Origin of the sequence: Streptomyces sp. WMMB303 (genome assembly GCF_029351045.1) — a bacterium.
In the GTDB taxonomy this organism is placed as follows: domain Bacteria; phylum Actinomycetota; class Actinomycetes; order Streptomycetales; family Streptomycetaceae; genus Streptomyces.
On the sequence record NZ_JARKIN010000002.1, the window covers coordinates 1 to 57,671 of the forward strand.

40 protein-coding genes (1 of these 40 running past the window's edge) are annotated in these 57,671 nt (G+C 68.9%); 18 read left to right on the forward strand and 22 right to left on the reverse strand.

Annotation, left to right across the window (positions count from 1 at the left end; genetic code table 11):
• Nucleotides 1–945: IS30 family transposase (locus P2424_RS29945; protein ID WP_276479187.1), on the reverse strand; the 945-nt coding region annotated here is incomplete at its 3' end.
• A gap of 23 nt (nucleotides 946–968) precedes the next feature.
• Here P2424_RS29945 and P2424_RS29950 point away from each other — a divergent pair.
• From P2424_RS29950 to P2424_RS29960, 3 genes are all read left to right on the forward strand, one after another.
• Nucleotides 969–1,268 carry an integrase core domain-containing protein gene (locus P2424_RS29950; protein ID WP_276476415.1) on the forward strand — a complete coding sequence of 100 codons (300 nt, stop codon included), beginning with the start codon at nucleotides 969–971 and terminating at the stop codon, nucleotides 1,266–1,268.
• A 632-nt stretch (nucleotides 1,269–1,900) separates the two neighbouring features.
• A complete protein-coding gene (locus tag P2424_RS29955) occupies nucleotides 1,901–2,854 on the forward strand; it encodes an IS481 family transposase (RefSeq protein WP_276474075.1) in 954 nt (317 codons plus the stop codon).
• A gap of 448 nt (nucleotides 2,855–3,302) precedes the next feature.
• Nucleotides 3,303–5,753: a SpoIIE family protein phosphatase gene (locus tag P2424_RS29960; protein WP_276479188.1), complete on the forward strand. Its 2,451-nt coding sequence runs from the start codon at nucleotides 3,303–3,305 to the stop codon at nucleotides 5,751–5,753.
• 169 nt (nucleotides 5,754–5,922) lie between these two features.
• On the opposite strand, the gene P2424_RS29965 is transcribed toward P2424_RS29960, so the two are convergent.
• The 4 genes from P2424_RS29965 to P2424_RS29980 all read right to left on the reverse strand — a co-directional run bounded on the left by P2424_RS29965 (nucleotide 5,923) and on the right by P2424_RS29980 (nucleotide 9,175).
• Nucleotides 5,923–7,002, reverse strand: coding sequence for an ATP-binding protein (locus P2424_RS29965; protein ID WP_276479189.1), 1,080 nt, complete (start codon nucleotides 7,000–7,002; stop codon nucleotides 5,923–5,925).
• On the reverse strand, nucleotides 6,999–7,160 hold the full coding sequence (locus P2424_RS29970) for a hypothetical protein (RefSeq protein ID WP_276479190.1): 162 nt from the start codon (nucleotides 7,158–7,160) through the stop codon (nucleotides 6,999–7,001). The genes P2424_RS29965 and P2424_RS29970 overlap by 4 nt, the downstream gene beginning before the upstream one ends.
• 375 nt (nucleotides 7,161–7,535) lie before the next feature.
• Nucleotides 7,536–8,156, reverse strand: a complete 621-nt coding sequence (locus P2424_RS29975; RefSeq protein WP_276479191.1) for a hypothetical protein — start codon at nucleotides 8,154–8,156, stop codon at nucleotides 7,536–7,538.
• Nucleotides 8,153–9,175 (reverse strand): peptidoglycan DD-metalloendopeptidase family protein, encoded by a 1,023-nt coding sequence (locus tag P2424_RS29980; protein ID WP_276479192.1) that lies wholly within the window; start codon nucleotides 9,173–9,175, stop codon nucleotides 8,153–8,155. Before P2424_RS29980 ends, P2424_RS29975 begins: the two co-directional genes overlap by 4 nt.
• 398 nt (nucleotides 9,176–9,573) lie before the next feature.
• Here P2424_RS29980 and P2424_RS29985 point away from each other — a divergent pair, with 398 nt between their 5' ends.
• The 8 genes from P2424_RS29985 to P2424_RS30020 all read left to right on the forward strand — a co-directional run bounded on the left by P2424_RS29985 (nucleotide 9,574) and on the right by P2424_RS30020 (nucleotide 21,223).
• The gene (locus P2424_RS29985) at nucleotides 9,574–10,425 is read left to right on the forward strand and encodes a hypothetical protein (RefSeq protein WP_276479193.1); all 852 of its coding nucleotides are present in this window, start codon (nucleotides 9,574–9,576) and stop codon (nucleotides 10,423–10,425) included.
• Complete coding sequence (locus tag P2424_RS29990) at nucleotides 10,422–10,736, forward strand: hypothetical protein (protein ID WP_276479194.1); 315 nt, start codon at nucleotides 10,422–10,424, stop codon at nucleotides 10,734–10,736. The genes P2424_RS29985 and P2424_RS29990 overlap by 4 nt, the downstream gene beginning before the upstream one ends.
• A gap of 3 nt (nucleotides 10,737–10,739) precedes the next feature.
• Entirely contained in the window at nucleotides 10,740–11,501 is a 762-nt protein-coding gene (locus tag P2424_RS29995; protein ID WP_276479195.1) for a hypothetical protein, read from the forward strand.
• Entirely contained in the window at nucleotides 11,494–13,341 is a 1,848-nt protein-coding gene (locus tag P2424_RS30000; RefSeq protein ID WP_276479196.1) for a hypothetical protein, read from the forward strand. Before P2424_RS29995 ends, P2424_RS30000 begins: the two co-directional genes overlap by 8 nt.
• 3 nt (nucleotides 13,342–13,344) lie before the next feature.
• Nucleotides 13,345–14,874, forward strand: coding sequence for an SCO6880 family protein (locus tag P2424_RS30005; protein WP_276479197.1), 1,530 nt, complete (start codon nucleotides 13,345–13,347; stop codon nucleotides 14,872–14,874).
• Entirely contained in the window at nucleotides 14,874–16,427 is a 1,554-nt protein-coding gene (locus P2424_RS30010) for a type VI secretion protein (RefSeq protein ID WP_276479198.1), read from the forward strand. Before P2424_RS30005 ends, P2424_RS30010 begins: the two co-directional genes overlap by 1 nt.
• A complete protein-coding gene (locus tag P2424_RS30015) occupies nucleotides 16,427–18,163 on the forward strand; it encodes a type IV secretory system conjugative DNA transfer family protein (RefSeq protein WP_276479199.1) in 1,737 nt (578 codons plus the stop codon). Before P2424_RS30010 ends, P2424_RS30015 begins: the two co-directional genes overlap by 1 nt.
• A gap of 243 nt (nucleotides 18,164–18,406) precedes the next feature.
• Nucleotides 18,407–21,223, forward strand: coding sequence for a hypothetical protein (locus tag P2424_RS30020; RefSeq protein ID WP_276479200.1), 2,817 nt, complete (start codon nucleotides 18,407–18,409; stop codon nucleotides 21,221–21,223).
• A gap of 49 nt (nucleotides 21,224–21,272) precedes the next feature.
• On the opposite strand, the gene P2424_RS30025 is transcribed toward P2424_RS30020, so the two are convergent.
• Together P2424_RS30025 and P2424_RS30030 are read right to left on the reverse strand one after the other, a co-directional pair.
• On the reverse strand, nucleotides 21,273–23,009 hold the full coding sequence (locus tag P2424_RS30025) for a hypothetical protein (protein ID WP_276479201.1): 1,737 nt from the start codon (nucleotides 23,007–23,009) through the stop codon (nucleotides 21,273–21,275).
• Entirely contained in the window at nucleotides 22,999–23,526 is a 528-nt protein-coding gene (locus tag P2424_RS30030; protein ID WP_276479202.1) for a hypothetical protein, read from the reverse strand. The genes P2424_RS30025 and P2424_RS30030 overlap by 11 nt, the downstream gene beginning before the upstream one ends.
• Before the next feature lie 398 nt (nucleotides 23,527–23,924).
• On the opposite strand from P2424_RS30030, the gene P2424_RS30035 reads away from it, so the two are divergent.
• The gene (locus P2424_RS30035; protein WP_276479203.1) at nucleotides 23,925–24,455 is read left to right on the forward strand and encodes a hypothetical protein; all 531 of its coding nucleotides are present in this window, start codon (nucleotides 23,925–23,927) and stop codon (nucleotides 24,453–24,455) included.
• A gap of 371 nt (nucleotides 24,456–24,826) precedes the next feature.
• On the opposite strand, the gene P2424_RS30040 is transcribed toward P2424_RS30035, so the two are convergent.
• The 3 genes from P2424_RS30040 to mobF all read right to left on the reverse strand — a co-directional run bounded on the left by P2424_RS30040 (nucleotide 24,827) and on the right by mobF (nucleotide 32,275).
• Nucleotides 24,827–26,479 carry a zeta toxin family protein gene (locus tag P2424_RS30040; protein WP_276479204.1) on the reverse strand — a complete coding sequence of 551 codons (1,653 nt, stop codon included), beginning with the start codon at nucleotides 26,477–26,479 and terminating at the stop codon, nucleotides 24,827–24,829.
• A complete protein-coding gene (locus tag P2424_RS30045) occupies nucleotides 26,479–27,030 on the reverse strand; it encodes a hypothetical protein (protein ID WP_276479205.1) in 552 nt (183 codons plus the stop codon). The genes P2424_RS30040 and P2424_RS30045 overlap by 1 nt, the downstream gene beginning before the upstream one ends.
• Before the next feature lie 181 nt (nucleotides 27,031–27,211).
• A complete protein-coding gene (mobF, locus tag P2424_RS30050) occupies nucleotides 27,212–32,275 on the reverse strand; it encodes a MobF family relaxase (protein WP_276479206.1) in 5,064 nt (1,687 codons plus the stop codon).
• Between the two features lie 254 nt (nucleotides 32,276–32,529).
• On the opposite strand from mobF, the gene P2424_RS30055 reads away from it, so the two are divergent.
• Nucleotides 32,530–33,027, forward strand: a complete 498-nt coding sequence (locus tag P2424_RS30055; protein WP_276479207.1) for a hypothetical protein — start codon at nucleotides 32,530–32,532, stop codon at nucleotides 33,025–33,027.
• Between the two features lie 680 nt (nucleotides 33,028–33,707).
• Here P2424_RS30055 and P2424_RS30060 read toward each other — a convergent pair.
• The 8 genes from P2424_RS30060 to P2424_RS30095 all read right to left on the reverse strand — a co-directional run bounded on the left by P2424_RS30060 (nucleotide 33,708) and on the right by P2424_RS30095 (nucleotide 45,250).
• On the reverse strand, nucleotides 33,708–33,860 hold the full coding sequence (locus P2424_RS30060) for a hypothetical protein (RefSeq protein ID WP_276479208.1): 153 nt from the start codon (nucleotides 33,858–33,860) through the stop codon (nucleotides 33,708–33,710).
• A 1,280-nt stretch (nucleotides 33,861–35,140) separates the two neighbouring features.
• A complete protein-coding gene (locus P2424_RS30065; RefSeq protein WP_276479209.1) occupies nucleotides 35,141–36,433 on the reverse strand; it encodes an MFS transporter in 1,293 nt (430 codons plus the stop codon).
• Between the two features lie 1,066 nt (nucleotides 36,434–37,499).
• Nucleotides 37,500–38,810, reverse strand: a complete 1,311-nt coding sequence (locus P2424_RS30070) for an MFS transporter (RefSeq protein ID WP_276479210.1) — start codon at nucleotides 38,808–38,810, stop codon at nucleotides 37,500–37,502.
• A gap of 1,052 nt (nucleotides 38,811–39,862) precedes the next feature.
• On the reverse strand, nucleotides 39,863–40,237 hold the full coding sequence (locus tag P2424_RS30075) for a hypothetical protein (protein WP_276479211.1): 375 nt from the start codon (nucleotides 40,235–40,237) through the stop codon (nucleotides 39,863–39,865).
• Between the two features lie 604 nt (nucleotides 40,238–40,841).
• On the reverse strand, nucleotides 40,842–41,108 hold the full coding sequence (locus P2424_RS30080) for a hypothetical protein (protein ID WP_276479212.1): 267 nt from the start codon (nucleotides 41,106–41,108) through the stop codon (nucleotides 40,842–40,844).
• Nucleotides 41,109–42,650: 1,542 nt separating this feature from the next.
• Nucleotides 42,651–42,986 (reverse strand): hypothetical protein, encoded by a 336-nt coding sequence (locus P2424_RS30085; protein ID WP_276479213.1) that lies wholly within the window; start codon nucleotides 42,984–42,986, stop codon nucleotides 42,651–42,653.
• Between the two features lie 611 nt (nucleotides 42,987–43,597).
• A complete protein-coding gene (locus tag P2424_RS30090) occupies nucleotides 43,598–43,726 on the reverse strand; it encodes a hypothetical protein (RefSeq protein WP_276479214.1) in 129 nt (42 codons plus the stop codon).
• A 714-nt stretch (nucleotides 43,727–44,440) separates the two neighbouring features.
• The gene (locus P2424_RS30095; protein ID WP_276479215.1) at nucleotides 44,441–45,250 is read right to left on the reverse strand and encodes a hypothetical protein; all 810 of its coding nucleotides are present in this window, start codon (nucleotides 45,248–45,250) and stop codon (nucleotides 44,441–44,443) included.
• A 393-nt stretch (nucleotides 45,251–45,643) separates the two neighbouring features.
• On the opposite strand from P2424_RS30095, the gene P2424_RS30100 reads away from it, so the two are divergent.
• A complete protein-coding gene (locus P2424_RS30100; RefSeq protein ID WP_276474152.1) occupies nucleotides 45,644–46,807 on the forward strand; it encodes an IS110 family transposase in 1,164 nt (387 codons plus the stop codon).
• 291 nt (nucleotides 46,808–47,098) lie between these two features.
• Here the strand turns inward: P2424_RS30100 and P2424_RS30105 are convergent, their stop codons facing one another.
• Nucleotides 47,099–47,917: a relaxase/mobilization nuclease domain-containing protein gene (locus tag P2424_RS30105; RefSeq protein ID WP_276479216.1), complete on the reverse strand. Its 819-nt coding sequence runs from the start codon at nucleotides 47,915–47,917 to the stop codon at nucleotides 47,099–47,101.
• Complete coding sequence (locus tag P2424_RS30110; RefSeq protein WP_276479217.1) at nucleotides 47,914–48,297, reverse strand: hypothetical protein; 384 nt, start codon at nucleotides 48,295–48,297, stop codon at nucleotides 47,914–47,916. Before P2424_RS30110 ends, P2424_RS30105 begins: the two co-directional genes overlap by 4 nt.
• Before the next feature lie 2,593 nt (nucleotides 48,298–50,890).
• Here P2424_RS30110 and P2424_RS30115 point away from each other — a divergent pair.
• Together P2424_RS30115 and P2424_RS30120 are read left to right on the forward strand one after the other, a co-directional pair.
• Complete coding sequence (locus P2424_RS30115) at nucleotides 50,891–51,466, forward strand: winged helix-turn-helix domain-containing protein (RefSeq protein ID WP_276479218.1); 576 nt, start codon at nucleotides 50,891–50,893, stop codon at nucleotides 51,464–51,466.
• On the forward strand, nucleotides 51,463–51,849 hold the full coding sequence (locus tag P2424_RS30120) for a winged helix-turn-helix domain-containing protein (protein WP_276479219.1): 387 nt from the start codon (nucleotides 51,463–51,465) through the stop codon (nucleotides 51,847–51,849). The genes P2424_RS30115 and P2424_RS30120 overlap by 4 nt, the downstream gene beginning before the upstream one ends.
• An 86-nt stretch (nucleotides 51,850–51,935) precedes the next feature.
• Here P2424_RS30120 and P2424_RS30125 read toward each other — a convergent pair whose 3' ends face one another.
• On the reverse strand, nucleotides 51,936–53,492 hold the full coding sequence (locus P2424_RS30125) for a DUF2637 domain-containing protein (RefSeq protein ID WP_276479232.1): 1,557 nt from the start codon (nucleotides 53,490–53,492) through the stop codon (nucleotides 51,936–51,938).
• A gap of 218 nt (nucleotides 53,493–53,710) precedes the next feature.
• Between P2424_RS30125 and P2424_RS30130 the strand changes: the two genes are divergently transcribed.
• Nucleotides 53,711–54,955: a ParA family protein gene (locus P2424_RS30130; protein WP_276479220.1), complete on the forward strand. Its 1,245-nt coding sequence runs from the start codon at nucleotides 53,711–53,713 to the stop codon at nucleotides 54,953–54,955.
• Nucleotides 54,952–56,055, forward strand: coding sequence for a ParB/RepB/Spo0J family partition protein (locus P2424_RS30135; protein ID WP_276479221.1), 1,104 nt, complete (start codon nucleotides 54,952–54,954; stop codon nucleotides 56,053–56,055). Before P2424_RS30130 ends, P2424_RS30135 begins: the two co-directional genes overlap by 4 nt.
• Before the next feature lie 349 nt (nucleotides 56,056–56,404).
• Here the strand turns inward: P2424_RS30135 and P2424_RS30140 are convergent, their stop codons facing one another.
• Nucleotides 56,405–57,671: the 3' portion of a YrhB domain-containing protein gene (locus P2424_RS30140; protein WP_276479222.1), read on the reverse strand. It continues 53 nt past the right edge of the window; only the last 1,267 of its 1,320 coding nucleotides appear in the window; its start codon lies off the right edge, out of view; the stop codon is at nucleotides 56,405–56,407.

Consider the following 57,671-nt stretch of genomic DNA (forward strand, 5'->3'; position numbering starts at 1 on the left):
CATGGTGAACCTGGTGGTGCGCTCGACGAGGGTTCCGATTGCCGAGCGTTTCAGCCCGATGATGAGGTCGCCCTCCCAGTGCCCGGGAACGGCGCGGTCCTCGGCCTCGGCGGGACGCTCGCTGAGGAGGACCTTGTCGGTGACGTGGGCCCACGCCTTCTGCCGGCCGCGAGCCCGGGGAACACGCAGCGCCCGTCCGGTGCGCAGACAGGCCACCAGCTCGCGTTTCAGCGCGCCACGTCCCTCGACGTAGAGCGCCTGGTAGATCGCCTCGTGGCTGATGCGCATGTCCTCGTCGTTGGGGAACTCGATGGGTAGGCGTCGCGCTATCTGCTCCGGGCTCCATGCTGTCACCCAGCCTCTGTCCCCGCGGTGCGGTTTGTTGCGCCCCTTCCAGGCCGGGCCCTCGGGGCCGACACGGTTGCCTCCGGCGTCGGTGACGTCCCCTGACAGACGGGCCTGGACATAGACTCGCAGTCTTGGATTGTCCACGAGCTTGGCTGTCTTCGGGCGCCGGGCCCGGCGTTCAGCGTGCCACTGCGCGGTCGAGGCCCGGTAGTCCAGCGTGTAGGTCCGAGTGGAGGCATTGCGCCGTAGCTCACGGGAGACAGTCGACGGCGCCCGTCCGAGCCTGCGGGCGGTCTCGCGGACGCCGGCGCCCTGGGCATGCCAGACAGCGATGTCCTCCCGTTCTCGAAACGACAGGTAGCGCCCGGACACTTCATCAGGAAGACACGGATTCACGCCGCCAGCGTGCCGGAACCAGCGGAACCCCACCGGCCCGGACACCCCCGCAGCACTGCACGCAACCTCGGTCTTGGCACCCCGAGCAATCTCCGTCCAGAACCTGACCCTGTCCTCACGCCAGGCCACCGACGGCCTGCCCGGCGACGGCATCAACCCCCGGTACGCACGAACCTGCTTGTGCCGTTCCACAGCACCCATCGCTCCACCTTCCGATCAAGGTGTTGCGACGATCAGTTGAATCCGTCCAGTACACCAGCCGTGAATTCGCCGAACTCGCCGACAGCTTCGGCATCCGGCTGTCCGTCGGCCGCACCGGCCAGTGCTGGGACAACGCGCTGGCCGAGTCGTTCTTCGCCACCCTCAAGAGGGAACTTCCCTGCGACAGCCCATGGCCCAGCAAAGCCACCGCACACGCCGCGATCTTCGAATGGGTCGAGAGCTGGTACAACCTCAAACGCCTGCACAGCAGCCTCGGCTACCGAACCCCCGCCGACTACGAAGCCGCCACCACAGCGGCCTGACCACCACACCGACGGTGTCCGTCAAAGCGGAACAAGCTCATTTTGCCCACTCCCAGCTGGCCGAACACACATCCGATCCCACGGGCTGCAACTGTGTGCCCAATGGCCTCCACCATCGCTGTGACCGCTCCGGTCGGGACGAGGCGCGCTCCAGGCACGGACAGCCGCACCCCACCGCGTAGGGGCTGGACGGCGTTCTGGTCCGGCACATGCGGGGACGGTGATTCCGTGCGAGCGTCGGCTGTGGACGCGACGCCGCCCGGGCGCAGCATCCCGAGTTCGGCCAGGGCTCTTGCGAGTCGGTCGGTTTCCTGCGGGCCCAATGATCCGCTGCCCATCGCGAGTGCGGTATTGAACTGCCTGCGTACGTTTCGCCGGGCCTGCCCCTGCGCGACCAGCGCATCCCATTCCGTCTTGAACGAGTCCAGTGCCAGTTCCAGCTCGTCCGTCCCCTGCGGGCCATGTGCACAGGAATGAGCAATCCCGTGACAGCCGCCCACCAGCGTGCTAGCTGTTCTGTCTCGGGAGGTTGTGGACGGGTGATGCAGGTCTCGGCTGAGGGATCTTGAACGGGTGAGGGCCTTCCGGGTTCGGTGTGGATTGCGACGTCTACACCGACCAGAAAGGCCCTCGTGCCCCACCGTAATGCACCCCTGACCGAGACCGGACGTCTGCGTCTGGCCCGTTGCGTGGTCGAGGACGGCTGGCCGCTCCGGCGGGCTGCCGAACGCTTCCAGGTCTCGCCGACCACGGCTCAGCGGTGGGCTGAGCGCTACCGGCTGCTGGGCGAGGCCGGGATGACCGACCGCTCCTCGCGTCCCCGTCACAGCCCGCGGCGGACGCCGACACGGACCGAGCGAAGGATCATCAAGGTCCGCCTCCTGCGCCGGTGGGGCCCGGCCCGCATCGCGCACCTGCTGGACCTCGTGCCCCAGACCGTGCACCGCGTGCTGACGCGGTTCGGGCTGGCCCGGCTGACCCATCTGGACCGTGCGACCGGCCGCGTCATACGCCGCTACGAACGCGAACATCCCGGCGAGCTCGTCCACGTCGACATCAAGAAACTGGGCAACATCCCCGACGGCGGCGGCCACAAGGTCCTCGGCCGCCAGGCCGGCCGCAAGACCCGCAAGAACGCCGGCTACAGCTACATCCACACCGCCGTCGACGACCACTCCCGCCTCGCCTACAGCGAGATCCACACCGACGAGAAGAAGGACACGGCCACCGGCTTCTGGGCCCGGGCACACGCCTACTTCACCAGCGTCGGCATCACCGTCGAACGCGTCCTGACCGACAACGGCGCCTGCTACAAGTCCCACACCTGGCGCGACACACTGGCAGCGGCCGGGATCACCCACAAGCGAACCCGGCCCTACCGGCCCCAGACCAACGGCAAGGTCGAACGCCTCAACCGCACCCTGCTCGACGAATGGGCCTACGCCCGCCCCTACCGGTCAGAACAGGAACGACGCGACGCGTTCCCGCAGTGGCTGCACACCTACAATCACCACCGCGGACACACCGCACTCGCAGGCAAACCACCCGCCAGCCGCGTCCCCAACCTCACAGAGCAATACAGCTAGCCAGCCGATGACAGCCGTCTGGTCACCCCATGACAGCCACCAGCACGAGAAAAAACGACGGCCTACAGGCCAACAACCCGTCACCCCCGGCTGACACCCAACCCGCTGCCACCACACCCCCAACTCACACGCCGGATCGCAGGAGCGTCCGCGCCCCAGCACGCATCCAGGCAAAAACCACCAACGCCTGCAGAAGATCCCTACCGATCGACAGCAACTCGCTGACCAGGTCAAACGTCAGGCTGGAAGGGGCTCACTCTGACTCGAAATGCCGCCCTGTGCATGAGCGTACGGAAACCTTGACTCAAGATACTGTTGTGTTCGCTTCAGCGAGTTCTGGCAGGAGGAGACGTGCGATGAGCTGCGCCTTTTGCGGTGCCCTTCACAGTTCGCCGGGACTGATGGGAAGAATCGCGCCGATAGCGGCAGGCGTGGTCGGGAGGCCCAGGTGACCCGGGATGACGACCGTTTGCGTCGTGATCTGCTCGCGAACTCTTCGGACCTTGATGAGAACGCGCTGCTGCGGCTGGCTTTGCAGCACATTGTGGTGGCCCTCGGAGGGCTCGGCGGTCTGGCACATGTGGTCGAGTCGGAGGAGGGCGGCGGCTCTCTACGTTTGGTGGCCGCAACGGGCCTTCCTGCGACAGTCGTGGGGGGCTGGGAAGATCTGCGGCTGGATGAGGCGGCTCCTGGACAGGCCGCCCTTCATCGAGAGCCTGCTTGGGCTGGGACTTGGCCTTCTCCCACGGGCGGGGACTCGGAGAGCATGCCCATGGGCTGGGGGGCCGTGGGTGCGTTCTCCGTACCACTGCTGCTTGAAGACCGTCTGATCGGGACCATCTCCACTTTGCTGGGCGGAGAGCCGCCGCCGGATCGAAAGAAGTATGCGGCGGAACTTGCCTCGGTGGTCGGCCGCAGGCTGGAAGAGGTCGAGACGGAGTGCGCAGGCCGGCCGAGGGTTTCGCGCGATCGCTATGGGCCCGAAGAGCGTCGTCGGGCGTTGGCTACCGTTCAGGTCGGCACCTGGGAGTGGGAGCAGGCCACCGGTGTGAGAATGGACGACATCGGTGAAGCACTGGTGGAGCTGGCAGGGCTGACGCCCTACAGCTGGGACCACATGCCCGAGACATGGCTGGCGCGCATTCACCCCGATGACCGTACGGCGGTCCTGGAGGAAACCAGACGTGCGGTGGACACGGGGGAGACGCGGGCGCTCGAGTATCGCGTACTTGATGCCAACGGCCAGGTTCATTGGGTGGAACAACGGGGCCAGTATTTCCATTCTGAGGAGAGTACGACCGGAAGGGCGTACGGCACCCTGGCGGACGTCACGCTGCGTCGCGGCAAACTGGAGTGGCTGACCACTCTTCAGGAACTGCACCCGGACCCTGTTTTCGCGATGTCCATGGACAATCGGGTGGCTTGGGGCAACATGGTCATGCGCAACCAAGGCGCAGCCCGGGGTGTGACCATCGTGGGTGCGGTGCCCTGGGAGGTGGATGAAGCGCTAGCGGGGCTGGGGCTGCAGGAAATGTTGGCACGTGCTCGCGCCGCCGGCGGGACTGCCATCACCCATGAGCTCCAGATCTTGCGAGAGCCGGAGACAGGCTCGATGGTGGCCTACTCCGCGCGCGCCGCCCAGGTCGGCGAGTACGTCACGGTCATGCTCGAAGACATCACCGAACGTAAGCGTGCCGAAGAAGTCGAACAGGCGCGCGCTCAGGAGCTGTGGCGGTCCCTCAAGCCCAAGGCTCTGCCTCGCCTGGTGGCGGTCTCCGTCGCCGCTCGCCATTCGGCCGGCGGTTCCACCGACATCGGAGGTTCCTGGTACGACGCCATTCAGCTGTCCGGTGGGCGGGTGGCACTGATCAGCGGCAGCGTGACGGGCGGTGGACTCAGTGAAGCCATCACCATGGGACAGTTGCGTGCCACAGTGGCGGAACTGACTGCCCTGGACTACCCGCTGGCTGAACTGATGGCGCGACTTGGGGAGAGCGAGGTCGTCACCTCAGCCCTCGCCGGAGATCTCCAGGCACAGCTCTTGCTCGCTCTGTACGACGCCACGACCGGATCGCTGTCTATGGTCAGCGCGGAACACCCGCCTCCTGTCCTGGCGGCCCCGGCCGAGTCGGCCAGACTTCCCGACCTGCACGGCGGGCCGGGGTTGGGCGCCTCACCGTTGGCCTACGAGATCTCCCATGCCGATGTGCCGTCAGGGTCCCTGCTGGCCCTCTCGACGACGGGATTCACCGGGACGCAGACCGAGGCTGAACATCTGCGTCCAGAGGTCGCGCGGCTACTGGAGCGCACCCTCTCCCTCGGAAGCGTCCCTCCTCTGGAGGATGCCTGCGACGCTCTCGCAAACCTGGCGGAAGACGAGACAACCACAGGGGAGGCCTCGGTGCTTCTCGCTCACCTGGATCGCGTTCCCTCGGATCGGGTGGCCGCTTGGAACCTTCCTTGGGATCCTCAATCTGCCGGCAGCGCCCGCAAGAAGGTTCTGGCCCAGGTCTGTGAGTGGGGCGAGGAGGAGCTGGCGTTCACCGCCGAGCTTGTGGTGAGCGAGCTGATCGGCAATGTGATCCGTCACACCGAGCAGGGGCCTGTGCGACTGCGTCTCCTCCATTTGGGTCAGGACCTTGTTATCGAGGTCTATGACGGCAGCCAATCCATGCCCCATATGCAGCCCATTCGGCTCATGGAGGAGAGCGGCCGAGGGCTGATGATGATCGGGGAGATGGCAGCGGCGATGAACGGTGGCTGGGGCGCTCGTTACACCCAGGACGGAAAATGCATCTGGGTCAGACTTGGACAGGCCGACGACAAGAGAGCCGACCCGGGACCCGCGGTCACCTCTCTGCTGTCAGCACTGGACGAGACCATGGCGACGTCGGAGTAGTGTCACGGCGGAGGAAGGCAACGGGCCCGATGTCGTGACGGCATCGGGCCCGTGCGGGGAGGGAGTGGGAAGGCTGGGCGGCCGTACGTTCCCCGGAGGGGCGTGAGCGCTCCTTCTCTTGCTCAGTGTCAGCAGCGTCGACAGGGTGGGGAGTCGGTTCGCGTGCCCTTCATGGGTAGGTCCTCAGCCGTGCGCATGCTTGTTCGATCATGGTGCGGTCTACGTGTGTCCGGGAGTTGCGTTGGACGAGGGCGTAGAGGTGTGAGGTGATCTTCGCCCAGGTGCGGAAGTTCCCGTGGGCCACGGTGGAGTCGGCCCACGCGATGTCCGCGGGTTCCGCGTCGGCCCACACGTCGTGGAACTCGGTCAGCGTCTCGGTGAGCTGGTCCGGTTCCAGTCCTGCGGTCTGGTGCCAGGACAGCACTCTGGAGCTCACGGCTGGGACGTTGTCGATCGCCTGCTCTGCTGCCGCTCCACACAGCACCAGCGCGGCGGCTGTGTCGGGTTCGTCCCACAGCAGTCGCAGGTAGTCCAGCAGCGGGGGTGAGAGGCGTTGTGCGTCGTCGAGGAAGAGCACACCAGGTTGCTGAAGCGTCTCCTTGAGAGCGCTATCGGCCGCCTGTGGGGAGCGTGCCAGGGATGCCGTCGGCAGACCGCATGCCTCCAGCAGGCATTCACGCAACTGGGGTAGGTCGGGCCGTACGGCGACGACCGCTCGCCAGGCCGGCGTCTGCGATGGCAACAGGTCCAGAGCGTGATGGGCGGCCACTGTTTTGCCCACTCCCGGCTGGCCGAACACGCATCCGATCCCACGGGCCTCAACCGTGTGCCCGATGGCCTCCACCATTGCGGTGACCGCGTCGGTTGGGACGAGACGTGCTCCGGGCACGGACAGCCGCACCCCACCCCGTAGGGGTTGGACGACGCTCCGGTCCGACACGGCAGCGGGCGGCTGATCCGTCCGGGCATCGGCCATGGGCGTGCCCTCGCCCGGGCGCAGCATTCCCAGCTCGGCCAGGGCTCCTGCGAGCCGGTCGGATTCCTGCGGGCCGAGTGAGTCACTGCCCACCGCGAGTGCGGAGTTGAACTGCCTGCGTACGTTTCGCCGAGCTTGTCCTTGTGCGACCAGCGCATCCCATTCCGTCTTGAACGAGTCCAGCGCCGATTCCAGCTCGTCCGTCCCCGGCGTGAAGGACCACGGTACCGGGGGCTTTTCCAGGTGCTCGGTGTACGCCTCGCCGTCGGTCATCGTGCGGCCTGGCAAGCCGCCCCTGGCACTTCGTCCAGGTAGCCGTCGTCGTGTCCGTCGATGACGTTGCCGAGGTGATCGGCCAGGCCCCGGGGGTCGTGGAGTGTCAGTGCTATCTGCAGGAACTCCTGGTACGCCTGCACGTCCTGCTCACTCATCTCTTTTGCTGTGAGTCTCTTCCAGAAGGCGCTTTCCTCAGCGAGCCGTGAGAACAGTTCGGCACGTGTGAGCTGATCAAGATCCGCGCGCTTCAGGTGCCGAACGGGCGTCATTGTCAATCCTCCTGCTGATGCGCATGGTGCCGGGGGAGTCCTGTTGTCCGAGCGCGTTGCTCCAGCAGCTGCTTGTGGGGGATTGCCGGAGTGGCGTTGCTCGCTACTCGCCACACCCAGCTCTCGCTGGTCTGACCGACCCAACTGCGTTGTCAAAGACCTAGTTGGGGGCAGCGTGACGGGTATTTTGAGTGTGCCAGGGGGTAGTTCTGGGAGCCAGTGAAGCATGACACAGATGGGTAACAGGTGATGCCAGAGGGTTTAGCGGGTGTCGGCGGTGTGGGCTCTTCGTACCAGTTTTCGCACGTGTCGGCTGAGACTGCTGTTCTCTCCGCTGACTGCGACGAGCATGCCGAGGAGTTGCCTACTCAGAGCGATCCGGGTGGTGGCGTCGGTGATCTCGGTCCAGTGCCGTACCGCACGCTGGGCGCTGGCGCGTGTGATCGTGTGATGGATGCCCCATGTGGCGCTCTGGAGTTGGGTCACATGCAGGTCCCAGTGGGTTGCTGCTTCAGGGTCGCCTTGTAGGCGGGCGATCCAGCCGCGTAGTTCGCGGACGCTGATGGTGTGGGTGTGGGCGGGTCCGTAGGCTGAGGTGGCTTCCTGGTCGAGGCGTTCGGCCTGGGCGGCTGCCCAGGCCAGCCGTTGGGGGTCGTGAGGTGGTGTGAAGGTCGAGGTGATGGCCGCGACCCGTTCGCGGTACTCCTCCGGGGGAGGTGGGGGGTGCTGGGTTTGCGTGCTCTCCTGCGTTGCTGCGGGGGTGAGCATGGGGTAGGCCGGTTCACTCGACAGGCGGGCTGGGTTCGGGGGGGCAGATGTGTCGCTTACCCAGAACTGCGCGGAGACGACTCCCCAAGGGGCGAAGTGCGGTTCTTCCGTCACAGCTTCACTCCTCTCTTGCGCAGGAAGGCGCTGGGGTCGATGTCCGAGCCGTATGCCGGGCCGGTACGGATCTCGAAGTGCAGGTGGGGACCGGAGACGTTTCCGGTGGCCCCGGAGAGGCCGATCTTCTGGCCGGCTTTGAGGCGGTCCCCGGTGGAGACGGAGATCTTCGAGAGATGGCCGTACTGGCTGTAGGTGTTGTCCGCGTGCTTGATGACGATCTGGTTGCCGTAGGATCCGCCGCTGCCCGCGGTCACCACCTTGCCTGCGCCGGCCGCCTTGACGGTGGTGCCGGTGGAGACGGTGAAGTCGATTCCGGTGTGCATGCCGCTGGACCACGCGCCGCCGCGCTGGTGGTAAGGAGTACCCAGAGGACCGTCGACAGGCCGGGTCCATCCGGTGGCAAGACCGCCCTCGGGGCCGGTCAGTGAGGCGACGTTGGACATGATGATCTTCACGTAGTTGTGGGTCTCCCCGTTGGCGAACGACTTGGGGGGAACTCCGCGGTACTGCTCCACTCTGCCCCAGCCGGCGTTGTAGCCGGCCAGGGCAAGTTCGACGGGGCTTCCGTTGTAGCCGGGGTGCTTCTTGGCCGTGCGCAGCAGTTTGCACATCATCTTGCCCTGCGCCGGTATCGCGTCCTCGGGGTCGAGGGGATCCTTCCTGCCGTCCCCGTTGCCGTCCACCCCAGCGGTCTTCCATGTGCCGGGCATGAACTGGGCTATACCCAGGGCTCCTGCGCTGCTCTTGCCCGGGTCGGCTTGGAAGCCCGACTCCTGCTTGAGTTGGGCGGCCAGGACGCTCGACGGCAGTCCGGCGTCGCAGTCGTCGGCGGCCTGCTGGATGAGTGGTGCATAGGTGGCGGGCACGCCGCCCTTGCCGATCTTCAGCGAGCCCGACGTCGACGCAGTACTGGCGTCTGCCCCGTCCACGGATATCACCAAGAACAGCATGACGCCGACGAGCAGGGCGAAGACGAGCGCTCCCACGGCGCCGCCCGCGATTTGCACCTTGCCCAATTGGCCGCCCCCCTTAAGCGATGAGCGCTTCCCCTGGTACCGCGCATCCGTCTCCTTGCGAGAGGGGGCACGTCGGCGGTCCGGCTCGGGACGCCATTGTCACACCTATCCCATGCGCCTCTAGGGCAGTATCCGTCACAGGACGGTGACGGGTGCGCCCCCTGCAAAATCACCTTTAGTCCACTTATATTACCTTTCCTCTTCTCGGGTGGGATACGGAGACGGGGGCACCGACCAGAACGGGGGAACCGACTCTAGAATGCGGGGAACATACGTCAGGATCGCGGCTCTTGGCGGCCGATCAGGTCCGACTCCGTAGTGGGTGCATCTGCAAATGCGGGGGAAAGTTGTCCAAGAGATCGCCAGCGCCGGAGATGCTCCCGGCGCACGTTCGCCTCGTGATACCCGTGCTGGGGTCCGCGGGAGGGAGCGGCCGTTCCACCACGGCGGGACTTCTGGCCGCAGCCTTCTCCTCGTTCGGCCCTTCGGTCGTTCTGGACACCGCGCCGCGACTGGCTTCGCCCTGGCCGCATTGGTGCGCGGAACCCGGAGCCGGGCTGCTGTCCGTACCGCCCGACCGGCCCGTCACCAGGCAGCAGATACAGCAGGCCGCCTCCCGTTGTCGTACGCCGGAGGGCCACATATGGCAGGTGCTGACGGACCATCAGAGTTGGGGCAGTGCGCCCCTGGCACTGCCCACGGACCCGGCGGCCTGGCACCAGCTCGCGGCCGGCGGCGGCTGGCAGTCCGTCGTCGCCGACACTCCCCACGCCATGGCCCAGGACATCATCGCCGCGCGGTGTGCCGGACGGAGCGGCCAGACCTCGTCGTGGTGCTCGCTCCCCTTCGCTATTCCCGTCCTGAGCGCGGCCGCCACCGGTCCGGGCGTGCAGGCGCTCCAGGTCGCCGTCAAAGCGGCCGTGGCCGAGGGGCTGCCCTTGGGGCGTAGCGTCGTCGCCCTCACCTCGACCGGGGAGGGCCGTCCGCCGGCACCTGTACGGGCCGCTGCCACGATGCTCCAGTCACATGCTTTCGCTGTGGTCTCCGTGCCCTATGACCCGCACATCTGCACGCATGGAATGAGCGACTCCCACCGTGTCAGGCCGAAAACCCTGGCGGCGGGACACGATCTGGCACGGGCCGTGCTCGCTTCCGCCCACGCAGCGTGGGGGGATCCGCTTCCGGCGGCGCCTGTGCCCGCGCCCCTGTCCTTCGACGCCCACGTCGCCCCCGAAAAGGTGCCCGCATGAGCTCCACACTTGAAGCCCTCCGCCTCCTTGCCGACGGCCCGGTGGTTCCGGATGTCAAGCCGTCCGTTCCCGGCACTCTCCAGACGCCGACCGGCCGGATACTCGGCTGGACCGCAGGCATCGGCCTGGCGCTGGCCGTGCTGGGCGGGCTCTCCGGCTGGGCGTGCGTGGCGATCGGCCACAACAGTGAACGCGGCGGACTTGCCGCCCGGGGCAAGCAGGCCATCGTCTGGAGTCTGATCGCCGGCATGGGCATCGGGGTGACTTCGGGCCTGGTCATGACCTTCTACAACATGACCCAAAAGGGCTGAGGGATGGACTACCGGGCCAAGGCGCGGCTCGCTCGGCTGCGTCTCATCGCAATGGGCACGGTTGCTGCCGCGGCCCTGGCGGCCGGCGGTCTGCTGGCTGCTCAGGGCTTCGGCGACGGCGACTCGCCCCGGGCCAAGCCAGTCCCGGACCGCAGCGGTTCCGCCTCCCCGGCTCCCGCCGCGGGCAAGTACACGAAGTACACCCCGGCCACGGCTCCACCGGTGCGGTTGGTGAAGCCCGAGTCCGCCAAGAACGGGATCGGTACGGGTTTCCCACACACGGCGAAGGGCGCCACGTCGGCCGCCGTCTCCTACTGGCAGGATCTGAGCCTGATCGACGACCAGGCCGCCGAGCGGCAGTTGCGGACCATCGCCGCGAGTCCTTCGGATCCGGCCGTGCGCAACGGAGTGTCAAGGGTGCGGAAGTTGCGCGAAGGAGTAGGGCTGCCCCCTTCCGGTGGCCCTCCGAACGAGACCACCTTCACCACCGCCGTCAAGGCCGCACTGATCCGGAGCCTCGACACCAAAGGCGAGGTGATCGAGGTGTGGATGGTCTTCGACCGCTATGCCACCACCCCTGGCGAGGGGGCCAACGGCGACCCTTTCGAGGACCAGGTGGACAACCTGATCCTGACCTGGAAGCAGGGCGACTGGAAGGTCACGGAGAAGAAGGAGTGGGTGAAGAAGTCGACTCCGCCGCGCAGCTATGACCCGCACGGCACCTACGCGTTCCAGGACGGCTGGCGGGAGGTCACCGATGGTTAGGACACTCGCCCGGTGCGGGACGGTGCTGGTGGCCGCGGTCTTCGTCTTCCTGTCGCTGGGGGCGCCCGCCTTCGCCGGTGCCAAGCCGCCGGACCCCATCCCCAAGGAAATAGCCGCCGGCCGGCCCGGTATCAGTACGACAACCGGCGAGTACTGCGATGTGGACATCGACCGGAACTGTCGCCCGCCCCGCGACTGCGAACTACCCGGGACGCTCTGCGTCGGAGAGGGCTCACACGATCCCAAGGAAGCACACAAGGCCGAGGTGACTCACCTGGAGAGGTGGATCGAGAAGGCCGACCACAACCAGCCCAACTACGACAAGATCAAAAAATACCTTGTCAACTGCGTCAAGAAGGAGAAACGAGCCTTCCAGGACTGCATGACGCAGGCGTCCTACAAGTATCCGTCACCGGCCAACCCGATTCGCGAGTGGGTGGCCGGGAAGCTCTCCGAGGCCGCCGCCAGCGCGCTTGAGGAGGCCGCCTCCGGGCTCGGGCATTCGGTTGTCTGGCTGCTCAAGCAGTTCGCCGACTCGTTCAACAGCATCTCCACCATCAACCTCTCCAAGACCGGAATAGGCCCGATCATGGGAATCATGATCGGGATGTCTGCCCTCGTGGCGACCTTCCTGCTGCTCATCCAGTTCGGAAAGCTGGCGATCTCCCAGAAGGGTGCCCCTCTGGTCACCGCGATCACGGGCCTGGCCAAGTGGGGGGTGATCCTCGGGGTCTATGTGACGGCCACCCAGGTTGCCCTCAATTGGTCGGACACCTTCAGCACCGCACTGATCAACTACAGCTTCAACGGCGAGGGAACGGGCACCTCGGAGGACGCTGCGGAGGCGATGAAGGAGCAGCTGGGCGCCATGTTCGCCGGTCTGGTGAGCGGCGGTGGGGCAGCCACCGCAGGCACCGCGCTGATCACCGGCAGCGGGGTCGCCCCGGCTGCCGTGGGTTTCGTCATCGTCATCAGCATCCTGTGCATCCTGGCGATCGGCGGGCTGTGGGTGGAGATGCTCGTCCGCCAGGCGGGGATCATGATCCTGGTCACCGTGATGCCCATCGCCCTCGCGGGGCAGATGTCCGACGCGTCGACCGAGTGGTGGCCCAAGGCCCGTAACGCGCTGATCACGCTGATCCTGATGAAGCCGGTGATCGTCATCTGCTTCAGCATCGGCTTCTCGGCGATGAGCCATGCCGAAGGCGTACGCAACGTCATCGTCGGCCTGATCATCTTCGTACTCTCGTGTTTCGCCTGGCCCTCCATCGCCAAGTTCATGACGTTCACCACCGCCGGAGCCGGGAACAGCGCGGCCTCGGGCATGCTCAGCTCGCTCGGCTCCTCGATGTCCAGCAGCTTCGGCGGCCACAACCCGGCGATGACGGGCGCGGGCATGGTCGGCGGAGGCGGCGGTTACACCAAGGCCCTCGAGTCCGACAACGCGGGCTCCTCCGGGGGCGGTGGTGGTGGCGGCGGTGGCGGTGGCGGCTTCTGGTCGAAGGCGATGATGGGCCGCAAGGGCGGCAGCTTCGGCTCCAAGGTCGGCGGAACAGTCGGCATGGGACTTCAACTGGCCGCCGTCGGCAAGGACGTGCTCGAGAGCACCGCACAGAACACCGCAGCCCATGCCGGCCTCGACCACGCCGCCCACGGCGGACGCAATGTCGTCGTCTCGCGGCGGGGAGGCGGAGGCCAAGAGAACGAAGAGGCCCCGGCACCGGGGGGTGCTCCGGCACCGCAGCAATCGCCCTCCTCCGAGGCCGAACCGCCGTCGCCCGCGCCGCCACCGCCCGCGCCGGCACCGCCGCCGCCCGAGACCCCGTCCGAAGGGAGCTGATCCGTGTCGGCAGCCGAGCCCACCACCTACAGCGGCTGGCAATCGGAGCGCAGCGGGTTCATCGGCAACCTGAGCGGGGCGGGTTTCGTGCTGGTCGCGGCCGCTTCGGTCGTCGCTCTGATCCCGCTCTACCTCCGTTCCCTCTCCGGCGCGTTCATCGCCCTCCCGTTGGCGGCCGTGCTCCTGCTCCTCGCGTACGGGCGCGTGCTGGGGCTCACGGCAGACCAGTGGATCACCCTCGCAGTAAGGCACCAGATCGCCGTGGCCACCAGCAGAAACCTGTTCTTCTCCGGATTGTTCGCACCACGCGCCAAGGACGGGCACCAGCCCATGGACCTTCCCGGGTCGCTGGCGCGCCTGCACCTGCTGGACGCCCCCGACGGCATGGGCGGGCAGCTGGGCATCATGCACAACCCTGTCGACAACACCTATACCGCGGTGTGTCGGGTCTCCCATCCCGGTCTGGCGCTGGTCGACACGGAGCGGCAGAACGCCAGGGTGGGGGCTTGGGCGGCGGTGCTGCGCAGCCAGTGCAAGGAGGACGGGGTGATCACCAGGATCGCCGTCCACCAGCGCTCCCTCCCGGACGACGGGGCCGCCCTGCGCTCGTGGACGGAGCGGCACCTCTCCGAGGATGCGCCGGCCCCGGCGGTCGAGGCTCTCGATCAGCTGATGGCGGGGGCCGGGCCGGCGGCCACCATCCGCGAGACGTATCTGTCGGTGACCCTCTCCGCCTTCCGGGCCCGGCTGGCCATCAAGGGGTCCGGCGGGGGTCAGCGGGGGGCGGCGGCCGTGCTGGTCAGGGAGCTCAATGCCCTGCAGCCGGCGCTCAGCAGTGCCGGGCTCCAGGTCGCGGAGTGGCTCGACCCGCGCGGTGTGGCGCAGGCGATCCGCACCGCCTACGATCCGGAGGCCCATGTGATGCTGGCCGAGCGCAACAACGCGGCGGCCACCGTCCCCGGCTGGCAGGGGACGCCCCGTGGGGTGGATCCGGGGGTGGCCGGCCCGGCGGCGGCGGAGTCGCAGTGGGGTGTCTACCGGCACGACGGGGCCTGGACGGTCAGCTACCAGGTCCGCGGGTTTCCGCAGAGCGAGGTGTACGCCACGTTTCTGCAGCCGCTTCTCAAACCCCGTTCCAATGCCCGGCGTTCGCTGTCGCTCGTCTATGAGCCGATCGGTCCGGGCAAGGCACGCAAGGAGCTGGCCCGGGAGCGGACGAAGCGGGAGGCGGCCCGCGGTCTTCGGGCCAAGACCGGCCGGGCGGAGAGCGAGGACGAGCGCCGGGAGTCGATCACCGCGCGGTCGCAGGATGTGGCCCGTGCGGCCGGGCACGGGGTGGTGCGGCTCACCGCGCTGGTCGCCGTGACCGTTCTGGATCTGGAGCAGCTCGAGATCGCGTGCGCGGATCTGCAGGCGGACGCGTCGGCGGCGGGTCTGGAGCTGCGGCGGGTGTGGGGTGCGCAGGACGATGCGTTCGCCGCCTCGGCTCTTCCGCTCGGTCACGGTCTGCCGGACAGGCGGGTGGGGATCTGATGCGGCTTCCGTTCTTCCCCCGCCGGTCGGAGGGCGAGGACAGCGCGCTGAAGGCCCGGCCGCTGGCCGACCTGTTCGATCCCTCCGAGTCGGCGGCGCTTCCCGAGCAGCTGAGTGCCCGTGAGCAGCGCCGGGCGCGGCTGCTGGAGGATTCCGATGCGGCGATGCGGGTGGCTCCCCGCAAGGGCTGGAACCAGCCGTTGGCGGGCCGGGCGGCCTCCTTCAACAAGGCGGATGTCTTCCGCGCCGACACCGGACGCGCCAGCGGCATCTACCCGTTTCTGCACGGTGCGTCGCTGCCGTCCATCGGGGTGTACATCGGCTGGAACACCCTCACTCAGCAGGCGTTCAGTGCTCATCCGACGGCCTGGGTCGGTGAGGGGCTGTGCACCAATCCCAACGTGATGATCACGGGGATTCCGGGTTCCGGGAAGAGCGCGCACATCAAGGCGCTGGCTTTCCGCATGATGGCGCTGGGGCACCGCACGCTGATCGCCGGGGACGTCAAGGGCGAGTACCGGACGCTGTGCGAGCACCTGGGGGTCGCTCCGGTCCGGCTGGGGCCCGGGATGCCCGGCCGGCTCAACCCGTTGGACGCGGGTCCGCTCGGATACGAGCTGGAGGGCATCACCGACCGGGAGGAGTACAAGGCCCGGCTTCAGGAGATCCACCGTCGGCGCCTCACCCTGCTCCAGGCGCTGCTGGAGCTTCAGTTGCGGCGGAATCTGGCGCCGCAGGAGGAGGAATGCCTGGATGTGGCTGTCCGGGAGGTGACCGGGGAGCTGTACGGCCAGGACCGGCTGCGGATACCGACGCTTCCGCTGGTCTACGAGAAGCTGAAGGACCCCACGGGCGAGATGGCCCGTGAGATGCGGGTGCGCGGGAATGATGTGCAGCTCGCACGCGAGCAGATGGCGTCGCTGCGTGCCGCCCTGGGCGGGATGATCACAGGTCATCTGGCGGGGCTGTTCGACAAGGAGACCTCGATCGGTCTGGACTGGGACGCCCCGATCCAGTCCGTCGACGTGTCGGCGCTGGAGTCGTACGGGGACGACACGATCGCCATGGTGCTGACCTGCGTCTCCTCCTGGGCCCAGAGCGCGATCGACCGGCCGGGGTCCCGCCCGTGGCTGGTGGTGCGTGACGAGCTGTGGCGGCAGATGCGCAGCGGAGGCACGGCGATGGTCCGCAAGATCGATGCCGATCTGCGGCTGAGCCGGGCGACGGGCACGATCCAGGTGCTGGCCACCCACCGGCTGTCGGACTTCGAGGCGGTGGGTTCCGCCGATTCGGAGGCGGTCGCCATCGCCAGGGATCTGATCGCCAGCTGTGAGACGCGCATCCAGCTGGCGCAGGACACCGCACCGCTCAATCTCACCCGCGATGCGATCGGTCTGACGGACGCGGAGTGCGATCTGATCGCTTCCTGGGGGGCGGGGCAGCGGGGCCGGGCGCTGTGGAAGGTGGGCCGCGGCGGTGGCCACGCGGTGCAGCTGATGCTGTCCCACATCGAGCAGAAGCTTTTCGAGACGGACGAGCGGATGGTGATGTGATGTCCCGGGGTGGTGGCTCGGGGGCTGTCGGCGGAGTCTCCGACGGCACGGTGATGGCGGCCTATGCGGCGGGCGCTGCCGCGGTGGTGGGCGGTGCGGTGCTGTTGGGTGGGCCGCTGGCCTCGCTGATGTCCGGGCAGGGGTGGGCCGAGAGCACCTCGGCTGTTCCCGCCACCGTGGTGGGCGCCCTGGTCCACGGTCCGGGTTCCGTCTTCAGCCCGGCGCCTCCGGCGTGGCTCTTCTACACGCTGGTCGCGGTGTTGGTGGTCGTGCTGGTGGCCGCGGTGGTCAAGGTCGCCTCCCTGGTGCGGTTCGGGGGCCGCACGGGCGGCGCCCAGTGGGGCGGGTCGAAGACGGAGCGGAAGCTGGCGGCTCCGGCGGATCCGCCGCAGCGGGCGGGCCGGCTGAGCGCGGGCCGGGGGATGCAGACGAAGAAGGTCCTGGCCACGCAGCCGAACATCTCCGCCACCGTCTTCGGCGTACCCGGCAGCAGCAAGACGACCGGGCTGGTGCTGCCGAACGCGGCCGAGTGGCAGGGGCCGCTGGTGGTCACCACCACCAAGGCTGCGGATCTCGATGTCATCTACGCCCGGCGCAGCGCGCTGGGGCCGGTGTGGGTGATCGCTCCGGCCGGTATTCCGGGCCGCGAGACGAACCACTGGTCCCCGGTCGACTACTGCACCGACGCCAAGTCCGCCGAGCGGATGGCTGCCTGGATGGCCGAGGCGTCCGCCTCCGGTGACGACAAGCGGGCTGCTCCTTGGGTGGATCAGGCTCGCAACGTCCTCAAGGGTGTGCTGCTGGCGGCCCACCTGAACGGGGGCGGTGTCAACGACATGCGCCGCTGGTTGTCGCTGGGCAAGGACGCGGTGGACCATGTGCGGGCCGTGCTGCTGGCCCACGACTATCAGGAGACGGCCGACGACTACGCCTCGCCGTGGCTGCGGCTGCACGAGGACGGTATCGGCTCGATCCAGTTCACCCTGAATGTGCTGGCCCGCGTCTACGCGGACGAGGAGGTGCGGGACACCAGCTCGCGGACGGACTTCACCGTCGAGGAGCTGCTGGACCGTAACGGCACGGTCTGTCTGATCGCCTCCGAGGCCGATGCGGAGCGTTTCGCTCCGCTGCTGACCTCGCTGGTCGCCTCGGTCATCCACGGCGCCGAGGCCCGCTACAACAACACAGGTGTCCCGCTGGATCCGGCGCTGGGGGTGATGGTCGACGAGGCGGGCAACATGCTGCGCTACCCGCGACTGCCGAACATCCTCACCACCGGGCGCGGCATGGGCATCAGCCTGCTGACCGTGTGGCACGACCTGTCCCAGCTGCGGGACCGGCTCGGGCAGCAGAAGGCCAACACGGTGCTGTCGGCCTCCGGTATGCGCATGCTGCTGCCCGGCTGCGGTGACCTGGAGACGCTGCGGTACTTCTCGGGGCTGTACGGGCGTACCGAGGTGCGGCGGGAGTCGACCACCCGGGGACGGGGCGGGGACCACTCGACGCAGGTGTCGGTGGTGGAGACCGACCTGGCCCCCGTCCACGCGCTGCAGCAGTTGCCCGAGTTCACCGCGATCGCGCAGTACACGAATCTGCCGCCGGTCAAGGTGCGGATGCGGCTGACTTTCCGCGACAAGGACCTGAAGAAACTCCTGGCCGCCCCGGGGCCGGCTGGGATATCCCTGGAGAAGAACCCCCCGCTCGGTACGCCCCCTGTGGAGGCTGCTGATGTCTGAAATACGCGCTGGAAGGTCTGGAGGGTCCCCGCCGCCGCCAGGCCGCCGGCTGTGCCCGCGGCACCCACCATGAGGCGCCGCCGCGGCCGGCCGTTCGGCCTGAGTCGCAGGAGGAGTTCGAGGACTGCTTCACCGCATCCCACTTCGGCACATCCGACCCCACCCACCCCGCGAGGCCGAAACGCTCCGACAGGCGGCAGCGTTCTGAGCCACTCCCCCGGCACGATCTTGAGGAGTATGTAAATGGCGAAGCAGTCTGCGCTGGTCAGAGGGGACAGCATGGCGATGAAGGAGGCCATGGACAGCCTCGACAGTTCCCTCCCTCCAAACAGGGAAGCCGTACGCGGGCCCTACTGGAAGATGGCGGAGCAATGGAATCGCGCTCTCGCGGGTGGTGACCTGTTCAAGGTCACAGAGCGTCCGGGCAAAGACGAGTTGGACACCGCCTGGCGCGGGGTCGAAGCACATGACGCCCTGCTGCGCAGCAGTCCGCAGTGGGGTCCGCTGTGGAGGCAGGTTCAGGAGATAGGCGAGGTGACGGAGCGGTGGCAGCGCAGCACCCAGGCGATCCTGCAACCCGCCTGGAAGGGCCACATAGAGGGCAATCCGGGCTGGGAGAGGCTCTGGGCCCACACAGAGCAGAAATCCAGTGCCGCCCGCGCCGCCCTGTCCGCCAAGCTCGCCGACCTGGTGGAGCAGAAAGACCCCAAGAACACGGAGACGGCCGATGCCGTCGCTGCGTTGCGGGAGTTCAGCCGTACGGCGGCGGGATACAGCCAGCGCACCCGGGAGGAGCTGCCCCTTCCCACCGCGACGGAAACAACACTGAACCCCTACCCCGGATACGGGCCGCACCGAGGGGCGGTGTGGGAGGCAGAAGACGGGCAGCTGATCAGGGAGGAGGTCAGGGCGGGAGGCGAACGCGTCGTCGAGGCGTTCAAACCGTGGTTCTGGGCCGAGATGGTCCAGATCCCTCTCCTGGAGGAGTCGAAAGGCGGGCCGGAGCAGCCGAAAACCGAGCACCAGGCGCTGGTCTCGGATGCTCTCCAGGCATTCACCGATCAGTGGGAGAACGGTCCTTCCACCGACCTGATGGAGGGGCTCAGCGAAGGGAAGCTCTGGTCCGGCCTCCTGCAACGCCGACCCAGCCATTTCGTGGACTGGGTCGACCGGGCGAAGGAGGGCGCGGAGTGGCACGGCATGATGGCAGGCCGCGCCTATGAGCTGGTGGAGTTGACCCGTGCGGCCAATCTCGAGGAACCGGGCTCCTACTCGACCGACGACATCGCGTTGCTGAAAAACTTCGGCGACACCCTCCACGCCCACGCTGAGCGGCTCGGCCGCACCATGCCGCCTGGGAACAATCCGGACGCGGAGCCTTACGCGACGCCGCACGAGGCGGGGGAAGCCCACCGGTCACTGGCCGGGCAGCTCAACGCCTGGCGGGACAGCGAGATGGGCCAGGACCTGATGAACAACCCCCGTCGTCCCCGGAGCGAGGCCGTGGCCGAGCTGGTCGACGCCGTGAATGCGCAGTTGGCGTTCTCGGTGCGGGAGACGAAGGCCGACGGAGAGGAGGTGGCCCGAGGCGGGGCGTACGACTATGACCAGTGGGAAGCCAGCTACCGGGTGCTCAGGGTCGCGAAAGCCGCGCAGGGGGTGCTGGACGAAGCCGCGGATGACGTTGTGTGGGGTAACCCCCCGCGCAACCACTCGGGGAAGGACAAGGAACAGCTCCGCAAGGTGGTGGCAACCGCGACCAGTAACGCCGCGCGGCTGAACCGGGCTCCCATTTCGCGGTCGGTCTTCACGCAGACCGGCCAGGCTGCCGAGAAGCCCGGATCGCAGGCCCGCCGCCCCTCGGCGAGCGCCGAGCCGGCCGCCGGGAGGCGCGAGCGCGCGCCGGAAGTGCGGCAGACACAGACAGCGAACGGGCAAAGGCCATCGCGGCGACAGCCTCCCCAGCAGCGTGGGCAACAGCAGCAGCGGCAGCAAAGTCCACAGTCCCGGAAGCCTTCGCAGGGGCAGCGTCCACGGCATCACCGCGTTCCCGGTTACGGACCGGCCAAAGGGGCGGCGCATAACGCGGCCCAGAAGCAGGAAACCATGGAAGAGGCCGGGAGGGCGTCTCGGCACGTCGACAAACTGATCGACAACTGGGACTTCAGTGGTCTGTCCAAAAGGATCCAGAGTGCCAACCTCCCGGCCTTGAGTGACCTCAAGGCCCTTCAGGAGGCATGTAAGAAGCGCCCGTCAGCCGACACACAGGAATTCCGGCAGGCAGCGGAACGCTACGGACAGATCGCCCGGAGGGCACATCTGCTCGGTGAACAGCTCCGCCGTGCCCATCGGGACTATCCTCGTGCTTTCTCGCCACAGGACATCGAAGACATCAGGAAGCTGAATGCTGTGGCCGACGGCAGCCACGATCATGCGGTTCGGCTGGCCCGCACCCGGCCGCCGGGGAACAATCCGGACGCGCGCCCGTACGAATCACCGCAGATGAGGCGGAGAGGCGAGAAGGAGATGGAAAGGCGGTGGGCCGCCTTCAGAGGAAGCGTCTGGGGCAAATGGCTGCTCAACGGCGATCCGCAGGAACCCGCCGTGAAGCAGCTCGTTTCCGCTTGGGAGCGCCGGAAGCATCAGCCCAACGACGACTGGACGCTCGCAGGAAGAATGGGAAATGTCGCCCGGGCGGCGGATCGCCTACTCAAAGAGTATGCCGAGACCGCATCCCGCCACCCTCGTATCGCGGAAGGCATGGAAAAGCTCAGTAGGATCGCGGAGGGCGCGCCGAAATACGCCGCGCGACTGGAACAGGGAGAGCTGCCGACTTCGGTAATCCCAGTGAATCCGCGGGAGAGCCGGGAGAAGAGGTGGGGAGAGAGCCGGACGGAAGGCCGGCCCGCTGCCACGTCTACTCCACAGGCACAGCAAGCAGCAAGGGCCAGCGGGCCGGCGACGGCCGCGAGGCAGGCGCCGACGCAACCGGCGCGTCCGGCAGCTCCGATGGTCGCCGGACCGGCGGCGCAGGCGCCCAGGAGGGCGGCCCGGGTGTGACCCGGATCGTGCCGGGTGCGGGCCGGGAGCCCGCACCCGGCACCCCGGCTCAGCGCCCGCGGGCCGACCGCGCCCGCACGGGCTGGGTGGTCTGCGCAGGCTGGGCGGCCTTTCCGTATCCGGCGGCGGTGGTCTGCTTCGGCGGCGTCGGCAGCAGGCCCTCGCGCCGTGCTCTGGTGAGCTCCTTCGCGCGCTCACGTTCGGGGAGAGTGGCGCGGCGGCGTTGTTCGGTGACGAGCGTGGCCACGAAGTTGCTGGTGCGGTTGGCGTCGCCGATGGCGAGGGAGGCGAGGTCGTCGTACTGTGCCGCCTTCCTCGTGTCGCCCCGCTGTTCGTGTTCCCCCCGGAGCTTGAGGAAGCGGAACGCGTCCTGCCGGGCCTTGTGCCGGTGACGCATTCCGTTGACCATCATGGCCTCCAGCGTGCCGTCGCCGTGACCTACCAGTTCATTCGCGCCAGACACTTTGCCCCAGCGCTTGGCGGCGGGCTGCTCGCGGGCTCGGAGGGCCGACTCGAAGACCCAGTCCACGTCCCACTTCCTGGCGCCGACGTTCTCGACGATTCTCTGCAGCACTCTGCGGTCGGCAGGCTGCGTGGCTTCCTTGGTGGCGAGCCGGGAGGCCCTCGCCACCACCCGCAGCGCCTCCTCGTAGCCGAGTTCCCGCTTGTACTCGGTCCCGACAGCCTCCGCCGGGGTCCGCTCGCCGGACCGCATCCGGGGGGTGTCCAGGATCGTGCCGTCTCCCCGGAAAAGATCGACAGTGACGCCGAGTTCTGCGGCGAGACGAGCGCTCGTGGCCAGAGTGCCCGCTGCGGAGGAGGACGGCTCCTGCGACGAGTGCCCCTCGATGCGGGCTTCGATGCGGGCTTCGAGTGCGTTGACCTCTCTCACGTCCTCCTGCGCCACCACCCCCACGAAGTGGACGTGAAAGCCGTTCTCCTGGAAGTCGACCATGTCCTTGACCAGTGCCTCCGGATCACGGGCATCAGTGAGCAGCACGGTGCTGACCTGGCTGGTGAGGGCGTACTCGGTGGCCACCAGGTGCTTCTCCTCCACGCTGCGCGCTCTGGATGCCCGCACGGCGTTGTGAGCCGGGTCGCCCGGCGGGTACGCGCCTCCGAGAGTGACGACGCCGGCGCCGCCGGAGAGATGACGCGTCGCCATGCCGCAGACCGCTTGGGCACCGCTTCCGTCATCGCCGGCGACGACGACCAGGACCGGCTGGTCGGGTCTGGACGGCGTGATGCGGAGCGAGGAGGGAGCCGGCTGCTGTGTCGAAACCGCAGCGTCCGCAGCGGCCGCTCTGGCCTCCAAGGAGGCAGGCCCGGTCTCGGCGCGGTCCACGACGCCTTGGCCGTATTCCTGTATGAGCCGGGATGTCTCGTGCTGGAGTCTGGCCGCCTCGATACAGGTGCTGACGTTCCGCGCCGTGCCGTCCCCCAGTACGTCCGCGACAGCGCTGCGCGGCACCACCTTCTCCTCGTCGAGCAGGGCGAGCGCCTGCTGCCGCAGGTCCGCCGCCCACCCCGGTGACGGGTTCTCCGGCACGGTGCCCGGCTGGGCCGCCAGCACGGCGTCGAAGATCTTCGCGTCGTTGGGTGCGGTGAAGTGATAGCGGGTGATTCCCGCCCGCACGGTGTCCTGCACGAGTTCGGGGTTCCACCACAGCCGCCGCAGCAGCTGCCGTTGGAAGCCGGTGCCCACCGCAACTGCGGCCTCTGCACCGGCTGCGTAGTTCCCCTCTTCGGCCACCGTCCCGCTCCCCGTCTTCTCACTACTGCTCACTGCCGCCGACCGGCTCCGCCTCTTCCCGAGCCAGCGCGGCCAGCCGGGACGCCCGTTGCTCGAGCGCGGCGATCAGCGCCGCCTGCTCGGTATCCGCCGGATCGAGCGGGACGTAACGATCCACACGGGTGATCCACCACCGGCCGTCCAGAGTGACTGCCGCGCCGTCCGGTGCCAGAGAGTGTGCCCTGCCCTCGGCCAGGGCGTCGTGCAGGGGACGAACCGTCGCGTAGTCGTCAATGATCTGTGAACAGAAGGCACATACCGCGTCGACCGCGTCGCGGTTGTCCGGATGTATGGCCGCGCGCCACCCGGATATCCGGCGGCTGACAGCCAACCACCGCTCACCCTCTGCACCCCCCGCACCAAACGGTGAGGCATCAAACTCCATCCGGGCGGCACAAATCTTCTGAGCCTGGTCCATCAGAGCGCACATGGCGTCGAAAGCACCGATTGACAGCACATGCCATCCGCCGGGTGGGAACTCATCTATTTGTGCATTTTGTGCCGTAGTCACGCCACTCCTCAGCACACGCTGACCCGATTTTCCAGCGGGCCCATTCTAGTGAGGTGGAGGGGCCCGGAAAGCGGTGAACGGTCAAACCAGATCGACGCGAACTCAACGGTAGGCACTGGGCATTCCACCCGACTGGTCACACACTGACGGTGGACGAATAAACTGACCGCAGGGGACGGGAACCACTCGGCCCAGGCCGGCCGTCAGACCAGTCACCCACCCATACGCTTCAATCGGCTCCCCGAACCCACCGGGATCGGGCGGTACCGGTCCCCGCCGGATACGGGTGACTGTGCGCGCCGAGGAAATCTGAAGAACCTCTATGGCGCTCCCTGGACCGCTCGGGATATCCCTGGCAAAGAACCCATCGAACCGCCACAATCCGCTGGAGGCCGCTGATGTCTGAGTACACGCTGGAAAGTCTGGACGACGGCGGACTGGAGCATCCGGGTTCGTTGTGGCCGGAGCTGCCGGAGCTGGAGGAGGAGTCGGCTGCCTACGGCTGGGTGTGGGCGGCGATGACGCCCGCCGAGCGCCGCGCGAAGATGCGGGAGCTGGCCGAATGGGTGACATGGCTGCGCACCACCTTCGAACTGCACAACCAGATCCCTCAGTGCTGGTACCGACACCCCCCGGTCCGCGAACACCTGACAGCCCTGTACGCCGCCTGGGTACGCACCTACTGCCAGCCCACCCCCGGCCGGGACCTGGCGGAGATCGAATGGATCTCCACCCTCCACGGCTTCCTCCCCCGCCTGCAGGTCGCCAGCTGCGCCAACGGCACCCACCACGAGGCGCCGCCGCGGCCAGCCGAACGCCCGGAGGCCCAGGACGAATTCGAGGACTACCTCACCGCATCCCACTTCGGCACGGCCGACCCCACGCACCCCGCCGAGGCGGAGGCACTGCGGCAGGCCACCGAGATATAGCCGCTGTCACCGTGGGGCGCCGCCGTGAAGACGGCGGCGTTCGGCAGAGCGGCGCAGGCACTCCTGAAGGCCCAGCCCCAGGGCACCTTCACGGCGGCGGACACGGCCATGCTCCGGGCGGTGGCGGAGCGCGATGACCCACGCCGCACGGATCGCCGCGATCTCCGAGTCGCGTCTGCCGAAGGACCCGACCAAGCACCGCACCCCCGTGCCCCGGAGCCGAAACGGCGGGCCCAGGCACCGGCCCAGCAGCCGCAGGTCATGCAGCCGCAGCAGCGCAGGCCGGCGACCAGAAGATGAGAGAGCGGGTGCCGGATACAGACATTGGGCCTGTATCCGGCACCCGCTCCCCGCCGGCGCCCGGCGTCGGCTCACCCGCGGACGGGTGCCTTGACCCGCGGCGGCGGCGCGACGCCGATGCCGGTGCGCGCGGCCGGCGGCGGCTGCACCCGGCTCGCACGGCGGGCGGATGCCTGCAGCTCCGCCTGGCGCTGCCCCGGTGACAGGCCCGCCCGGCGGCGCTCCTCGCCCAGGATGTCGATTACCAGGCCCTTGCTGGCCTGGGCCCGTTCCTGGGCTTCCTGCGACTTGTCATAGAAGCGTTGCGCTTCCTTCGGCTTGTTCTGCTTGCTGAGTTCATCGCCCTGCTTGTACGCGCTGTAGGCGTCCTGCTGGGCTTTCTGGTAGCGCTGCATGCCGCTTTCCAACATGCTCTCCAGCTCGAGGTCGGTGCTTGCGGCCAGCGGGCCGGCGGCCCGGGCTCGGCGGCCCGCACCCCACCGCGGCCCCTTGGACTCCTCGGGGAGACGGACAGCCGCCTCCATCGTCCACCGCCAGTCCCCCGCATGCTGCCGACCGGCTTCCAGAGCGGCTTCCTGGATCACCATCTGAACCTGCGGGTTCGTGGTCCTGGCGGCGAGCCGGGCCGCCTTCGCCGCGGCCCGCAGCCCCGTCTTGCTGTCCCACTCACGCCCAGCCACGCCCGCTACGACCTGCGAAGGGGACTGCTTTCCGTCCCGCAGCGCGGCCGAGGCTACAGCGGTGCCGTCCGGGCGGAAGACCCGCACGTTGGCGCCCATCGCCGCGGCGCGGTCGGCGCACTCCCCCAGCCGGTTCGGCGCCAGCTCGGTGACCTGCCGCACGGAGCGGCGTCCGATGAGCTGGGTCTCCAGGGAGTTGAGCTTGCGCATCGCCTCCGGTGTCGCCACGGCGGCGAACTCGACGCGGTAGCCGGCCTGCTGGAAACGCTCCAAGTCGGCGGCGAGGGCCTGCGGGTCGCGGGCGTCGGTGTGCAGGACGGCGTTGGCGCCGCGTTCGATGGTGTGCTGGGCTGCCACCAGGTGCCGTTCCTCTGGCCCGCGCGCCCCGGACTCCTGGATGATGGTCTGATAGGCGGGGTGATCGGCTTGGTATTCGTGACCCAGATGGACCACGGGGCCACGACGGGCCAGCTGCTCGTGCACGAGCAGGGAGACACCGCCGGTACCGCTGCCCTCCGCCCCGGCGACGACTGCCACGACCGGCTGGTCCGGGGGGTCGGCGGGAGGCTGGGGGTAGGAGGGCTGCGGAGGCAACGCCCGGTCCACGGTGTCCCCCGCTTTGTCCAGGGAGACATCCGGGTGAGCGCGTGCGTTGTGTTCCTGGACGGCCCGGCGCGTCGCGGCTTGCCGGGTGAGGGCTTCGACACAAGAGGAGAGCGGGACCTGTAGGGAGACGTCCTGCACACCTTCCAGATGAGACAGCCGTACTCCGGCTTCTTCCAGATGCTCCCTCACCAGATCCCCGCGCCGCGCCCACCAGCCTTCGACGAACTCGTCGCGGGCAGGCGCGGGGTGCTCCTCGTGGGTCTGCACCAAGGCTCGGAAGATTTCCCCGTCACTCGGATTCCCGAAGTCCTCGGGTGTGAGTTTCCCCAGGACCTCCGGTATCCGCTCAGGTTGAAACCACAGCTCTCCCAGCAGTTGCCCCGCGTAGTCCTGGGGGAAGAAGAGGCTGCCGACCCGCTCGTTCTCTTCCCCCGCCATTACCGCTCCCCGTCTTCGCTGCTGCCTTGCCGGGCTGCCACGTCCGGTTCCGTATCCGTCTGCGCGAGCCGGTTCAGCTCGGCGGCCTGCCGCTCGAAGGCGGCGATCAGGGCGGCCTGATCGGTGTCCGCGGGATCGAGGGGGACGTAGCGGTCGCCTCTGGCGATCCACCAGCGGTCCTCGAAGGAGATCGCCGCGCCCTCCGGGGTCAGGGAGAGGGCCCTGCCGTCGGCGAGAGCCTCGTGCAGGGGGCGCACCGTGGCGTAGTCGTCGACGACCTGGGCGCAGTAGGCGTGCGCAGCCTCGATCGCCTCGTGGTCGTCCGGTCGGATCGACGTACGCCAGCCGGTGATGCGGCGGCTGACGCTCAGCCAGCGCCGGCGCTCCCGCTCCCCCGGCCCCAACCGGGAGCCCGCGTGTTCCATACGGGCGGTACAGACCCGCTGGGCCTGGTCCATCGCCGCCAGGAGGGTGTCGAAGGCACCCGCTGCGAGCTCGTCCCAGCCGCCGGGCCGGATCTCGTCGAGTAGTGATTCAGATGTCGCAGTCACGCCGCTCCCTCGTTGTAAAGCCGTCGTCGCTGCCGGCGGCCTCAGACTACTGATCTACTGCAGGCCAAGTGACCGAACAGGCTTGTGAACAGCCACGGTTAGACCCCGACTTCGTCACAGCGCCACCTCGGGGCTCCGACCCCTTCGCCGGGAGAGTTCATCTCCCGGGATCGCGGCAACGTCACCTCCCTTGGCGAGGCCCGTTCCGGCGGGGGGAATCCGGGCGCTGCTGAGGTGCCGGTGAGGGTGCGGGACGCTGCTGCGGGCGGGCGGACTGCTGCTCCCGGGCGGCCCGCTCGGCCGCGCGCCTGCTCTCGGGAAGAGTGGCCCGCGCACTGCCCTCGCTGCGCAGCGCGGCGGCCTGCTCGCGGAGCTGACGGGAGCGTTCGCGCATCCGCCGGGCCTCGGTGGCGGCGGCCTGCGCGTCCTCGCTCGCGGTCGTCCGCGCCCGGTCGAGAGCCGCGTCGAAGGTGCCCCCTGCCTCCTGCCAGTCGTTGAGGAGCTGCTCGTGGCGGGCGGGTTCCCCGGCAGTGACAGCGGCCTGGTCGCGGTGCCGTTCAGCTCTGGCTAGCTCCTCCGCCAGCCGGACCGCCTGCTCCTCCAGCCGATGCAGATGCTCTTCCAGAGAGGTCCGCTCCGCTCCGCGTACCGCGGGCAGGCCCATGCGGTGCGTCGCCGCCAGGCGGGCTGCGGACTCCCGGCGATGGGCGGCGTTCTCCGCTGCTTTCCGACGGGTCGTCTCGGCCTGCCGCTGGGCTTCGCGCCACTGGGTGATGGCTTCGGCGCGGGCCGACTGGGCCGAGATCCGCTGCTCGATCCGGCCGCCGGGGACCGCTTCGGCGGTCAGCCGCTGCGCCTGCGACTCGTACTCGCCGGCGCTGCTGTCGGCAGTCCGCGCCGCCTCCAGCGCACGGCGGTGTGCCTCACGCAGCTGGGTGTCGGTGAGCCGTCCGTGGGGCCTCTGCTGCCAGGGAGGCACCGTGCGATCCTGAGCGGTCTGCTCCGGCTCCGGGTCTCCGCGCAAGGTCCGGCGGGCCAGCTCCCGACGGGCATCCGAGCCACGCTGAACCTGTGCCCGGTCCTCGAGCAGGCTGGGCGCGAGTTCGGTGAGAGTCTCCTCTGCCTCGGCGATCAGCCGCTCCTGGGCGGCGGCCTTCTCCTGGGCACGGGAGACATGCTCGGCCAGCTCGCGGGTACGTTCTTCCCGCTCGGGTGTGGACTCGGCCTTGCTCAGTGCCTGGGCGCGGTTGGCGGCATCCTGGGCGGCCTGCCGGGCCGCGTCGCGGGCGGTCTGCGCCTCGTGGAGCACGGCGAGGGCGTCCTCCACCCGCTGCACCCGGTCGGCGCTGCGCCGCCCGCGCTGATCCACGCGGTGCAGCGCTTCGCTCGCCGTCTGGCCCTGCTGTTGCGTCGGGACAGAGGTGGCCGGGCCGGCCCGGAGGGCGGCGATCGCGGCCGCGGCGGCATCGTAGTCGGCGGCGGCCATGGGGTCGGCCGGGCGCTCTCCCAGAGCGACGGTCTCGTGGCCGTACTCCCACAGTTCGCGGTAGGCCGAGACGGCGGATGCGGCCCGGTCCCACAGCTCGCGGGACGCTTCATCGGTGCCCGGGCGGGGACCGATGGCCCCGAGCCATGCCGGGGGCCGGGCAGCCAGTTGCCCGACATCCGGGGCGGTGGCGGAAGGAGGCTGCGCGGCGCGCCACACTCCGCGCAGTGCGGCGTCCATGCCCTCGGCGGAGGGGGCTGGACCGGTGGGGGCGGGGCCGTCATGTTTGGCGAGGTCGCGGTAGACGGCAGCGGCGGTGAGCCGCTCGCGCCACGTCTTCGCCTCCTGCTCGTCCGTGGGACGCGGGCCGTATGCGGCGGCCCATCCCTGGCCCGCTTCGGCATCCAGCTGGGCGGCCTCGCCGAGCTGAACAGCTCTCTCCCGGGCAGCGGTGGCCAGAGCCCGGGCGGCCTGGACGGTCTGCGCATCATCGCCCGGCGCGGCGTCCGGCACCAGCAGACCGAGCGCCGCCAACGGGTCGCCGCTCGGCTCCGGAACCAGGGTGAGCATCTGCGGAGCCGTGGCCGGGCGCGGGGTGTCCTGCGCACGCTCGAAGACGTGCGGGGTCCCTTCATCCGGGTCGACGGCGAGGGCGTTCCGGGCGTGCACGACGGCGGCGATGTCACGCACCGGCCTGCCGTCACTGTCGAGGAAGTTCCGCTGGCTCCAAGTCGTCTCCAGCAGCCGATCGGTGTCGAATCCGTCCTCGGCCAGCCGCTCCAGCTGGGCGCGCAGAGCGGGCCAGGCGGGGGCCGATATCAGCTGCTGCGCGGCGGGCTCGCCGAGCAGGTCGGCGACAGCACGACGGGCTCTGTCGTCGGCGATCTGATCGAGCACGAAAGCAAGCCTGGCGGTGTGCGTACGCACCGAGCGGGCGGCTTCCTGGCTGCGCCGGGCGGTCATGGTGGCCGACTGCTGGGTGCCGTCGCGGCGCAGTACGGACTGCCACACCTGGCGCTCGGTCGACCGCTCGCCCGGCGCGCCGGTCTCCGGGTCCGGCGAGGTGTGGGTGATCAGGTAGACGAAGTTCGCCAGGCGCCCACGGGTGAGCGAGGGATAGGCGCCGTTGCGGTCCATGGAGCTGTCCCACAGCGCGTGCCCCGTGTCGACCGTCAGCCCTTGGGCGCGGTCCTTGGTGACCGCGTAACCCAACTCGACCGCTTCGGATACGTAGGAAGCGGGCAGGGTGATGCGGCGGCCGGTGCGGTCGTGCACGGCCGTCAGGTTGCCGTCGTCCTCGACGGCGTCCACCGTCCAGGTGTCTCCGTTGCGCACCCACTGGCGGCCGTCGTGCGTGCGCAGTCTGCGGTCGTTGGCGCGGGTGACGATCCGGTCTCCGGCGCCTGCCCGGTTGCCGTCACTCAGGTCCGTCTCGGTGCTGGTGTCGACCTCGCCGCGGTCCGCGAGATCGCCGCGGGCACGCTCGTTCAGCTGCGCGACGAGTGCGTTGCTGGAGGCGATCATGACCGAGTTCAGTCCGTCGCCGACGTCCCGCTGCCAGGCGGTGTAGACGGCGTCGAGCATGCCGTCGGCACTGCCGTGCGCGACCCGGCCACGCTGCGCATACGCGTCGAAGGAGGCGTCCGCGTCACCGCGCGAGAGCGCCGTCGCCGCCTCGATCTCCCAGGTGCGCATGGTCTTGTCGGCGTCCCGGAACCGGCGTACTTCCGACAGGTACTGCGCACCAGCGTCGGCCTCGACCAGGGCGAGCGCACCCCCCACACCGGGGGAGCCCAGCTGGCGCGGATCGCCCACCAGCAGCAGCCGTCCGCCGACCGCCTCGACCTGCGCGGCGAGCGCGTGCAGGTCCGGCGTGGATGCCTGGCCCGCCTCGTCGACGATGACGATCTGGCCAGGTTGCAGCGACCACTGGGAACCGCCGTTCCGCTCGCTCATATAGCGCCAGCGGGCGATGTTCTCCGCCCGGATGCCGGCCTCTTCCCCCAGATTGTCGGCCTGCACCTGGCCGCCGGCCAGGCCCAGGACCGGCAGGTCGTGCTCGTCCGCCGCTTCCCGAACCAGCCGCATGATGGTGGTCTTCCCGGTGCCCGCGGGGCCGATGATCGCGCCCACACGGACATCCGAGCCCAGCACGTTCCGCACCACCTGGCGCTGCTCCGTGCTGGGCTGGAAACCACGCTCCTCGTCTCCTGCGGCGAGGGCGGCGTCGACCTCCTGAGGCGTCAGGGTGCGCACCGGAGCGGGCCGGGTCGCGGCTTCCACCAGGTCCCGCTCGGCCGCCAGCAATCCGTGCGAGGTGAAGACCTGACCGGTGGCGACCGGCTCGAAAACAGAGCCGCCGTCCGCCCGTCGGAAGCGCTCCGGAAGCGTCACCGCGTCCGGAGCGTCCAGCCGCGCGCACAGATCCGGATCGAGCAACGCGTCGGTGGCCCGCTCCACCGTCTGCGCGAACGCCGCGTCGTCCAACCGCACATGCCAGCCCGTTTCCACGAGCTGCCGGTAGACCTCGGCAGCCGCGTTCGAGCGGGTCCACTGCGCACGCTGCCCCTCCAGGACCCGCAGCGCCCTCCCAGGGATCCCGGTCAGCGGAACCTCCGCCTCCACCGCATCTCCCGCCTGCTTCCGGGAGACCTCAGCCGCATGCTGCAGCAGCGCCTCAGGGCGCTGGACACCTAGCTCCCGGACCTGCTCGATCCACCTGCCGCGCTCCTCCTCGACGGTAGACCGCTGCTTGGCGGGACGGGCACTGAGAGTGGCGGCCTGCGCCAGCTTGTACTCCTCCGCACGGGTGGGCTCGCGTCCTTCCCTGGCCCTGAAGTCACGGGTCATCGAAGCCAGCTCGGTCTCGGTGCTCCGACGGCGCTGCGAGAAGGTGTGGACCGCCTCCTCGCTCACCCCGAGGAACTCCCGAACCGGGCGGCGCGCGAGACGGATCGAGTCCTGCCGGGCCTGTGCGAGAACCCCGAACTCCGTTGCCATCCCCCGCTCCACCTCTGCGGTGTACAGCTCGGAGAACTCCACCAGACGGGCATGCAGCGGCCGTGCGTCCAAGGCCAACCACCGCCCGTCCTCGGTGCGGACCTTCGAGCTGATCTCCAGATGCCGGTGGAAATCCGGGTCACCGGCGCGGGAGCTCCGGTGGGAGAAGACCGCACCGATGAACCCCCGGCCGGGCACCTGGACCTGAGACGCCGGCGTCGGCCCCACGCGGGTCCAGCACACCTCACTCTCCAGGCGCGCGAAGACCTTCTCGAACGCCGCACGCTCCACCGCATCCAGCCGAGCGCGCTGCTCGTCGTCGGCCGTCGCCCACAACATCGAGAAGCTCTTGACGGGTGAGAGGACCATCTCCCATCCCGCGCGCGCGGTGCGGTTCCCCTCTCTGTCGGCCTTGGCCTGCAGCTGGTGGCGACGCGCCTCGGTCGCCTTCGGTTCCGCCGCCAGATACTTCGCGAACAGCTCGTCGGCGGGCGTGTAGCGGGGCCACGCGCGGCCCATCCGCTTACCGCTGACCGGATCTACAGCGTCCTTGAAGACCGCGTCCGCGTCCTCCTGGGTGACTCTTCCCGACAGACCGACCGCAGCCGCCTCCGCGCCGATCCACTCACCGGGAGTGTCCCCGCCTTCGGCCCACTGCTCGGTCAGCTGTCGCTGCCCGGCCTCCACGTCGTCGCCGGAGACAGATCGCATCAGGTAGTCGATACCGGACCCCGCCGATATCGGATGCAGAGTGATCACCGGCAGCCCCCGTACCGCGCCGCATGTACGTACTGCGGCAGCTCGGAAGAGTCAGCCAGGCCGGTCATGACAGCAGTTCACAGCAGCGGGAGGCGAATAGCAAGAGGTGTGATTGAAAATTGAGATCCTGGGTGTCAGTAAGTCCTCGGCTCCGTCGAGGACTTACTGACACCCAGGATCTTCCTCGTCTGTGACAGCCATGCGACATCGCAGCCTCTTGTGGCGGACAAGCGGTTCGGGGAGCATCTGCGGACATGACGTCACGACACAACGAACGCCTCCAGGAACGGCGCCAGGCCCTGCGCGAGCAGCACAAGCGCGAACTGGAGGAGGCCAAGCGGCGCCAGGCCGCCCAGCTCACCTCGATCACCGCCTACGACCAGCGCATGGCCAAACTGGACGACGCCCGCCGCGACGTGGCGGCGGCCGTCGCCGAGGCGGTCGCCGCCTTCGGCGGCCGGCGCGACGCCGCCGCCGCCCTCGGCCTGACCTCGGCCGAAGTGCGGGACTACCTCAACACGCACGCGGAGCACGCAGCGCCCGCCCAGGCGACCGAGCGCGAGCCGGCAGGCCGGGCCGCGGTGCCGGAACAGCGGACGGCGGAGGAACGGTCGGTGCCGGCTGACGAGCCGTGGGCATCGGCGGAGCACACCCCCGCAGAGCGCGCCACGCGCGCGCCGGCCGATCCGGCCGGGGAACCTGTCCCGGTGTCGGCACCCACGCCGGACGCGCCGACCGCGGAATCTGCCTGACGAGTACGCCCCGCGAACGACGCGCCCTCACACACGAAAGGCCCTGGGGCCGCCGGGTGTACCGGCGGCCCCAGGGCCGGTCACTGAGCCGCGTGGCGAACTCGCGTCCGACTAGTCGTCGGAATCTTCGGTGCGGTTGTCCACGCCGCCGGAGATCTCTTCGACCTCCTGCATGATGTCGTTCACGTGGTCCTCCGACTCCTTGTATTCCCTCGGGTCACCCATGATGTGCTCCTTCTCGACGGTGCCGGGCGGTGCCTCCGTCGTGCGGGAGGGGGTCCGTGGTGGGCCCTGCCCGGCGCAGCCGATCCGCCCCAGGGGTGGCGTGGGGGCAAACACGCACTTGGTTTGCGGCCACGCCACCCCCAGGGCAGGCTGCAAGCGACGGGCAGGACCTCCACGGGCCCCCTCCCACGACGGAGCCACCACCGACGCACCACAGAGAGAGGGGAAGGACGATGACGCGGAGAGGAAGGCCCGCGGCCGAAACGTCGGAACGCGGTGGAGAGGGAACGATGAAGCCGCCCAGCAGTCCGGGCGGGACAGCAGGCTGGGACTCGCCGGTGCCATCACGCTGTAGCGGGCAGCCCGCCTCATATCCATGAAAGAGGCCCCGGTGCCGCGAGAGCGGCACCGGGGCCTGACCGGCAGAGGCGGGACGACCGCCTCAGTAGGTGGTATCAGCGGCGCCCGCTGCCCTGGCAGTTCGGGCAGGTCTGCCACTCCACCGACTGGTACGGCTCACCGTCCGCACCGCAATGGTTGACGGTGACCATCACCTTGCCGTTGTTGCAACCACAGGGCTGGGCTGCCGACGCGTCTTCAGCACTCATGGTGCACTCCAATCGACGTGCCAGGCGGTGTCTCCGTCATGTGGGAGGGGGTCCGTGGTGGGCCCTGCCCGGCGCAGCCGATCCGCCCCAGGGGTGGCGTGGGGGCAAACACGCACTTGGTTTGCGGCCACCACACCCCTGGGGCAGGCTGCAAGCAGCGGGCAGGACCTCCACGGCCCCCTCCCTCAACGGAGGCAGCACCGACGCACCATCGACAAGAGGCACAGGATGAACGAGTAGAACGGCCAGCCAACGGCGACGCCGCACGTGTGTCAGTCGAGAAGCGGCCCGTTGCGCAACGACTGAAGCCTGGAACAGGTGAGATGACGCAGCGCTGCCCGTCGGCGAGCGGCCATAGGTCATGGCGAAGGCGCCCGGGTACCGCCGCTTGGGCGGTACCCGGGCCACTGGTGTGTGGGGCTAGTCCGACCGCTTGTGCGGACTCGGACACACCCACTTGAAGCCGAGGATCTTGATCTTCGTGCTGCCACAGATGCCGCAGGTAGGTGCCTTGCTCATGTCTGCCTCTTCCCTTCGTATAGGCCGGGAAGGTAGGAACCGCTCTGTCCGCGGTCCGAAGTGGTTTTCCCTGCCCGACGCGACCCGGCCGCACTGCGCTGGGGCGGGAGGCAACCGGGTGAGGAACGAGTCCGGTTGCCTCCCGTCTCGGCGCAGTGCAGCCTCAAAGCGTCGGGCAGGGAAAACCACCCGGAGCACAGGCACGGCGGTCCCAGAGATAGGCCGAAAACGGCGGGGCGGAAGGCGGCATTCCGCGCTCAGCAGACGGCCCCAGCCTCGAGCGAAGCCGGATCCGCAGATACGGCAGGACAGTCCGCCTAGCCCGCGCCATGCGGCGAACGAAGTACGCGCAGAAGGCCCGGTGCCCGTCGTAGTACAACAGCACCGAGGATCTCGGTCGCTCAACGCCTCATCGTGCAGCCAAGCATCGGAATGCGCTGTCTGCGCGCCCGAGTTCCCTTGCCTGATGCGAGCCGATCGCCTGAGGAGGAGAAGCTGCCGTACCGGAACAGGTGTACCGGATGCTCCCCGGCGGCGTGACGCGACGCCGAGTAGTCGGTTCACCGGTCTGCGTGGGTCGTGGAACGCCTTCAGGATCAGAGGAGGAAAGAGTGGGTCGACATGAGGACCGGCCTCCGCAACGGCGTCACTCGTCCGCACCGGCACAGGAAGAACGGCCCAGGCGCCCGAAGGCACCCGGGCCGACACCGACCGGTCAGGCAGTCGGCCGTTGCCCGCGGAACGGGGCAACGGCCGAACGCTCAGACCACCGGCTCCTCCACCGGAGCCTCCGCCATCGGATGGTCCTCCCGGATCTCCGGGGTGAGCGCACGCATCTCCTTGCGGAGCACCGTGCCCTGAGTCGCCAGGAAGTACAGGACCGCAGCCACGATCAGCGGCACGGTCAGTCCGAACCGGTCCACGAGCCCCCCCGCGAGGAGACCGCCGATGACGCCTCCCGCCCTGGCAGTCGAACCGCTGATCGCGGTGACCCGCATACGGAACTTCTCGGGCGGCCACTGGTAGACGATCCGCCCTACCACCGCGAAGGGAAACGCTCCGGCGAACCCGGCGGAGGCCCAGGAGACCACGACGACCCACGTCGGTGCGTTCAGAGCCAGTACGAGCGGCTGGGGAACGATCAGGAGATACCCCACGGACATAAGCACAGCGGGCCGCACCCGCTCGACCAGATACACGGCGGCGATGCTCCCTGCGAGCCCCGCGAACGCAGCCGCACTGAAGAGCAAAGCGATCACTGGTGCTTCCTTGCCGGTCTCGCGAGCCCACATGGGCAGGAACACACCGGCCATAGGCGCGACGAGGAACTCCATGGAGCACAGCATCAATTGCAGCCTGATCAGCACCCTCGCCCTGCGGAAGTAGCCGATCCCTTCACCGAGGCTCCGCCAGTACCCGAGCTTGCCCTCGCTCAGGTGCACCTTCGGCTCCATGCCGTGCGGCAACGCCAGACCGACGATCAAGGTATCCGCAGCGAACAGCGCAGCCGCCACTACCAGTGCGACCGCCGGCATCGGCACCAGAAACCCACCGAGCAGAGCCCCGAGCACCAGGCTCGCGGTCGTCGTCATCGTAGCCAGGCTGATGCCGCGTTTCGGCTCGACACCAACATGCCGCGCCGCCGCAGGAGCCAGTCCCTTCTTCGCCGCGAGAGCCGCACCGCTCGATGCACTCGAAACCGCCAGCAGCACCAGCAGCACCGGGAAGGACAGCGCGTTCATGGCGACGAGCGCGGCGATCGCTACGAACGCAAGCGTCTGAATCCCGGTGCCGATCCACGATGTCCGCCGCAGTCCGAAGCGGTCCACCACGGGCCCGGCCAAGAACCTCACCACGACGCCCGGAAACACCTCGGCGGCGAAGGCACTCCCCGCATGACTCCCACTACCGGTCGTGGAGACCACGAACCACGGCACGATGATCGTGAGCATCCAGTAGCCCATGCTCCCCGTGAGCGTCGAGGTGAGCACCCACGTCAGCGGAGCGAACTGCCGTGCCCGCGACCACCGCAAGGCCAAGTCCTTACGTGACATGACCATGACACCTCCTGTGTCAGAGGAGGCTCGGAACCCAGAAAACGGGTCCCGATGCCCCGCCGGGAACGTCCCGGCGGGGGGCCACGGACAGGTGCTGGAGGTACCGGGGTGCGGCGCAGCAAGCCCCGGTACCTCCAGCACCTGTCAAGCTCTCTTGCCGGGATGTTCTCGGCGGGGCATCGGGACCCCCACCCCAGCCGCCCACTCGGACTCGCAACCACAGACCTTGATCAATCCAGCAAGGGGCAGCCGTCGATACAGGACATGGACGAGTCCGCATAAGACGCAGCCGAGTTCTCCGACTCCGCCAACACGCGATGCTCAGGACAGCAGGGCACTCCCCCACGTCCGACCGGACAACCTCACATCCGAGCACCCGACCGCCTGCACGCTCACCCCCGGCTCCCGACCCGAGACGTCACAGGCACCCCTACCGCCGACGACTCACGCCGGCAGCAACCTCTCCAGCACGCCTCACAGACAGCCACGTCGACCAACCGACCCCGTCCAGCAGCAGCTGCGCAACACTCACGAGCACACTGGCGCCACGACAGACGACAGTCGACCGACCCGCACAGAGGACGTCCCCGCCGCCCCCTTTCCGCACCGCCCGCACTCGCGCATCGACACGCGAACGTACGAACACCGTCCGCCGCCGCTACCCCCTCGCCCGTCTCAGAAGCGCGATACCCCGCGGGTGGAGACACACAGGCGACCCCGGCGAACCACCGAGCCGTGAGACCGTTTGGGCGACCCGCGACCGCCACTCCCCCACTGGCCGTCACCTGCCGCGGCCTCCTCGGGGTTGTGGGCTGAGAAACGAGAAGCGTCCACCCACAGTCCGCGCGGACCGGGCCACGAAGGCGGGGTGCGGGCCCGGCCTCCTCACGCACGACGTACACGCCCAGGCCCCTGCCTCACGTCGAAACCGGACCGACGAGTCAGCCCAGCAGCACCCGAGCCCCTCACCCAAGCTCACACACAGGTGGGGCCTCGGCGCCACCCTGCGGCACCGAGGCCCCACCGATCAGTCAGCCGCCGCCCACCGAAGCGGGCAGCGGCCTCAGCCCGTGGGCTCCTTCACCAGGCCCGTCTCCGGGACCTTCGCAGACACCCCCGGGGGGAGCGCCCGGAAGCGCTTGGAGAGCACCGTGCTCTGCGTCACGGCCATGAACACCGCCGCGCAGGGAAGCAGCGCGCCCAGCCCGAAAGCGGTCACAGCCACCGGGAGAACGAGCGGCCCGAAGGCACTCCCCGACCTCTGGAAGGAGCCCATGACCGACATGGTGCGCGTCCGGAACTCCGCACTGGCCACCTGGTACTTCACCTTCTCCGCCTCCGCATAGGCGAAGGAGCCGCAGAAGCCGGCAGCGAACCAGATCGCCTTGACCCAGGACAGCGGCACGTCCACACCCAGCGCGACCGAGCCCAGCGCGATCATCTGCAGCGCGATCATGGGGTACGTCACCGAAACGATCAGCCAGGGGCGGACCTTATCGCCCACCCGGATCGCGACGAGGCTTCCCACGAAGCCTGCAACCGCTGCCAAGGTGACGATCACCGGGATCTCGCCAGCAGCGACGCCGACCTTATCGGCCCAGGCCGGCAGCATCACACCGTTCAGGGGAGCGTTCAGGAACTCGACGGTGAAGAGCATCACAGCCACCCTGGACAGCAGGTCGTGCTTGCGGACGTACTTCACACCCGCACCCTGGCTCTTCCAGTAGCCGGCCTCACCCGCCGCGCGTCCTGCCGGGGCAGGAGCCGGCGCCATCTCCCGCGGCATCGCCAGGATGAACAGTACGTTCGCCACGAACAGCGCCGCGGAGACCAGCAGAGCCACCATGGGCAACGACCCCAGGAACGAACCGAGCGACAGACCGGCCGCCTGGCCACCAATGAGCACCGCCGCGTTGAAGCTGACACCGACGCTCTCACGCACACCGACGTACGAAGCCGCCCGCGGAACCAGGTTGTCCTTGGCCAGGGTGCCCGCGCCTCCGACCCCGCCGAGCAGCGCGAGGAGAGCGAACAAGACCGGGAAGGACAGCGAGTCCGTCCAGAAGAGCACCGCGATCACAGCCACGACAACCGCCTCGATCGCGGCGGCCCACGCCCCGATCCGCCGCAGGCCCAATCGCTCCGCGTTCGGCCCCACCAGGAACCGGACCATGAACGCGAACCCCAGGATCGCGAAGATGACCGACCCCGCCTGGCTCATGCTGCCAGTAGTGGCGAACACGAAGAGGGGCATGCTCATGACCAACGCAAACTCAGCGAGGCCACCCGCCAACACGGCGCCCAGCGCCATACCGAAAGGCGTGAAGTGCCCTGCGTTCACAAGCCGCAGGCGCAAGCCGTTCCACGTAGACACGGCTGGTACCTCCCAACTCCATCAGGAGCGGGGACCTGCATCACAGGCCCCTGTGCTCCGCCGGGAGCGTCCCGGCATGGGAGGCCCGGACAGATGCCGGAGGTACCGGGGTGCGGCGCAGCAAGCCCCGGTGCCTCCGGGATCTGTCAAGCTCTCTTGCCGGGTCGCTTCAGGCGGGGCACCGGGGCCTGACGCGCCCACGGGATACATGGATCTGGGAGTTGCGGCAGCGGACCTTGATGGCCCGGGAAAGAAGCTGTCCCGGACATGAACCGGCTACGAACCGAGTTCAGGACAGACGAAATGACCTGCCCGCCGTCACGCCCCGACGACGGCTCAGGACCAGAGAAAGAACATCCCCGCAACCGACCGGACACGATCCCCCACGCCCCCGCGCACCTGCCCGATCACCACCTCACCGGCCCGGCCCGGCCCGGCCCACGACGTCACCGCGCCACCCTGGCCGCCGATGAACAACAGCAGCAGCCAGCAGCAGCACCCGCCGGGGGGCACACCCTCACACCACAGCCACCACAACCCGCGCCAAACCAACCCAGCGCTGACGGCACCCACACAGCACGGCACACTGCCGCACCCGCCACGTCCTCAACCCGACGCACACCGCAAGACCCAGCAGGCCATACGACGTCGGAACAGCGCGCACCCCGAACAGACCCGCCTCACGACTCCGCACCCCAACACGCGGCCCCACACAGCGCGTGACATCACCAGCCCCAGCCCAACCACTCCAGCCCAGCCCCGCCCCGCCTCAGCAACCCCGCGCGCCGACCTCCGGAGAGCCCCACACCCTCGCCGAGAAGAAGCACCCGCCCCACCCCGAGCGAAACGGGCTCAAGCGACGGCACCCGGACACGCGGAAGTACCGGAGCAGGACCGATCCGAACCCCGTCTCGCGCCGGCCAATAGCCGGCACACCGCACCCCGGTCAACCACCGTGCCGGACGGGAAGAACACACGAAAAGGCCCCGGTCCCCCACCGAAGTGGGAGACCGGGGCCTGCCGTCACTGGGAGGAGCACTCCCCGCGGGGCTCTACCAGGTCTCGTTGCCCTCGTAGATGCCTTCGAACACCACTCGCCTCACGTCGCCGAGTTCCAGCGGCTTCCGCAGGAGACGGCGCAGCCACACGGACGGCGTCACCTTCTTGAGGTGCCCCGGACCGATCTCGACCGAGACCCACCGGTACTCCTCGACGTCCCGCAGGACCTTGGCCCCCGGTGCGTACAGCTCCTGGGCGGCCTCCAGCTGCCCGGCAGGAACCTCGACGAACCACTTGTCCGAGCTCCGCTCCCACGGCCGCCGACCCTTGCGGGGAACCTCCACCTGCAGGGTGACCGCCCCCTGGCCCTCATCCGTGGCGACCTTGGCCACCAGGCCCTTGATCTCGAGGAAGTAGCAATCCAACATGACAGCTCCTTGGCTGTAGACAGCCGGGGAGCGCCCGTGCGGGCTGCCCTGGGCACTCTGCCCTTCCCGGCACGACGCCGTCCGCGTCGCGCCAGAGCCGGGGGCAACCGCTGCGAAGCGGTGGTTGCCCCCGGCTCTGGCGTGGGGCAGGCTCGTGTGCCGGGAAGGGCAAGTCCCAGAGCACCCCCTCTGGTGCCTCCGAATGCCTCAAAGCGCGACGCAGGCGAACCGGTCCGGACATCGGTCGGCCTGCGGACTGCCAAAGCAGAGGGGCGGGAGGACCTCAGCTCATGGACGGCATACCGAAGGCACGCCTACCGGCACGCGACGGGTGACGAAGACTCGAAGGCACGCCGACGAGGACAACCGGCACCAGCGACAGCACACGCTCTCCCGCAGACACGAGCAGGACAGCGCCCGGCCACCGCCATGCGGCACACCGAGCGCACAAAAAAGGCCCGGTGCCCGCCGGGGATCCGGCGGGCACCGGGCCTTCTCGCTCTCCCAGCACCCCCGGCACCCGCCGCAGTGACGCACGGGGACCGAGGGTCGCCGCCGCTCAGCTGCACCCCGTCGTGGAGCTGAGCGGCGATCGGGACGGGACTCAGTCGCAGTCGCCGTCGTGGAAGAGGAAACGGATGCCGCGCCAGCTCTTCTTGCCGGACTTCGACCCGCTCGCGCCCTTGGCGAAGGACATCTCACCGGACCCCGGCTGGGAGAGCGCCACGGTCTGCACCGAGGTAGTGCCGAGGCTGCTGTCGCTGCACTGGCCGTCGTTGCTGGCCTCGTACCGCCAGACCACGAGGACGATGACCAACGCCACCACGAGGACCACGATCACCGTCGTGGTCGAGATGCTGCCCTTACGCATGTTCCCTCCTCTGGAAGGGGACTCGCCGCCTGCTGCGGCGCGTGGTGGTCCCCTGTCCGACGCGGGCCGACCGCGCTGCGCTGGGGGTGGGTGGCAACCGGGCGAGGAGCGAGCCCGGTTGCCACCCACCCCGGGCGTAGTGCAGGCTCAACGCGGCGGACTGGGGGGCACCAGCCACGCCCGGGCCAGTCACGGCAAGGGGTATGGCCGAACGCCAGGGCCGGTGATACGAACGACGGTGCATCGCACCACGGAGTGCCAGCGCTGGACGGACCGCGTCTTCCTCCGCGTCCGAGCTGGACCGTGCGCAGTCCGGTGGTCTGACCCGACGGCTCCGGGAATACCCGACCCGACGTGAAAGCAACCGGCAACCGTCCCGCCCTCCCAGCACGACAAAGGCCCCGGCGCCGCCGTTCTCGGCGGCGCCGGGGCCTACGCACCGAACGTAAGGAGTCCCGTTAAGACATACGGCACACACCAACGAGCGTCGGCGCCCGCCGCTTTGCGGGGACGCCGACGCTCGTCAGTAACGGATCAACGGGGGGAGCTGCAATCGGCGCAGGAGTTCCCGTACGGACCTTCGACGACGGCAGTGCAGCCGCACACCTCGCACCCAGTGGCGCTCAGGGTCGCCAGCATCTGCACGAGCTCTCGCGCGACGTTCTCCATGACCTCGTTCCTCTCCGCCGGAGAGGGGAGGGCCGCTCCTTGCGGTCCAGTGGTGGCCCCTGCCCGGCGCAGCTGATCCGCCTTTGGGGTGGGGTGGGGGCAAACACGCTTCTCGTTTGCGGCCGCCCCACCCCAAAGGCAAGCTGCGAGCGGCGGGCAGGGGCCCCACCACCGGACCGTCAGCCCCACACACCGATGCCCCGGTACCGCCAGGTGCGGTACCGGGGCCATCAGTGCAGCTGCGCGAGTTCAGTCGCCCTGTTCCGAACCGGACTCGCCCTCGTCGTCGGGCCGGGGAGGCGCAGGCCGGGGCTCGTGACCGCCGGCATCCGTCCACATGCCGCCCTGCTTCGCCATGGTGTGCTCCAATCTCAGCGACGCCGGGCGATGTCTCCGTCGGAGGGGTTCCGTGGTGGGCCCCTGCCCGGCGCTGCCGATCCGCCCGTGGGGCGGCTGGGGCAAACACGCTTCTCGTTTGCGGCCGCCCGCCCCACGGGCAAGCTGCAAGCGGCGGGCCAGGGACCCCACGGCCCCTGGCGACGGAGACGCTGCCCTCCGCCGCCGAGAAGGAGCGGAAGCGTGACCTGCCGGATGCTGCCGAGGCCCGGGAGGCGTCCGAGAACATCCGGGTCACTCGCCCTTCACTGGTCGGCATCCCGCCCGGCGTCGGCAGGAGCGTTGAAGCGGCGCCCCCGGGCGCTCCAGCTTGGCCACGGACACGTCGCCCTCCGGGCCACAGGCCACGCGGTCTGCGAAGTACATGAACCGACCGCACAACAGCAGGCGGGCCGCACAGAAAAGGGCGGCCCCTCGGGAGAGGGGCCGCCCTTCAAGAAGAGCCGAAGGAGCAGCTCAACCGCTCGCCTCAGTCGGTCACTTCATCACGCCCTTGAGGACCGCGACATCCTCGGAGCCGGCCTGGTCCGGGGGCGAGATCCGGATGATCTTCTCAGCGTCCGGGAACCTATCGCCCCCGGGCTTCCTGCCGCCGGGGATCTTGTCGCCGCCCTCGACCTTGATGGAGTCGTCCACGCTCCAGTTCTCGCGCAGGAGCTGCTCGACCATCGGCAGGTCGAAGGTCTTGAAGGCGTACTCCCGGACGCGGCTGCGGTCTCCCGTCGGTGCCAGCACCTTCAAGAACGCGCCCTTCTTGTCCGAGTAGATGGAGAGAGCGGAGATGCGGCCCTCGGTGATGCTCTTGCGCGACATCGTGTTTCCTCCTGTGCGGTCGCCGGGAGGGATGGCCGCTGCTGCGGCCCGGGGCTCTGTGGTCCCCTTCCCGGTGATCGGCCGACAGCGCCGCGTCGGGGCGGGGGGTCAACCGAGTGTGTCTTTCGCTCGGTTGACCCCCCGTCGTGGCGTGGTGCAGGCTCAGGCACCGGGGAGGGGGACACAGAGCCCCGGGCCGCGACAACGGGCAGTCTCGGCCTGCACCGGAGGGACAGCGGCAGCGGTACCGCCCGCCCGGCCACCCATATCGACCCGGCGCTGACTGGCGCGCCCGTGGGTAGAAACCACCGAGTGCCCGATCTCGCGAAACCACCATGAGGGGCGCACGGCTGGCGGCGGGGTAAGCGGAAGCACGGACAGCACCGCCCTGGGGAGGACACCAGCCCGAGCACCCGCCAGATCCCTCACCCCCGACCCCGAAACATCCGCCGGTCAGGACCCGGGTTCCATGGCCGAACTCCCACCTCACCAGCCCAGCACACGCACCCGGCCCGCCCCCAAGGCGCCTCAAACATGACAAAGGCCCCGGCGCCGCCGAGAACGGCGGCGCCGGGGCCGACTTGTTCAAGGAGCCGGTGAGCCTCAGCAGGTCAGGGCTTCTGACCCCTCAGCGCCCGCAGGGCGTTCTTCTCCGACTTCCGGACGATCTTCTCCACCAGGTCCTCGATCCTGTCGACATCGTCCTTGGGCACCGGCTTCTTCGCGGGCTTCTCCGCCATGGCGATTCTCCTCTTGGGACAGTGCCGGGCTCCTGGCTGGCTCCGTCTTCGGAGGGGCTCCTCGGTGGGCCCTGCCCGGCGCCGTCTTTCAGGGCCGGGGGGCGGGGTGGGTGCAAGCCACTCCTTCCCGGCTTGCACCCACCCCGTCCTCCGGCCCATCTTTTGAGCGCCGGGTAGGGCCCACCGAGGAGCCCTTCGACGGAGTTCAGGCGCCCGACACCGGCACCGCAGAAGGAAGCGCGACAGGCGTGGCGGCACGACGAGCCGCTGCCCGCGCTGCCGAATCCGAGTTGCAGCGGCGTGGCCGGCCAGGAGCGGTGAATCCGCACGACAGGGAACGCTGACTCTGGTGGATGTTCCGGCCCCCCACTCGGCAACATAGGAGCCAACTCCCCATCGAACACCAGGACGTCAGCTCGATTCGCTGCCGGCCTGCACTTGCACCCGCTCCGACAGACAAGCCGCTCACGTCGGACACCCGTTCACGCCCGGTAGCCCTGGCCCGCCCCCTCCAGCGATGGCCACCTTGCCCCGAGCCCCACAGCCATCGACACCCGCATTACCGATAACCGAAGCCCTATTGCATAGCTCGCTCCCCTCTGTCTAACCTCCCATAGTCTCCTCCCAGTACTTTGCGGAGATGGGGACCGTGACAGCGGAAGGGGCGAGGGAGCACCCGGCTCCCTCGCCCCTTCGTCGTCGCTGCGAGATGCGCTACTGCGCGGACAAGCGCTCCACTCCCCCACGCGCGTAGCGGCCGAAGCGGCCGGGGGCCAGCCCGTTGCGTTCGGCGGTGACCTCGAACTTTCCGACCGGCCAGCCCAGCAGCTGCGCCGCCTCCGCGCTGCTGAGGCTCGTCTCGATCCAGGCGTGCCGGTCGGATATGGCCGCGGTGACAGCCGCCGGGTCGAGGACGTCCAGGTCCTCGATGGCGTACAGCGGCCACCCCCGGAAGTCACCGACCGGCGCCAGGGTGCCCTGCTCGGCCAGCAGTTGGACGTCGGACCGCTCCACCTCCTGGCCCGTGCGCTGGGCGAGGTGTTCCGCGGCTTTCTCGGAACCGAGGCCGGGGTGGTCGCCGACGGCGGCCCGGATCTCCTCGACGCGGTCGGGGAGGGTCTCGACCAGCTCCTTCGACCAGCGTTTCTGCTCGGTGTCGGGCTCCGGCACCAAGCCGCGCTCCCTGGCACGCTGCAGCTGCCAGGTCTTCAGGCCAAGGTGACGGCTGAGCTGTACCGGACCGAATGTCTCGCGTCGCTCTGCTCCGCGCGCACGGGGGGCAGCTGACCGGCTGCCGGCGTCGGCAGCGGCGGGGGCAGCGGGCTCCTGCGTCGGTTCAAGGGCGGCCACGATGTCGTCGACGTGGTCCGGGAGGGTCTTCGCGAGGGCGTAGGACCAGCGCTTGTCGTCGATGTCGGGAGGGGGGATGAGTCCCCGGTTCTGGGCACGGCGCAGCTGTGACTCCTCGATGCCCAGCCAGCGGGAGAGCTGTACGGGGCCGAAGTCGGCACGGTTCTGACTCACGGTGCTTCCCTCCGCTTGGCACGGGTACACGCGATGTGACGGCAGGCCGGTGGAGCGGGGCCCAGTTCAGTTTCTCGCGCGGCACTGACATTTAGCGTTGTCCTTGGCTCTTCTGGATCTTCGAGGGGCTGCGTAGGGTGCGTCGGGTCCGGTTCTTCCGGCACGGCTGGATCACTGACCGAAGCGTCTGCTTGCAGGCGACTTCTCAACGCTGATCGACGGCTGGACGAACCGCCCGACGCACGTGCGTCCCTGTTGGGAACCCGTGGCCGCGCCCGGCGTGGACCACTGCTACCGAATGTCCGGTCAGCACAACCCTGCGGAACACGCGCTCAGGGGCCGTGGCGGATGTCCCGGGCGGCAACAACACTGCGCCGAGACGGGATACAGCCGTTGAGAATCCACCTGGGCATCGATGTGGCCTGCCGGGCCTCACACCGTGCCACCTGCACCGACGCCACCGGAGAGGTCCTCATCTCCGGACGACGTTTCACCACCACCGCTGACGACCTCGAACGGTTATGGGCGACCCTGCCGGCCTCCGACGACATCATCGTGATCATGGAACCGACCCGTAACGCCCGGGTGCCGCTGGCAGCCTGGTTCCAGGACCGTGGCGCCACGGTCGTGCTGGTGCCTCCGGAGCAGTCCTCCGACCTGCGCGACTACTACAACAAGCACACCAAGAACGACCGCCTGGACTCCCGCGTCCTGGCCCGGCTGCCGCTCCTGCACCCCGAGGGCCTGCGGTCCCTGTCGGACACCGGCCCCGCACACCCCTTGCGCCGCGCCGTCCGCCGCCGCAGCTCGCTGGTCGAGCGCCGCACCGCATCCTTCTACCGGCTCGACGCCCTGCTGGAGCTGATGGGACCCGGCTGGGGCAATGCTCTGGGCTCAGGCGCCTACTGCAAGGCCGCCCTCGCGGTGCTCCAGCGCACCGGCGCCGACCCCCACGCCCTCCGCCGCCTGGGCCCCAAACGGCTGACGGCCCTGCTGATCCGCCACAGCCGCGGACAGTGGCGCGAGGACCGCGCCGAGAAGATCACCCAAGCGGCCCGCGAAACCCTCAAGCTCTGGCCCGCCGGCCTGCTCGACTACGCCGAACTGGCCGAGGACATCGCCGCTGAGGCCCAGCTCGCCGACCACCTGAACACGCAGATCACCATGCTGGAGGACCGGATCGCCGTCCTCTACGAAGAAGCCGACCCCGGCCGGATCATGGCCTCCGGGCCGGGCCTGGGCGTCATCACGGCAGCGGGCATCCTCGGACGCCTGGGAGACCCCAACCGGTTCACCAGCCTCGCGGCCATCCGCTCCTTCACCGGACTGGTGCCCCGAGTCAGCCAGTCCGGCCTGACCGGCCGCCACGGACCGCCCACCCGGGCCGGCGACCCGGGACTACGCGAAACCGCCTTCAAGGCCGCCGATCTGGCCCGCCACGTCGACCCCACCCTGGCCAGCCGCTACCACGACCTGGTGGTCGACAAAGGCAAGCACCACAACTCCGCCCTCTGCACGCTCGCCGCGATGCTGATCACACGACTCGCCGCATGCTGACGCAACGGCACCCTCTACGAACTCCGGGACACCGACGGCCGCGAGATCAGCGAAGCCGAAGGCCGCGCCATCTGCGCCACCCAACACAAGATCGACAAGACCGAGCGCGCCAAGACACTGACCCGCAGGCGCAGCCAACGCCTCAAAGACACCACGACGAGCCGACGCGATCAGGAGTCGCTCAGCGCTCCGGCAGCCGGCTCGTCTGCGAACCAGCCTACGAACGCCGCCCGAAGAACACCACAACGGGCTTGACGTCCGTTAGGAACTCAGCGGGGCAGGGCGCGCTGGTCAGTACCGGACGCCCGGGGGCTGATCGGGGGTGAACATCGGGATGAGGTCGGCGTGCAGTTGGGGCCAGCGCAGGTCCTTGGCGATCTTGGATGCGGGGACCCAGATCTGGGCGCCGTCGTGGTCCCGCCAGCTGGAGAGACTGAAGGAGTAGCCCCGGATGCCTCCGGAGACGGAGGGGTGGGCGCGCCATTCGACCCCGGCCTCGGTCAGGGCACGTTCGAAGGCGTTCCTGCCGAGGCCGCGGGCCGCGTCGCGCGCGGCCCGTATCCGGGCGCGCAGTTCCTCCCGCTCGGGGCGCGGCGCTCCCCTGCTTCGGCTTGCCGCTCTTTCCGGGCGGGTTACCTGGGGGGCGATGCGGTTGCTGCGTTCCTCGGCGTTGACCAGTTTCCAGATCCGCTCGATGTCGCGGACGACGGGCCAGGAGCGGTGGTAGTCGAAGGTGTCCCGTACCAGCAGGCCGGTCCAGTCCACTCGGCTGATGGTGAGGTGGATGTGGTCGTCGCCGTGCCGTACGGCGACCCAGGGGCAGTTGCCGTATCCCATCCGGGTGACGTAGCGCTCGGCGATCCGGGCCCAGGTCGTGTCCGGGAGGATCGGGTCGTCGGGGGCGGTGCGCAGGGCGCAGCGCCAGATGGGGCGGGTGATGTCGCCGCGGCGGGCGGTGTGGGCGTCGATGAGGTGTGCCAACTGGTCGACGGAGCCGGGGATGTTGCCCGTCACCAGTCGGGGGTTGACGTGTTCCTCGTCGCGGCCGGGGCCGAAGTCGTAGCGCAGGGCGCGGTCCGCGCGGCGGCCCTTGGTGATTTTGGCGATCACCGTTGCTGTCCGGCGGTGTTCTCGGGCGCCGCGGGCAGGCCGCGGACGTGGAGTGCGGCGTTGCCGAGCCGGGTGAGGGTGGCGTCGGCGGCGGCCGGCAGGGTGCCCTCTTCCCTGGCGAGGTGTATCAGGCCGCGCAGTTCCTCGGCAGCGTTGACGAGCTGCGCGTATGCGGTCTCGTTGATTTCGGGGACGCGGGGGATGTCGCCGGGGACACCGGGGTGCCCGTTGAGGGATTCTTCGACGACTGCCCGGACCCAGGCGCCGAGTTCTTTGCGTTCGGTCTGCTGGCGGGCTTTCTGCCAGCGTGCCAGTTCCTCGGCGTTCAGCCGCACGCTGACGCAGTGTGTGCGCTTGCTGTCCGCTCTCCCCCGCACCATGTCGCATCCCCCTCGGATCACTGGTCACAGACGTAACACGGCACCCACCGTAATGCGGTAGCTGGCGCTGTACGTGCGCGGGTGGTGTGTGACCGGGGCGTCCGGACCGATAGCTACAGCTGGGGTGTGCCAGGCCGGGGACGATGGACGCTCGGGGCCCCGGCCGTCAGCCGTACCGCCGGTTGGCCAGTTGCCGGAGTGGATGTGGGACCTCCTTCGACCGCCGGCGATGCTGTGGGGAAATCTTCTCTGCCCACGCCCTGGGTCTTTGCGCGTGCATGTGGTCAGATGGGCCGGACTGATGAAGGGGACCGTCTCGTTGAGGAACATACGCGACGGCTCTCGCAGTCTGGCGAGGTGCCCCTCAGGGGGCATGTGGAGCCCTCGGAGCGGGGGTTACCGTCATGGCGGGGATTCGGCCCTGCCACAGGCGAGCACCGGCACAACCGCAGCCAGGGCACGCAGAAAGTAACAGAAGCAATCACAGCGCGCCGGCAGAGGTGTGTCGTCCGTCCCGGAGAATCATCTTCTTTCCACACCTGTTCGGGCGTTCTCCGGGACAGAGGTGACGCCACAGCTCTCGGGACCGCTCGCGCTGCAGTTCAGCACAAGGAGAAAGTGCCATGGCCGCCGCTTCGCCCAACGGCCGGGGAGCTGCCGCAACGCACCACCCGGCGGCAGCTGCCGCGTCGGTGTCCGCCCGCCAGGGGCAGACGGACACCGACGCCCTCACCCTCGCCCCTACGTGCGCGGCCGCCTTTCGTGACAAACGGCTGAGTTTGATGGCCATGGGCCTTCTCGGGTTGCTCGCCACGCACGAGGCGGACTCCGGTGACAGTGACATGGCAGAAGCCATCGCGGAGTACGCCACTGACAGCGTTCCCGCAATCAGGACGGCTCTTGGGGAGCTGGAGGAGTTCGGCTACCTGGTGCGTGACCGGTCCGAGGGTCCGGATGGGATGCGAGGTCCGGGCTCATACCGGCTCGCGGGGGAGATCGCGCCGCCGCGGATGAAGGCGACGGAGGCACAGGAGGACGCGCCCCGGGCTTTCGACGGCGCTGCTGAAGAGCGTGTGCCTCGTGCGGGCAGCGGCGTGCGGGCGAAGACAAGTGGCTGTGAACCGGTTGACGGTGCGGCGCATGAAGGCCTGGCCTCGGGTGGATCGTTTCTGGTGAGCAGCCGGGTGCAGGGAGTGCTGCTGGCGTTTCCAGATGCTCTCCGGGAAGCGCTGCGAACCACTGCGCGCACGGACCGCCCGCGTGTTCTGGTCACCGCCATCGAGCGGGAGTTGCGTATCGCAAGCCCGAACCGGCTGGCCGACCGGATTCGACGTCGATGGGTCACCCGAGGGTACGGGCGGCTGCTGGCTGTGGGCGCGCTCAAGAGGCCGGTGGGAGCGGCAGTGGCCATGGTCAGGTCGGGTCCCTGCCCGGATCCGCGGTGCGAGGACGGCCAGCTGGAGGAGGGGACGCCCTGCCGGGCCTGTGCGGAGCGCGAGAAGGACAGGCGAAGCGAACTGGCCGGCCATAGGGGGACGATGCGCCAAGCCGTCCCGGCGTCCTGTTCCTACTGTGGCGCCGGAGTGAGTTCGGATGGGGAATCTTGCGATGCCTGCGTATCGGGGACGGAAGCGGTCGCCGAGGAAGTCGCCGAGCTGGTCGAGGAGGCGGTGCGGGGCTGGGCTGCGACGGCCAGCGTCTCGGTGGCGGAGGCGCGGGAGGCGGTAGAGCGTGCGGTGAGTCGCGCCCGCACGGACGCTACTGAGGCCGGGGCCTCCCCCGCCGGCCAGGCGCTGGCCGCGCGCCTGGCCGCACTTGAGGAGATCCGGCGCATCCGGACGGCGGGCGATGAGACGGGGGGCGGATCTCAAGCTGGTCTGGGTGCAGTCACAGGTCGCCGGAGCCACTCGGGTGCGGGTTCGGATCGGCCCAATGTTGCGCGAGGGCCGGATGCATGTGCAGGTGCTGACAGTTCGGGTTGTCCTGAGGGGCGGGCTGCTGTCGGAAGCACAGGTTTGTGCGTGCGCTGTCGCAGGAGAGTGGTGGAGTCACAGGCGCGGGGCGATGTGGGAGGAACTTCATGAGTCATCCGGGGCAACTGACGTCCGGTTGCCGAGTTCCTCGCCCTTACACCGCCAGGAGCAGCGCTTCCTTGACTGCGAATCCTTGGTTCGAGGGCGAACTCAGTGCGCTCATGGGAGGCAGGGGTTTTTCAATCGCGGCGAAGCCGCCAGCGGGCGGGAGAAGAGACGGCTGCAGATGTCCACGTGCGTCAGGCGGGGTTCGCGGCGAAGCCGCCTGCAGCGGGCAGTCCCGTGTGCGTGCACGGCTGGCAGAAGGAGTTCCGGTACTCCCCTGCACCTGCAGGTCGCCTGCGGGGCGCGCCTCTGTGCTTTTAGAGGCGACGAGCGTTATCGCAGGTCAGAGCGTTGTTGAATAGCCTCTTTCCGTGTTTCGAATGACGTTTTCGGAAGTTGGAGTTGCCTATAGGCAATCCATGTTCGATTCCAGATCGCCGTCGTGAGAAGCTGTGACGCGGCAGTGATGTGCCTATAGGCAACTGCTCAGTAGCATCTTCGTATTCGTATTGCCTATGGGCAAGATCGCAGGTGAGAGGAGGGGTATGGGGCAGTCGAGCGCAGTCCGGCGGCTACCGGCGGTCAACCGCGGGACGGGCGAGATCGTGCAGCTTGAGTTGCTGGGCCGCGAATCGTTCCAGCAGGAAGAGGTGCGGGAGAGGCCGGTACTGCCAGGAGTCCGATACGACTGGCAGCCCCACGCGGGACGCCACGTGAACGTTGCCAAGTCCTTGATGAGAAAGGTCTGGCACAAGGACAGCGGTTACCGTCAGAACGACCGGGACATCTTCGGGTTCTACGTGGCGCACTCGCCCGAGCGTGCCGAGCCGCTGCGCATGACCTTCAAGGAGATCGCGCAGACTCTCGGCATCCGGCCCGATACCGTGGCACGGTCGGTGGGCAAGCTCCACGCTGGCGGGCTGTTGTTGGAAGCCGAAAAGGTGGGCCGGATGAAGTTCTACCGAATCAACCCCCGCGCTGCGTACGACGGTTCGGCATCCGACCAGACACGAGCCGTCCGGGACGCCCGGTACCCGGTGGTTCCCGCTCCGAAGGCCCCACCAGGACCCCGGAAGAAGGAGGCCATGTGACCTTTCCCGCGACACCGCAGTCCGAGCTGCCCTTTACTCCTGAGCTGATGCACACGCTGCTACTGGCCACCTGCGAGGCTCCCGGAGCCGACTTCCGGGTACTGAGCTACTACGCGACGGCGGTGCCGCTCGGCGAGACGGTGCGCAAGACCGCCAAGGAGATCGCGCAGGCCATCCAGCTGAGCCCGCCCAACACAGGGAAGAGCATCCGCCGGTTGGTCGAGGGCGGCTGGCTGCAGGTCTCCTACCGCATGGGCCGGGTGACCTTCTACCGAGTCGGGCCGCGCGTGACCGCTCTGGCCGCTGAGTCGGCCGAGAGCGACTCTTGTGCTGTCGCCAGCGTCAGCTATCTGCCGAGCGCATTCGGGGCGGAGGAACAGTGACGCCACCCTCTTCGACCGTGGGCCTCTGATTCCTCTCCGGAAAAGCGGGTGGGCCGAACAACAGCTCAGCCCACCCGCACAGGAGTTCACTGGCCGAGCGCGGCGTACCGGCGCCGGAAGTCGGTGAGGTATCCCGCCAAGTCGTTCTGCTCCAGTCGCTCACCACCACGTCCACCCTTGGGCTGGATGGCGTGCTCGGCACACAACTCCTCCAACTCTCGCAATGACGGTTCCACACCGCCGTTGTCCTCGAGTCGCTGCGCCCACACCCGGTAGACGCGCCAGCCCATCCGGTATCGGCGCAGCGTGCTGGGACTGATCTGACCGCCGCTTCGCCCCGCCATACCCCTGACCCAGAGGTGGTCGGACAGGTCCTGTATGGCCGGTTCGGTTCCCAGCTTGTCGGTGAGTTCGGCCCACGCCTGGTAGTAACGGTCCACCAGAGTCGGGCTCCTGCGTCCCTCCCTCACTGGGCTCCCCTCCCCCGCCGGGCTCCCCTGCTGCGCCACCCCGTGTGTTTCCGGCCGGCTGCCGCCTGCGGCGACGTCCTGGCTTTTCGACACCGTTCCGGGGTGTTGCTGAGCCTCCGCAGGGCCCTCTGCCTTGACGTGGTGGCTCCCGTGCGGGCTCTCCCCCGACGCCCGTCCGGGTATCGCGTCGTCGCTGGATGGATCGGCTTCCTCGGGTTCTGGCTGCCGCTGAGGGAGGAACTCCTGCTGTGCGGCAGCCGTGGGCTGGGGATCACGGTCCTTGTGCCGTACCGGAGCTGTCCCGCCCGGCTGGGACGAGTTGCTCTCCCCCATCGGAGCGCCTGGGCTCGCGGCGCGGTTCGGTACCTGCGGCTCTGGGAGCCGGTCGTCCGCAGCAGGAACGGGCTGCGGGCTCCGGGAAAGGGCAGGGTTCGGCTCCACCCGCGTCGAGATGCCTGCCGGAGGGCGCTCGTCGAGCAGCGCCGAAACGTCGTTGTGCAGCTCAGCCGAGGGCACCGTCGTGGCCAGGGGTACTCCGTAGCGGGTCAGTTTGAGGGGTACCAACGCCTCGATGGGTGCTTTGCGGCGCCAGGAGCGGCCGTAGCGGGTGCGCAGCCGGGTCTCGTAGACGAGCCGGTCCTGTTCCATGCGGATCACCTCGTCGTAGCGGCGCAGCTCCCACAGCTTCATCCGCCGCCACATCCGGAAAGTGGAGGGGAAGGCCAGCAGCCAGCGGGAGAGCCGCACCCCCTCCATATGCTTGTCGGCGCTGATCTCGGCCATCCGCCCCGCGGCGTGCCGGGCGGCTTCCACCGTGACGACGAAGAGTACGGGGATGACCGCGTGCATCCCCACGCCGAGTGGGTCGGGCCAGGCGGCAGCGCCGTTGAAGGCGATGGTGGCGGCCGTCAGCAGCCAGGCGGTCTGGCGCAGCAGCGGGAAGGGGATGCGGATCCAGGTCAGCAGCAGGTCCAGCGCGAGCAGCACGACGATGCCCGCGTCCACCCCGATCGGGAAGTACGGCGCGAACGCGCCGAAACCTTTCCGCTCGGCCAGGTCACGCACCGCCGTATAGGAGCCCGCGAAGCCGATCGCCGCGATCACCACGGCACCCGCGACCACGACGGTGACAAGGATGCGCTGCAGCCTTGCCGCCCCCGCTGCGCTCCGCATCCTGGTGCCCCCCTGCTTGATCCTGAGGGGCAGTCTCTCACCGGCGGGTGCGACCAGCTCCGGCTGCCCGATGCGGGCCGGCGCCTCTCGCACGCTCGGACCACCGCTACGGCCAAAGGCTGGCTTTACCGCGGTAAAGCCAGCAAGAACACTCCGGCAGGAATCTTCCTAACGTGTCGTCGCTTCCTTCAGCTTCTGACGTTAGTAAGGTACCTTCCATGAGTTCTCCAGCCTCCGGCGACCGCGAGAAGGTCGTCTCCAAGCTGCCGGGATGGCTCCGGCAGAACCTCAAAGTGAGAGCGGCTCAGCACGGAGTCGAGATCCAGAGCGCAGTCGAGCAGGGCCTCGACGCATGGCTCGCGTTGGCCGCCACACCCAGCACCGTCGACACAGTCGGCGCCGACTCCTTCTCCACCTTCCTTCCCGCCGGCCAGTGGGACCGCTTCCGGCACGCAGCAGGCGACCGGAAGATCTCTCTCACCCAGGGCCTGGCCCAGTCCATCGAGTTGTGGCTCGAGAAGAACCCCGCACCCACCGTGCCGCCCGCGAAGTATCCGCGGCGCCGCATCATCTGCAACCAGAAGGGCGGGGTGGGCAAGACAGCGGTCACTGCCGGCCTCGGAGCGGCACTGGCCGAGGAGTCCGAGGCACTGCATCCCGTACGCATCTCCCGGCACTTCAGGGCCCGGTTGGAAGCCGCCGCACAGGACGACCCGCTGGAGGTGGAGAATCTTCCCGGCCTGGGCCGTCGCACGCTGCTGGTCGACTTCGACCCCCAGCGGCACCTGACCACTCAGCTGGGACGGGAAGAGATTCCCATGGACTCGTCCGTCGACAGCCTCAGCAAGCACATGACGGGCGAGGCCAAGGGAGACATCCACGATCTGGTGGTGCCGATCGGTGACGACCGCTACGGCGGCCGCCTGGACCTTCTGCCGGGCTGTCAGGACGGCTTCCTCCTCGATGTGGCCCTCTCCAAGGTCCGTTTCAGGGAAGCGGCGCTCGAACGTGCGCTGGCTCCGCTGGAAGCCTCCTACGACGAGATCATCGTCGACTGCCCACCGAGCCTGGGCCTGAGCATGGACACCGCCATCTACTACGGTCGGCGCCGCGAGGACGAGCCCGCCGGAAGCTCCGGCCCGATCATCGTGGTCCAGGCCGAGGACAGCAGCGCCGATGCGTACGACCTCCTCGTCACCCAGATCGAGGATCTGCGCAACGACATGGGCGTGGAGGTCGACTATCTCGGCATCGTGGTGAACCTCTACGATCCACGCCGCGGGTTCATCGCCACCTCGTCCCTGGAAGCGTGGATAGAGATCAAGGATCCGAAGGTGGTCGCTGTCATCGGCGACCTGACAGACCAGCGCAAGGCGGTACGGCTCAAGCAGCCGTTGCTGTCGTTCGCCCCGCGCGGCGAGCAGGCGGCCACCATGCGCGCACTGGCCAGGGAGATCTCATGAGCGGCCGCGTCGCAGACCAACTCGGAACGGGAGCCTCCTTCGGCCGGACCCGGGGCGGGGTCAGCGCCCGCCGCCAGGCCGTCGCCGCCACGACCGGCGCTCCGACCACCGGTGCCCCCGACAGCAGACTGCGGACTCTTCCGCTCACGCAGTTGGTGCCCACCCGTTTCAACCCGCGCCGGAACTTCGGCTCGGAAGAGAACCTGCTCGAGTTCGGAAAGCGGCTCAAGGCCAAGCAACTGCAGCCGGCCGTCGCCGTCACGCAAGAGGCATACCTCGCGTTGTGGCCGGACGAGGCCGACGCGGTGGGCGAAGCCGCTTACGTCATCGCCAACGGGGAGCGGCGCTACCGGGCGAGCCTGGCGATCGGTCTGCCCACCCTGGAGGTGGTCATCGATGACGAGGTGGCCCACTCCCGCGCTGACTTCCTGAACGCCATCCTCTCGGAGAACAACGACCGCGAGGACCTCGATCCCATCGAGCGGGCGCTGGGTCTTCAGACGATGGTCGACGAACTCGGCGGGAAGACCAAAGTCGCCGAGTACTACGAGAAGTCCGCGGGCTGGGTGACACAGCAGCTCTACTTGCTGGATCTGGCCCCCGAGCTGCAGGAGCTGGTGAGCTCGGGTGAGCTGCCGGTCCGCGAGACCCGGGCCCTGGTGAAGTTGCCCCCGGCCGAGCAGGCGACGGCCTGGAAGACGCGCGCGGCGAAGCGTGAGGAGGAGAAGGCACAGCCCAAGCCACGGCGCGAGAAGCGTCCGGCCGAGGCGGACGTCGAGCTCGACGGCATCCAGCAGCGGGACAGCTTTACCGCGGTAAAGGAGCAGACGGCCGGCAGTGGATCCGCAGAGCCCGCCGTTGCCTTTACCGCGGTAAAGGCCGACGAGGAGGCGAAGGGAGAAGCCCCGGGGCCGATGGCTCCGCTTCCCGACCAGCGACCGGCCCCCGCCGCTGCCGAAAGGGAGGTCCCCTGGGCCGACCCGGAGGCCCTGTGCGGACTGTTGGTGCAGCAGATGACACGCGCGGACCGGGTCGCACTGACCAGAATGCTGATCGACGTGAACACGAGCGACACGGGGGCGGGCACGGGTTTGTCATAGCTTCTGGACCCGCCAACATCAGCCCCGGAATCTGACAGCCCTCGGCCTCCGCAGGGGAAAACGCTCGTGCAGAAATGGCCCGGCCTCCTCGTCAGTGACGTAGGTGGGCCGGGCCTTACGATGCCGTCAGAAGCCGTGGTCGCTCTCGCCGACAGCGGCCACTCGCCGCCCGCGCGGCTTCGAACCCAGCTCCAGAGCGCCGCATGATGGAGTTCCTGATCGCCTGGGGGGGGGACCGGCGCATTCGTGTCGACTTTCGTGAGGAAGCCCGAGGCCGGGCCGAAGCACTGCCCCGACAACCAGCAGGACACGGCGGCAGAGGCCTCCGAGCAGCCGATCAGAGCGTTGGTCAGCGGTATCGCAGCAGACGGAATCCGCAGGCGCCCAATGCGTTCAGGTCCGTCACCGGATCCGATGAGCTGTCGACGAGTGCCGTGCGTCCCTCCGCTGTCCGAAGGGCGTTCAGCAGCAGCCCCACGCTCTCCCGGCCTCGCGCATCGAGGCGGCGGACCCAGACGAGTGCGCGGGCACCGGGAGGCAGAGTGGCCAACTCGTCCAGCACGGCCGGCAGCTCGCTGTGCGTGGACACCGAGCGCAGTTCGCCGAGCTGCTCCAGTGTGGAGGGTAGCCAGGCAGCGGTGGTGGTCGGGCTCTGGGGCACCGGCAGACTGTCCTCACCCGGTTCGGCTCCCCGGTCCCAGGCGTCGAACCATGACCACGGGTTGGCGTTCGGAAGGCTGAAGGGAGGCGATCCGTCCTTGGGTACGACGAGCGCGGCGTCGAGCATGCCCCGTCTCCAGTCGCCGCCGTCCAGGAACGCCGTCGTGTTGCAGGCGAACAGCCAGCCGCGCCGCTGTTCGTCGTCGGGGGACGGCTCGACGAGCTCCACCGGTTCCTCGTAAGTGTGCGTCAGCCACGTCTCGGCCTTGACCACGGCTGTGGTGAAGCTGTCGGCGAAACGCTGCCACGGGGGCGTGGGAGGGGCGGGAGGAGCGCCCAGTGAGGGGCGTCGACGGGCGTACTTCAGGACTCGTACGCCAGTTGTCTCCAGATGTGCGAGTCCGCCGGTCATGCCGTCGAGGAAGACGACCTTCCCGCCGTCGTTGTGGACATGCACAAGGTGCCCGGATACTTCGACTCCGGCCACCTGTCGCCGAATCCACACCACCCCGCGGGTGCCCGGTCCCGACTCCTGCGTAGCGCGGATGACTTCGTCCCAATCGCCGCAGGTCAACCGGTCGGCGCCGGGAAAGTACCGGCGAAGCAGAAGGTCCCACCACCCCGGCGCCTCGTGCGCGGGAGACCAGGGCAGCGGCACAGCTGGGGTGCCGGCGAGGCCGCACTCCACGGCGACGACACAGCCCCGTGCGTTGAGTCGACGCGCCTGGTCCTGGACCGGATGCGGCTTACGCGTCCGGGCGAACTCGGCCAGGTCGCCCCACAGGTCATGCGATGCGGGGTGGAAGGGGCTGCCACCGTTCTTGGGCACGACGACCGAGGCGGCCAGCATCGGCCGACCGGGATAGCCGGGCTGCGGCACGGCCCGACAGGCGAAGAGCCAGCTCGCGTCGTCCTCTGCGACTGGTTCGTCGGCCCGCAGCTTGACCAGATCCCTG

Coding starts and splice junctions, on each gene's coding strand:
- P2424_RS30110 (WP_276479217.1), bottom strand. CDS start 48,297: ATGGTGCGGGGGAGAGCGGACAGCAAGCGCACACACTGCGTCAGCGTG.
- P2424_RS30010 (WP_276479198.1), top strand. CDS start 14,874: ATGCGGCTTCCGTTCTTCCCCCGCCGGTCGGAGGGCGAGGACAGCGCG.
- P2424_RS29995 (WP_276479195.1), top strand. CDS start 10,740: ATGGACTACCGGGCCAAGGCGCGGCTCGCTCGGCTGCGTCTCATCGCA.
- P2424_RS29965 (WP_276479189.1), bottom strand. CDS start 7,002: ATGACCGACGGCGAGGCGTACACCGAGCACCTGGAAAAGCCCCCGGTA.
- P2424_RS30085 (WP_276479213.1), bottom strand. CDS start 42,986: ATGTCGCGCAAGAGCATCACCGAGGGCCGCATCTCCGCTCTCTCCATC.
- P2424_RS30125 (WP_276479232.1), bottom strand. CDS start 53,492: ATGCGGAGCGCAGCGGGGGCGGCAAGGCTGCAGCGCATCCTTGTCACC.
- P2424_RS30090 (WP_276479214.1), bottom strand. CDS start 43,726: ATGGCGGAGAAGCCCGCGAAGAAGCCGGTGCCCAAGGACGATGTCGAC.
- P2424_RS29970 (WP_276479190.1), bottom strand. CDS start 7,160: ATGAGTGAGCAGGACGTGCAGGCGTACCAGGAGTTCCTGCAGATAGCA.
- P2424_RS30020 (WP_276479200.1), top strand. CDS start 18,407: ATGGCGAAGCAGTCTGCGCTGGTCAGAGGGGACAGCATGGCGATGAAG.
- P2424_RS30065 (WP_276479209.1), bottom strand. CDS start 36,433: ATGTCACGTAAGGACTTGGCCTTGCGGTGGTCGCGGGCACGGCAGTTC.
- P2424_RS30035 (WP_276479203.1), top strand. CDS start 23,925: ATGTCTGAGTACACGCTGGAAAGTCTGGACGACGGCGGACTGGAGCAT.
- P2424_RS29990 (WP_276479194.1), top strand. CDS start 10,422: ATGAGCTCCACACTTGAAGCCCTCCGCCTCCTTGCCGACGGCCCGGTG.
- P2424_RS30135 (WP_276479221.1), top strand. CDS start 54,952: ATGAGCGGCCGCGTCGCAGACCAACTCGGAACGGGAGCCTCCTTCGGC.
- P2424_RS30075 (WP_276479211.1), bottom strand. CDS start 40,237: ATGTTGGATTGCTACTTCCTCGAGATCAAGGGCCTGGTGGCCAAGGTC.
- P2424_RS30000 (WP_276479196.1), top strand. CDS start 11,494: ATGGTTAGGACACTCGCCCGGTGCGGGACGGTGCTGGTGGCCGCGGTC.
- P2424_RS30130 (WP_276479220.1), top strand. CDS start 53,711: ATGAGTTCTCCAGCCTCCGGCGACCGCGAGAAGGTCGTCTCCAAGCTG.
- P2424_RS30055 (WP_276479207.1), top strand. CDS start 32,530: ATGACGTCACGACACAACGAACGCCTCCAGGAACGGCGCCAGGCCCTG.
- P2424_RS30115 (WP_276479218.1), top strand. CDS start 50,891: ATGGGCAAGATCGCAGGTGAGAGGAGGGGTATGGGGCAGTCGAGCGCA.
- P2424_RS30040 (WP_276479204.1), bottom strand. CDS start 26,479: ATGGCGGGGGAAGAGAACGAGCGGGTCGGCAGCCTCTTCTTCCCCCAG.
- P2424_RS30080 (WP_276479212.1), bottom strand. CDS start 41,108: ATGCGTAAGGGCAGCATCTCGACCACGACGGTGATCGTGGTCCTCGTG.
- P2424_RS30060 (WP_276479208.1), bottom strand. CDS start 33,860: ATGAGTGCTGAAGACGCGTCGGCAGCCCAGCCCTGTGGTTGCAACAAC.
- P2424_RS30015 (WP_276479199.1), top strand. CDS start 16,427: ATGTCCCGGGGTGGTGGCTCGGGGGCTGTCGGCGGAGTCTCCGACGGC.